54 protein-coding genes (2 of these 54 running past the window's edge) are annotated in these 55613 nt (G+C 68.1%); 24 read left to right on the forward strand and 30 right to left on the reverse strand.

What is annotated here, in order from left to right; genetic code table 11:
• Together AC3WLC_RS12035 and mutL are read left to right on the forward strand one after the other, a co-directional pair.
• Positions 1-436 carry the 3' end of a M16 family metallopeptidase gene (locus AC3WLC_RS12035; RefSeq protein WP_493684156.1) on the forward strand. 857 nt of this gene lie to the left of the window's left edge, so the window shows 436 of its 1293 coding nt (coding positions 858-1293); its start codon lies off the left edge, out of view; the stop codon is at positions 434-436.
• A gap of 22 nt (positions 437-458) precedes the next feature.
• Complete coding sequence (mutL, locus tag AC3WLC_RS12040; RefSeq protein ID WP_493684157.1) at positions 459-2279, forward strand: DNA mismatch repair endonuclease MutL; 1821 nt, start codon at positions 459-461, stop codon at positions 2277-2279.
• A 15-nt stretch (positions 2280-2294) separates the two neighbouring features.
• On the opposite strand, the gene AC3WLC_RS12045 is transcribed toward mutL, so the two are convergent.
• On the reverse strand, positions 2295-2828 hold the full coding sequence (locus AC3WLC_RS12045; RefSeq protein WP_493684158.1) for a DUF2019 domain-containing protein: 534 nt from the start codon (positions 2826-2828) through the stop codon (positions 2295-2297).
• A gap of 297 nt (positions 2829-3125) precedes the next feature.
• Between AC3WLC_RS12045 and AC3WLC_RS12050 the strand changes: the two genes are divergently transcribed.
• Entirely contained in the window at positions 3126-3416 is a 291-nt protein-coding gene (locus tag AC3WLC_RS12050; RefSeq protein WP_493684159.1) for a GIY-YIG nuclease family protein, read from the forward strand.
• Between the two features lie 108 nt (positions 3417-3524).
• On the opposite strand, the gene rsmD is transcribed toward AC3WLC_RS12050, so the two are convergent.
• Together rsmD and AC3WLC_RS12060 are read right to left on the reverse strand one after the other, a co-directional pair.
• Positions 3525-4085, reverse strand: a complete 561-nt coding sequence (rsmD, locus tag AC3WLC_RS12055; protein WP_493684160.1) for a 16S rRNA (guanine(966)-N(2))-methyltransferase RsmD — start codon at positions 4083-4085, stop codon at positions 3525-3527.
• Between the two features lie 10 nt (positions 4086-4095).
• A complete protein-coding gene (locus tag AC3WLC_RS12060; protein ID WP_493684161.1) occupies positions 4096-6327 on the reverse strand; it encodes a pseudouridine synthase in 2232 nt (743 codons plus the stop codon).
• A 173-nt stretch (positions 6328-6500) separates the two neighbouring features.
• Here AC3WLC_RS12060 and AC3WLC_RS12065 point away from each other — a divergent pair, with 173 nt between their 5' ends.
• The 3 genes from AC3WLC_RS12065 to AC3WLC_RS12075 all read left to right on the forward strand — a co-directional run bounded on the left by AC3WLC_RS12065 (position 6501) and on the right by AC3WLC_RS12075 (position 8206).
• Complete coding sequence (locus AC3WLC_RS12065; protein WP_493684548.1) at positions 6501-6929, forward strand: nucleoside deaminase; 429 nt, start codon at positions 6501-6503, stop codon at positions 6927-6929.
• Complete coding sequence (locus AC3WLC_RS12070; protein ID WP_493684162.1) at positions 6929-7432, forward strand: GNAT family N-acetyltransferase; 504 nt, start codon at positions 6929-6931, stop codon at positions 7430-7432. Before AC3WLC_RS12065 ends, AC3WLC_RS12070 begins: the two co-directional genes overlap by 1 nt.
• Before the next feature lie 393 nt (positions 7433-7825).
• Positions 7826-8206 carry a hypothetical protein gene (locus AC3WLC_RS12075; protein WP_493684163.1) on the forward strand — a complete coding sequence of 127 codons (381 nt, stop codon included), beginning with the start codon at positions 7826-7828 and terminating at the stop codon, positions 8204-8206.
• A gap of 1 nt (position 8207) precedes the next feature.
• Here AC3WLC_RS12075 and AC3WLC_RS12080 read toward each other — a convergent pair whose 3' ends face one another.
• Positions 8208-8948 carry a sulfite exporter TauE/SafE family protein gene (locus AC3WLC_RS12080; RefSeq protein ID WP_493684164.1) on the reverse strand — a complete coding sequence of 247 codons (741 nt, stop codon included), beginning with the start codon at positions 8946-8948 and terminating at the stop codon, positions 8208-8210.
• 154 nt (positions 8949-9102) lie between these two features.
• Here AC3WLC_RS12080 and AC3WLC_RS12085 point away from each other — a divergent pair, with 154 nt between their 5' ends.
• Positions 9103-9849 carry an ArsR/SmtB family transcription factor gene (locus AC3WLC_RS12085; RefSeq protein WP_493684165.1) on the forward strand — a complete coding sequence of 249 codons (747 nt, stop codon included), beginning with the start codon at positions 9103-9105 and terminating at the stop codon, positions 9847-9849.
• Here the strand turns inward: AC3WLC_RS12085 and AC3WLC_RS12090 are convergent.
• From AC3WLC_RS12090 to purD, 3 genes are all read right to left on the reverse strand, one after another.
• Positions 9809-10684: a patatin-like phospholipase family protein gene (locus AC3WLC_RS12090; RefSeq protein ID WP_493684166.1), complete on the reverse strand. Its 876-nt coding sequence runs from the start codon at positions 10682-10684 to the stop codon at positions 9809-9811. The genes AC3WLC_RS12085 and AC3WLC_RS12090 overlap by 41 nt on opposite strands.
• 27 nt (positions 10685-10711) lie before the next feature.
• A complete protein-coding gene (locus AC3WLC_RS12095) occupies positions 10712-11626 on the reverse strand; it encodes an alpha/beta fold hydrolase (RefSeq protein WP_493684167.1) in 915 nt (304 codons plus the stop codon).
• A gap of 61 nt (positions 11627-11687) precedes the next feature.
• On the reverse strand, positions 11688-12968 hold the full coding sequence (gene purD / locus AC3WLC_RS12100) for a phosphoribosylamine--glycine ligase (protein ID WP_493684168.1): 1281 nt from the start codon (positions 12966-12968) through the stop codon (positions 11688-11690).
• A 92-nt stretch (positions 12969-13060) separates the two neighbouring features.
• Between purD and xseA the strand changes: the two genes are divergently transcribed.
• Positions 13061-14584, forward strand: a complete 1524-nt coding sequence (xseA, locus tag AC3WLC_RS12105) for an exodeoxyribonuclease VII large subunit (protein ID WP_493684169.1) — start codon at positions 13061-13063, stop codon at positions 14582-14584.
• Between the two features lie 156 nt (positions 14585-14740).
• Positions 14741-15469 (forward strand): SGNH/GDSL hydrolase family protein, encoded by a 729-nt coding sequence (locus AC3WLC_RS12110; protein ID WP_493684170.1) that lies wholly within the window; start codon positions 14741-14743, stop codon positions 15467-15469.
• 31 nt (positions 15470-15500) lie between these two features.
• Here the strand turns inward: AC3WLC_RS12110 and AC3WLC_RS12115 are convergent, their stop codons facing one another.
• Positions 15501-16346, reverse strand: a complete 846-nt coding sequence (locus AC3WLC_RS12115; RefSeq protein WP_493684171.1) for a dienelactone hydrolase family protein — start codon at positions 16344-16346, stop codon at positions 15501-15503.
• A 119-nt stretch (positions 16347-16465) separates the two neighbouring features.
• Between AC3WLC_RS12115 and AC3WLC_RS12120 the strand changes: the two genes are divergently transcribed.
• Positions 16466-16687, forward strand: coding sequence for a DUF2093 domain-containing protein (locus AC3WLC_RS12120; RefSeq protein WP_326873187.1), 222 nt, complete (start codon positions 16466-16468; stop codon positions 16685-16687).
• Here AC3WLC_RS12120 and lpxK read toward each other — a convergent pair.
• The 5 genes from lpxK to AC3WLC_RS12145 form a co-directional block, all read right to left on the reverse strand.
• Positions 16655-17689 carry a tetraacyldisaccharide 4'-kinase gene (lpxK, locus tag AC3WLC_RS12125; RefSeq protein WP_493684172.1) on the reverse strand — a complete coding sequence of 345 codons (1035 nt, stop codon included), beginning with the start codon at positions 17687-17689 and terminating at the stop codon, positions 16655-16657. The genes AC3WLC_RS12120 and lpxK overlap by 33 nt on opposite strands.
• Complete coding sequence (locus AC3WLC_RS12130) at positions 17689-18987, reverse strand: 3-deoxy-D-manno-octulosonic acid transferase (protein ID WP_493684173.1); 1299 nt, start codon at positions 18985-18987, stop codon at positions 17689-17691. Before AC3WLC_RS12130 ends, lpxK begins: the two co-directional genes overlap by 1 nt.
• On the reverse strand, positions 18984-19733 hold the full coding sequence (locus AC3WLC_RS12135; protein ID WP_493684174.1) for a lysophospholipid acyltransferase family protein: 750 nt from the start codon (positions 19731-19733) through the stop codon (positions 18984-18986). Before AC3WLC_RS12135 ends, AC3WLC_RS12130 begins: the two co-directional genes overlap by 4 nt.
• 26 nt (positions 19734-19759) lie before the next feature.
• The gene (locus tag AC3WLC_RS12140; RefSeq protein ID WP_493684175.1) at positions 19760-20002 is read right to left on the reverse strand and encodes a DUF4170 domain-containing protein; all 243 of its coding nucleotides are present in this window, start codon (positions 20000-20002) and stop codon (positions 19760-19762) included.
• A 207-nt stretch (positions 20003-20209) separates the two neighbouring features.
• Positions 20210-21037, reverse strand: a complete 828-nt coding sequence (locus AC3WLC_RS12145; protein WP_493684176.1) for a 3'(2'),5'-bisphosphate nucleotidase CysQ — start codon at positions 21035-21037, stop codon at positions 20210-20212.
• 249 nt (positions 21038-21286) lie between these two features.
• Between AC3WLC_RS12145 and AC3WLC_RS12150 the strand changes: the two genes are divergently transcribed.
• Positions 21287-21814 (forward strand): DUF6101 family protein, encoded by a 528-nt coding sequence (locus AC3WLC_RS12150; RefSeq protein WP_493684177.1) that lies wholly within the window; start codon positions 21287-21289, stop codon positions 21812-21814.
• Positions 21815-21862: 48 nt separating this feature from the next.
• Here AC3WLC_RS12150 and ubiA read toward each other — a convergent pair whose 3' ends face one another.
• Complete coding sequence (ubiA, locus tag AC3WLC_RS12155; protein WP_493684178.1) at positions 21863-22813, reverse strand: 4-hydroxybenzoate octaprenyltransferase; 951 nt, start codon at positions 22811-22813, stop codon at positions 21863-21865.
• Positions 22814-22829: 16 nt separating this feature from the next.
• Positions 22830-23300 carry a hypothetical protein gene (locus AC3WLC_RS12160; protein ID WP_493684179.1) on the reverse strand — a complete coding sequence of 157 codons (471 nt, stop codon included), beginning with the start codon at positions 23298-23300 and terminating at the stop codon, positions 22830-22832.
• 175 nt (positions 23301-23475) lie between these two features.
• Here AC3WLC_RS12160 and AC3WLC_RS12165 point away from each other — a divergent pair, with 175 nt between their 5' ends.
• The 7 genes from AC3WLC_RS12165 to AC3WLC_RS12195 all read left to right on the forward strand — a co-directional run bounded on the left by AC3WLC_RS12165 (position 23476) and on the right by AC3WLC_RS12195 (position 29780).
• A complete protein-coding gene (locus AC3WLC_RS12165) occupies positions 23476-24216 on the forward strand; it encodes a 16S rRNA (uracil(1498)-N(3))-methyltransferase (protein ID WP_493684180.1) in 741 nt (246 codons plus the stop codon).
• A gap of 166 nt (positions 24217-24382) precedes the next feature.
• Complete coding sequence (locus AC3WLC_RS12170; protein ID WP_493684181.1) at positions 24383-25567, forward strand: carboxylate-amine ligase; 1185 nt, start codon at positions 24383-24385, stop codon at positions 25565-25567.
• A gap of 218 nt (positions 25568-25785) precedes the next feature.
• The gene (locus AC3WLC_RS12175) at positions 25786-27171 is read left to right on the forward strand and encodes a glutamate--cysteine ligase (RefSeq protein WP_493684182.1); all 1386 of its coding nucleotides are present in this window, start codon (positions 25786-25788) and stop codon (positions 27169-27171) included.
• Between the two features lie 92 nt (positions 27172-27263).
• Positions 27264-27437 carry a Flp family type IVb pilin gene (locus AC3WLC_RS12180; RefSeq protein ID WP_346359028.1) on the forward strand — a complete coding sequence of 58 codons (174 nt, stop codon included), beginning with the start codon at positions 27264-27266 and terminating at the stop codon, positions 27435-27437.
• Positions 27438-27733: 296 nt separating this feature from the next.
• Positions 27734-28747: a hypothetical protein gene (locus AC3WLC_RS12185; RefSeq protein WP_493684183.1), complete on the forward strand. Its 1014-nt coding sequence runs from the start codon at positions 27734-27736 to the stop codon at positions 28745-28747.
• 50 nt (positions 28748-28797) lie between these two features.
• Complete coding sequence (locus AC3WLC_RS12190) at positions 28798-29244, forward strand: TadE/TadG family type IV pilus assembly protein (RefSeq protein ID WP_493684184.1); 447 nt, start codon at positions 28798-28800, stop codon at positions 29242-29244.
• A complete protein-coding gene (locus AC3WLC_RS12195) occupies positions 29244-29780 on the forward strand; it encodes a TadE/TadG family type IV pilus assembly protein (protein ID WP_493684185.1) in 537 nt (178 codons plus the stop codon). The genes AC3WLC_RS12190 and AC3WLC_RS12195 overlap by 1 nt, the downstream gene beginning before the upstream one ends.
• 15 nt (positions 29781-29795) lie before the next feature.
• Here the strand turns inward: AC3WLC_RS12195 and AC3WLC_RS12200 are convergent, their stop codons facing one another.
• On the reverse strand, positions 29796-30677 hold the full coding sequence (locus tag AC3WLC_RS12200) for a LysR substrate-binding domain-containing protein (RefSeq protein ID WP_091832439.1): 882 nt from the start codon (positions 30675-30677) through the stop codon (positions 29796-29798).
• Positions 30678-30848: 171 nt separating this feature from the next.
• Here AC3WLC_RS12200 and AC3WLC_RS12205 point away from each other — a divergent pair, with 171 nt between their 5' ends.
• Complete coding sequence (locus tag AC3WLC_RS12205) at positions 30849-31214, forward strand: DUF1127 domain-containing protein (RefSeq protein WP_493684186.1); 366 nt, start codon at positions 30849-30851, stop codon at positions 31212-31214.
• Positions 31215-31403: 189 nt separating this feature from the next.
• Positions 31404-33296, forward strand: coding sequence for a HAMP domain-containing methyl-accepting chemotaxis protein (locus tag AC3WLC_RS12210; RefSeq protein WP_493684187.1), 1893 nt, complete (start codon positions 31404-31406; stop codon positions 33294-33296).
• A 61-nt stretch (positions 33297-33357) separates the two neighbouring features.
• Here AC3WLC_RS12210 and AC3WLC_RS12215 read toward each other — a convergent pair whose 3' ends face one another.
• From AC3WLC_RS12215 to AC3WLC_RS12225, 3 genes are all read right to left on the reverse strand, one after another.
• Positions 33358-34263 (reverse strand): DUF937 domain-containing protein, encoded by a 906-nt coding sequence (locus tag AC3WLC_RS12215; protein WP_493684188.1) that lies wholly within the window; start codon positions 34261-34263, stop codon positions 33358-33360.
• Between the two features lie 123 nt (positions 34264-34386).
• Positions 34387-35760 carry an MATE family efflux transporter gene (locus AC3WLC_RS12220; protein WP_493684189.1) on the reverse strand — a complete coding sequence of 458 codons (1374 nt, stop codon included), beginning with the start codon at positions 35758-35760 and terminating at the stop codon, positions 34387-34389.
• A complete protein-coding gene (locus tag AC3WLC_RS12225; RefSeq protein ID WP_493684190.1) occupies positions 35757-37622 on the reverse strand; it encodes a monovalent cation:proton antiporter-2 (CPA2) family protein in 1866 nt (621 codons plus the stop codon). Before AC3WLC_RS12225 ends, AC3WLC_RS12220 begins: the two co-directional genes overlap by 4 nt.
• Before the next feature lie 191 nt (positions 37623-37813).
• On the opposite strand from AC3WLC_RS12225, the gene ispH reads away from it, so the two are divergent.
• From ispH to rnhA, 3 genes are read left to right on the forward strand one after another with little or no spacing between them, the layout of a single operon-like run.
• Positions 37814-38785 (forward strand): 4-hydroxy-3-methylbut-2-enyl diphosphate reductase, encoded by a 972-nt coding sequence (gene ispH, locus AC3WLC_RS12230; protein ID WP_493684549.1) that lies wholly within the window; start codon positions 37814-37816, stop codon positions 38783-38785.
• Between the two features lie 14 nt (positions 38786-38799).
• Positions 38800-39765, forward strand: a complete 966-nt coding sequence (locus AC3WLC_RS12235; protein WP_493684191.1) for a homoserine kinase — start codon at positions 38800-38802, stop codon at positions 39763-39765.
• Positions 39762-40208 (forward strand): ribonuclease HI, encoded by a 447-nt coding sequence (rnhA, locus tag AC3WLC_RS12240; RefSeq protein ID WP_454026411.1) that lies wholly within the window; start codon positions 39762-39764, stop codon positions 40206-40208. The genes AC3WLC_RS12235 and rnhA overlap by 4 nt, the downstream gene beginning before the upstream one ends.
• A 25-nt stretch (positions 40209-40233) precedes the next feature.
• Here rnhA and AC3WLC_RS12245 read toward each other — a convergent pair whose 3' ends face one another.
• From AC3WLC_RS12245 to AC3WLC_RS12270, 6 genes are all read right to left on the reverse strand, one after another.
• Complete coding sequence (locus tag AC3WLC_RS12245; RefSeq protein ID WP_493684192.1) at positions 40234-40809, reverse strand: GNAT family N-acetyltransferase; 576 nt, start codon at positions 40807-40809, stop codon at positions 40234-40236.
• Between the two features lie 109 nt (positions 40810-40918).
• On the reverse strand, positions 40919-41941 hold the full coding sequence (locus AC3WLC_RS12250) for an LLM class flavin-dependent oxidoreductase (RefSeq protein WP_493684193.1): 1023 nt from the start codon (positions 41939-41941) through the stop codon (positions 40919-40921).
• Positions 41942-42156: 215 nt separating this feature from the next.
• On the reverse strand, positions 42157-45678 hold the full coding sequence (locus AC3WLC_RS12255) for an autotransporter outer membrane beta-barrel domain-containing protein (protein ID WP_493684194.1): 3522 nt from the start codon (positions 45676-45678) through the stop codon (positions 42157-42159).
• A gap of 158 nt (positions 45679-45836) precedes the next feature.
• On the reverse strand, positions 45837-46286 hold the full coding sequence (locus AC3WLC_RS12260) for a GNAT family N-acetyltransferase (protein ID WP_493684195.1): 450 nt from the start codon (positions 46284-46286) through the stop codon (positions 45837-45839).
• A 222-nt stretch (positions 46287-46508) separates the two neighbouring features.
• Complete coding sequence (locus tag AC3WLC_RS12265; RefSeq protein ID WP_493684196.1) at positions 46509-46994, reverse strand: peroxiredoxin; 486 nt, start codon at positions 46992-46994, stop codon at positions 46509-46511.
• 44 nt (positions 46995-47038) lie between these two features.
• Positions 47039-47878 carry a protein-disulfide reductase DsbD domain-containing protein gene (locus tag AC3WLC_RS12270; RefSeq protein ID WP_493684197.1) on the reverse strand — a complete coding sequence of 280 codons (840 nt, stop codon included), beginning with the start codon at positions 47876-47878 and terminating at the stop codon, positions 47039-47041.
• 205 nt (positions 47879-48083) lie between these two features.
• On the opposite strand from AC3WLC_RS12270, the gene AC3WLC_RS12275 reads away from it, so the two are divergent.
• Positions 48084-48695: a YqgE/AlgH family protein gene (locus tag AC3WLC_RS12275; protein WP_493684198.1), complete on the forward strand. Its 612-nt coding sequence runs from the start codon at positions 48084-48086 to the stop codon at positions 48693-48695.
• Between the two features lie 110 nt (positions 48696-48805).
• On the opposite strand, the gene AC3WLC_RS12280 is transcribed toward AC3WLC_RS12275, so the two are convergent.
• From AC3WLC_RS12280 to AC3WLC_RS12300, 5 genes are all read right to left on the reverse strand, one after another.
• Positions 48806-51658: an EAL domain-containing protein gene (locus AC3WLC_RS12280; RefSeq protein WP_346362417.1), complete on the reverse strand. Its 2853-nt coding sequence runs from the start codon at positions 51656-51658 to the stop codon at positions 48806-48808.
• A 137-nt stretch (positions 51659-51795) separates the two neighbouring features.
• Entirely contained in the window at positions 51796-52404 is a 609-nt protein-coding gene (locus AC3WLC_RS12285) for a GNAT family N-acetyltransferase (RefSeq protein WP_291678110.1), read from the reverse strand.
• A gap of 2 nt (positions 52405-52406) precedes the next feature.
• Positions 52407-53750 carry a M16 family metallopeptidase gene (locus tag AC3WLC_RS12290; protein ID WP_493684199.1) on the reverse strand — a complete coding sequence of 448 codons (1344 nt, stop codon included), beginning with the start codon at positions 53748-53750 and terminating at the stop codon, positions 52407-52409.
• Positions 53747-55162, reverse strand: coding sequence for a threonine synthase (thrC, locus tag AC3WLC_RS12295; protein ID WP_493684200.1), 1416 nt, complete (start codon positions 55160-55162; stop codon positions 53747-53749). The genes AC3WLC_RS12290 and thrC overlap by 4 nt, the downstream gene beginning before the upstream one ends.
• A 250-nt stretch (positions 55163-55412) precedes the next feature.
• A protein-coding gene (locus AC3WLC_RS12300) for an SURF1 family protein (protein ID WP_493684201.1) crosses the window boundary here: on the reverse strand, positions 55413-55613 show its 3' end. The gene runs 552 nt beyond the window's last position; the window shows 201 of its 753 coding nt (coding positions 553-753); its start codon lies off the right edge, out of view; the stop codon is at positions 55413-55415.

Raw genomic sequence — 55613 nt, forward strand, 5'->3', positions numbered from 1 at the left:
CACCTCGCGCCTGTTCATGGAAGTCCGCGAGAAGCGCGGCCTCGCCTATGGGGTCTCCTCCAGCCTTGTCCCGTTGCGCCAGAGCGGCTTCCTCGTCGGTGGCACCTCGACCCGCAACGATCGCGTCGCCGAATCCATGAGCGTGATTCGCGAGGAGATCGCCAAGCTCGTCACTGAAGGCCCGAGCGAGCACGAGGTCGAGGAAGCCAAGCGCTATCTGATCGGCTCCTATTCACTGCGCTTCGACACCTCCCCGAAGATCGCCGGCGAACTGCTCGGCCTTGCCATCCGCGGCGAGCAGCCCGACTTCGTCGAGACGCGCAACCAGCGCTTCGCCGCGGTGACGCTCGCCGATGTCCGGCGCGTCGCCCAGCGCCTGTTCGGCGAGGGCAAGTTGCTGGTCCAGGCCGTCGGCCGGCCGGTCGGGCTGGTCTGACGCTCCCGGCTGAGGAGCTCCTGTGACCATTCGCCGCCTCGATCCCGTCCTGGTCGATCGCATCGCCGCCGGCGAGGTGATCGAGCGGCCGGCCGCGGCGGTGAAGGAGTTGGTCGAGAACGCGATCGACGCCGGCGCCACCAGCATCGCCGTAACCATCCGGGCCGGCGGGCGCGAATTGATCCGCGTCGTCGATGACGGCATCGGCATGAGCCCGGAGGACCTTGCCCTCTGTGTCGAGCGCCACGCCACGTCCAAGCTGCCCGACGGCGACCTCTTTGCCATCCGCTCGCTCGGCTTCCGCGGCGAAGCTCTGCCCTCGATCGGCTCGGTGGCGCGCCTCTCTATCACCAGCCGCCAGCGCGATGCGGCGCAGGGCTGCGCGCTCGTGGTCGAGGCCGGTGCCAAGGGCGCGGTCAGGCCGGCGGCGGCCGCGCCCGGCACCCGCATCGAAGTCAGCGACCTCTTCATCTTCACGCCCGCGCGCCTGAAGTTCCTGAAGAGCGACCGGGCCGAGGCGCAGGCCGTCTCCGACATGCTGCGGCGGCTCGCCATCGCCCATCCCGAGGTCCGCTTCTCGCTCGAGGGCGAGCATGCCGGTGCCTTCGACTGGCCAGCCGAGCCGATCGGCAATGACGGCCATCTGCGTCGCCTCGGCCGCGCGCTCGGGCGCGACTTCCCGGAGAATGCCTTGCCGGTCGAGACCGAGCGCGAGGGCGTCCGGCTCTCGGGCTTCGCCGGCCTGCCGACCTTCCATCGCGGCACCTCGGCCGGCGTCCATATGGCGGTCAATGGCCGCCCGGTGCGCGACAAGCTGCTGCTCTCGGCGGTGCGCGGCGCCTATGCCGACGTTGTGCCCTCCGACCGGCACCCGGTGCTCTATCTCGACGTGCTCTGCGATCCCGCCGTCGTCGACGTCAACGTCCACCCGGCCAAGAGCGAGGTCCGCTTCCGCGATCCGGCGCTGGTGCGCGGCCTCGTGGTTTCCAGTTTGAAGGCGGCGCTCGCCGGCGCCGGCCATCGCGCCACGACCACCGGCGGCGCCCGCACGCTCGATGCCTTCCGCGCGGTCTTCTCGGGCGGCGGTTTCGGCGGCGGCGGGCCAGCCACGATCCAGCGCCCGAATTTCGGCAGCGTCGCCGACTGGCGCAGTCCTGAGCCGGCCATGCCCGCCCAGCCGATGCAGGCCGGCTTCGCCGATCTCGCCATGCCCTCGGCCGATGCGAGAGCCCATCTCGCCGAGCCACCGCAGGATGCGCTCGACCGGCCGCTCGGCGCCGCCCGCGCCCAGGTCCACGGCACCTATATCGTCGCCCAGACCCGCGACGGCATGGTCATCGTCGACCAGCACGCCGCCCATGAGCGGCTGGTCTATGAGCGGCTCAAGGCCGAGCGCGCCAGAGCCGGCATCGCTCGCCAGCCGATGCTGCTGCCCGAAGTGGTCGAGCTCGATCCCGTTGATGCCGACCGGCTCAACGCGGCGGCCAGCGATCTCGCCTCGCTCGGTCTCGTCATCGAGAGTTTCGGTCCTGGCGCGGTGCTGGTGCGCGAGGCGCCGGCCGCGGTCGCCGGCGGTGATCTCCAGGGCATCGTCCGTGACGTCGCCGACGCGCTCGCCGAGCATGGCGATGCCGGCTCGCTGGAGCGGCGGCTCGACCATGTGCTGGCGACGATGGCCTGCCACAACTCGGTCCGCGCCGGCCGTCGCCTGCGCCCGGAGGAGATGGACGCGCTCTTGCGCGAGATGGAGGCGACGCCGAACTCCGGCCAGTGCAATCACGGCCGGCCGACCTATGTCGAACTGAAGCTCAGCGATATCGAGAAGCTGTTCGGGCGGCGTTGAGAAGCTACCGCCGTTTCACGTTGGTTTGTATTCGCCTGTGTCAAGAAAATAGAGAGTCATACCCGCATCCCCTGCTTGCGGGTGCCATTTCTCGTCAACAATGGCCTGTAGTTCGCGTCGCGCTGCGAGGTAATCGACAGCGAGATTGGCGCGCGCTGCCGTCAGGCGCACTTGCATGTTCGAGTGATCGAACAGCCGCATCAAGACGCGCCTTTGGTCGCCAGGACGAGATTTCAGCTCATCTTGGATCGCCTGGATTTTGTCATATCGTCTGTTGAAGGCTGCGATCTCATTCCGTTCCAAGGCGTCATATTGCTCGATGCAGAGCGCTTCGAAGAGCCGCGTGAGAGCGCTTGTCGAAAGTGATGCGAGATTTACGGCGCTCATTTCAACCCCGAATTTTCTCATTGCAAAGTGGCCGACCCGCACCTGCTCGTCCCAGCTTTTGCCACGCAGGTATTCGCGCGGTGTAAGCCCGCCAAAGTTTGGGCTCTTCGTATTGTACCAGCCCGTAATCTCATGATGCTTGTATTTCGGCACGCTGACCACGTTGTCGGCGTCGTCGATCTGCGAGCGTGAGAATCCTTCACGGCCGCCGGCTCCTTGCTCGACGATGTGATGGTCCTCATAGCCTGGGCGCCGTTGGCCGGCATTCTGCTTGAGTTCCGAAAGCGTCTTCGGCGAATCCTGATAGGATGTGATGGAGGAGCGATATAGAGTCAGTGGCCGGCTGTGGTGATCGCAAGCCTATAGAATCAATCCAGGGGCGGCAGGGCGCGGCGATCTGAATGGTTTCGCTCGCCGTGACTGCTATGATGGTTTGGTCGCTGGAGCTGAGAGACATGCATGCGCGAACCCGCTGTCTACATCATGGCGAGCCAGCGCAACGGTACGCTCTATGTCGGTGTAACTGCGAACCTGACCGAACGCGCCTGGCAGCATAGAGAGGGATTGTTGCCTGGCTTCACCAAGCGATACGGCTGCAAGATCCTCGTCTTGTATGAACGGTACGAGCGAATGGACGAGGCCATCGGCCGCGAGAAGCAGATCAAGGGCGGTTCGCGCGCCAGAAAGCTTGCGCTGATCGAGACGATGAATCCGAGTTGGCGCGATCTGTATGAGGATTTGGCTGGCTGACGCCACCCGTCATTGCGAGCGAAGTGAAGCAATCCAGAGGGACTTGCCGCAGTGCCTGGCCGCCCCTGGATTGCTTCGTCGCTGCGCTCCTCGCAATGACGGTACGGCTCAGCTTACCCGCAAAAATCGCACCTGCGTCTCGCCATAATCGCGCCGGTCGAGCTCCTCGAACCCCTCCGGCAGCGTGATCTCGGCCTCGGCGGCTTCTTCCAGCAGCACCAGCGCATCGCTCGCCAGCCAGCCGCCCTCGCGCGCCGAAGCGAGTGCCTTCTCGCCCAGGCCCTTGCGATAGGGCGGGTCGCAGAAGACGAGGTCGAACGGCGCCATGCCGGTGATCGGGCCGAGCTTCGTCGCATCGCGGCGGAAGATGCGGCTGTAGCCGGCGAGCCCGAGTGCCATCTGGTTCTCGCGGATCAGCCCGCGCGCCTCGGCCCCGTCATCGACCAGCAGCGCGAAGGCAGCGCCGCGCGACAGCGCTTCGAACGCCATCGCGCCGGTGCCGGCGAAGAGATCGAGCACGCGCGCGCCATCGGCCGCACCGCCATGGCCATGCGCCAGCACGTTGAACAGCGATTCCCGCAGGCGATCCGAGGTCGGCCGGATCGCGCCGATGCCCGGCTTCGGGCTGGCGAGAGACCGGCCGCCGAAGCGCCCTCCGACGATGCGCATGGACTAAGCCTCAGCCGCGACGGTCACGCCCGCCGCCCGAACGCGGCGGACCGGAACGTGGCGGCCGGCCGCTACCACCGGGCCGCGGGCCGCGGCCGCCGGGACGATCCCCGCCCTGCCGGTCGCCAGCCGGCTTGCCGCGGAAGGGGCGGGCAGGGCGTTCGTCGGTGCCGGCGCCGCCGCTGGGCGGGCGCTTGCCGCGCGGCGGCTTGTCGGCCCAGTCGCCGCTGCCGCGCCAGGGCGCCTCGCCGCCGCGGTCGCGACCGAAGCTCTCTTCGCGCGGCGCCCGACTCGGGCGCTCGCCACGCGGCGCACGCGCCGGCCTGTCCTCGCGCGGCTCGTCCTTGGGCTTGGCGCTGATACGCTCAACCTTGACGCGACGCCCCTTGGGATCGGCGATCGCCTTGTCGCGCACGCGCGTTACGGCGCCGGTGGCCTCGCGCGCCTGGCGCTCCTCCTTGGGATCGGCGCCGCGCCGTGGCGGCGCCTTGCGCTCGCGCTGCGGCTCGGCCTCGACGTCGCGCCAGACGCCGCGCGTCCACGGCTTGTCCCCACGCAGCGGGCGCGCATCCTCGGCTTGCTCGGCCCGCTCCTCGCGGGGACGGCGGCGCGGCCGGTCGTCGCCGGCGGGTGCGGGCCGGCCACGGGCGGGCCTTTCGTCCGATCGGGTCTCGTCGCGCCGCGGCGAGTCGAAATCGACGCCGGCCTTGGCCATCAATTCGGTCCCGAGCTGGTCCTTCAGCACCTTGGAGCGCACCTCCTCGGCCTCGCCCTCCGGCAGGTCGCCGAGCTGGAACGGGCCGAAGGAGACCCGGATCAGCCGGTTCACCTGCAGGCCGAGATGCTCCAGCACCGTCTTGACCTCGCGGTTCTTGCCTTCGCGCAGATCGACGGTGAGCCAGGTGTTCGAACCCTGCTCGCGCTCGAACTGGGCGATGACCGGGCCGTACTGGACGCCTTCGATGGTGACGCCGCCCCTCAGCGTATCGAGCTGGGCCTGGTTGACCTGGCCGAAGGCGCGCACGCGATAGCGCCGCAGCCAGCCGGTCTCGGGCAGCTCCAGCATCCGCGCCAGCCCGCCATCGTTGGTCAGCAGCAGCAGGCCTTCGGTGTTGATGTCGAGCCGGCCGACCGAGAGCACCCGCGGTAGGTCTTCCGGCAGCGCGTCGAACACGGTCGGGCGCCCCTCCGGATCATGGTTGGTCGTCACCAGTCCGCGCGGCTTGTGGTAGAACCAGAGCCTTGTGCGCTCGCGGGCCGGCAAGGGCTCGCCATCGACCAGCACGACGTCGTTCGGGCCGATGTCGAGCGCCGGGCTCTCGATCACCTTGCCGTTCACGCTGACGCGGCCTTCCGCAATCAGCGCCTCGCTGTCGCGGCGCGAGGCGACGCCGGCGCGGGCCATCACCTTGGCGATGCGCTCCGGCTCCTGCGGCGCGGCCGGAGCCGAGACGGCCTCGGCGATCTCGGCGGCGTTGCGATGCGCCCGGTCCGGCCGGCTGCGGGTCGGATTGCTGCCGCGCGGCGCGTCGAAGCGCTTGCCGCCGCCGAAGCTGCGGCCTTCGCCACGATCGCGATCTTCGCGGCGCGGCGGGCGAGCGGTACGCGGGCCTTCGCTGCTGCGCTCGCGGAATGTGCGTTCGCTGCGGCCACGTTCATCGCCGCGATCCCGCGGCGGCCGGCGCTCCTCACCGTCGCGCGGACGGAACGACCGCTCGCCGCCTTCACGCGGCGGCCGGGACGGCGCACCGTCGCGGGCGGGACGCGCCGAGCGGCGCTCGTCGTCACCGCGTTCGCGGAAGGGGCGGTCGCCATCGCGCGATGGGCGCGACGGTGCGCCGTCGCGGGACGGGCGCCCGAAGCCGCCAGTCCTATCACCACGTGGCCGCTCGCCATCGCGCGGCGGACGGCTGGCGCGGCGCTCGTCGCTGCCACGGTCGCGGAATGGCCGCTCGCCGCCCTCGCGTGGCGGGCGCTCGCCGCTCGGGCGCTCGCGGAATGGCTTCTTCTCGAAGCGGCGCGCCGGGCGCTCGCCATCGCTGCGGCGCTCGGCGCCCTCGGCCGGTGCGCGCCGAGGCCGCTCCTCGCCATCGCGCGAGCGGAAGGGCGGCTTGCCACCGCGTCCGGGCGGCCGGCCACCGGGGCCACCGCGGCCGGGACCGCCATCGCGCCCGCCGCCGCGGCCGCCGGCTCCGCCGCCCTTGCGCGGGCCGCGGCTTTTCTGATTGTTGTCGTCGCTCATGGTTGCTCCTGAAGCCGGATCATCGCGGACCGGGTTGCGAAGCGATCCGGGACGGCAGCGGCTCTTGAATCTGGTATTAGCCGGCGCTTGTAGCAGGCGTTTTCGTGCGCTGCGACGGCAAAGATGAAGGTTCGATGGGATCGATCGACGCAAAGCAGATCGAGGTGGCGCCGATGGCGCTGGCGCTGACCGAAGCGCGCGCCGCGGCGGAGCGCGGCGAGGTGCCGGTCGGGGCGGTGATCGTCCGTGACAGGCAGGTGCTGGCGAGCGCCGGCAACCGCACGCTTGAACTGAAGGACCCGACGGCACATGCCGAGACATTGGCGATCCGGCTGGCCTGCGAAGCCATTCAGTCCGAGCGGCTGATCGATTGCGATCTCTATGTCACGCTCGAACCCTGTCCGATGTGCGCGGCGGCGATCTCCTTCGCCCGAATCCGGCGGCTCTATTTCGCTGCCTCGGATCCCAAGGGCGGGGCGGTCGAGAACGGTGTCAGGCTCTATCGCAGCCCGAGCTGCCATCATGCGCCGGAGGTCTATGGCGGATTGAGAGAGCGCGAGGCGGCAGAATTGCTACGCGATTTCTTCCGGGGGAAGCGCTGATGGCGGAGATGATCCGAGCTGCGAGCCCGGTCGATGCACAAGCCATCGCCGCGCTCAACCGCGCCGCCTTCGGTGGCGAGGACGAGGCCGGCATCGTCGAGCGCCTGCGCAGCGACGGCCTCGTTGCCGTCGAGCTGGTCGCGGAACAGGGCGGCGCGATCAGCGGCCATATCCTGCTGAGCTGGCTGCCGGCGATGATGGATGGCCGCGCCGTGAAGGCCCTGGCGCTCGCGCCGATGGCGGTGCGGTCAGGGCTGCAGAAGCAGGGTATCGGTGGCCGGCTGATCGCGGCGGCGCTCGATGAGGCACGGGCCGCAGGGGCCGAGGCCGTCATCGTGCTCGGGCACCCCGGCTACTATCCGCGCTTCGGCTTCTCGGCGGCGCTGGCGCATAACCTCGCTTCGCCCTTTTCAGGTGAGGCCTTCATGGCACTGGAGCTCGTGCCGGGAGCGTTGGCTGGACGGCAGGGCTCGGTCAGCTACCCATCTGCCTTTGGTCTGTAGCCGCCAAAGGCGATCCTAGCCCGCTGGGTCGCGGCGGGCTCCTGACCAACCGGGCGAATGCTTGGGCGGCTCCCATCAAAACTGAATTGCAATGTATTTCTACCAATTTTGATCGTATATATCAGGGTATCATGTAGTAAACATCTTAAGTATTTAGCTGATTGGTTAGTGCGATGGGCTTAGTCCTGATGGTGTAGGCAAAATCCAGGGCTGGTCAGATCCCGAATGCATCTCGTAAGCTGCCTTGTTTTTGCCTTGTGTCGTGGGTAGGTCGCCGCTGCACTGCTCAGCCAGACCAAGGAATGGTGGCTTGAGCCTCCCATTCCCCAAAGTCGGTATTTCTCCATTATGCGTAAAGTTGCGTTGGCTGCGCTGTCCGCGGCCTGTTGGTCTGTGTCCCCCTCCTTTGCCGCCGATACCCATCTCGCGATGATCTCGTTCCAGCCGCAGGTGAAGGGGCTCGGTTGCCTCAAGCCGGAAACCCTCGGCATGATCAAGGAACTCACCGCGAAGATCGGCCCGATCCAGATCACCTCGACCTGCGGCGGCCGCCACGCCCGCAACTCCCAGCACTATCGCGGCAACGCCATCGACTTCCGCCCGCTCGCCACCTCGCCGCGGAACGCTGCGGCCGCCGCCAAGAAGATCGAAGCGGTCGGCGGCGTCGGCTCCTATTCCAACGGCCTCGTCCATGTCGATGTCGGTGACCGCGAGATCGCCTGGTATGGCCACAAGCGCAGCCGCCGGCTGGCTTATGCTGGGCGCGGGCGTTAGCTCAGAGCATCGTCCGGGCGATCAGGTAGCCCCCGAGCGCCAGCAGTCCGGCGAAGAAGCAGAGCTTGAAGGTCGCCGCAGAGATGCGCTGGCGGATCGCCTGGCCGAACCACATCCCGGCCAGCGCCGGCAGCAGCGCCAGCAATGAGGCGCCGGCGACCTTCAGGTCGAGCGCGCCGGCGCCGACCAGTCCGAAGGACAGGGCGATCGTCGAGACGATGAAGGAGAGGCCGAGCGCCTGCACGAGCTCGTCCTTGTCGAAGCCGAGCGTCTGCAGATAGGGCACCGCCGGCAGCACGAAGACGCCGGTCGCCGCGGTGGCCGCGCCGGTGATGACGCCGACCAGCGGGCCGAGCCAGATCTCGGTCTTCTCGGGCACGCGCAGCTTGGCGGCCTTCAGCCCGACCAGCGCATAGAGCACCAGCGCGATGCCAAGCCAGAGCGTCGCAGAGCCGTCCTTGGCTTTTTCCAGCAGCCCGGCGCCGGCCCAGGTGCCGACGCAGGTCCCGGCCAGCATCGGCCAAAGCCGGATCGCGATCGCCTTGAGCTTTGGGCCGGTCAGCTGCCAGCTATTGGTGACGAGATTGGGAATGACCAGCAGCGCCGCGGCCTGCGCCGGCGCCATCACCACGCCGAGCACGCCGACGGCGATCGTCGGCAGGCCGAGACCGATCACGCCCTTGACGAAGCCGGCGAGCACGAAGGTCGCGGCGATGAAGGTGAGGAGCGTCGTCTGGTCCATGATCCTGCCGATCCGATCGATTGCGATGCCGCGACTTGTGGCAGGTCCTGACCCCGGCTGTCGCTCTTCGACACTACGGTCCTCGCCGTAGCGTCCTCGCTTGCCTCAGCGGACACGGACGTCATCATGGCAGCCACACTGGAGGCGTCGAGCCATGGCCACGCACGGACCCTATCTCGCCGAGATCGCCCATCTGATGGGCGATCCCGCCCGCGCCAACATGCTGCATGCGCTGATGGATGGGCGCGCGCTGACGGCGAAGGAACTCGCCTTCCTTGCCGGCGTCGCGCCGCAGACCGCGAGCGGCCATCTCGCCAAGCTGATGCAGGGCGGCCTGCTCGGCGTCGCCGTGCAGGGCCGCCATCGCTATTACCGGCTCGCCGGGCCGGAGGTCGCCGCGGCGCTGGAGGGGTTGATGGTGCTCTCCGGCGGGCAGGCGAACGGGCGGCGTTTGCCCTCACGCGTCGGCGCCGATCTCGCCCGCGCCCGCACCTGCTATGACCATTTTGCCGGCCGCCTCGGTATCGCCATCCATGACGCGCTTGTCGCTGGCGGGCATCTCACCGTGGCCGATGGCGGCTATGGGCTGACGCGTTCCGGTGTTGCGCTCTTCGCCGGGCTTGGGATCGACCCCGCCACCGCGAGCAAGGGAAAGCGCGCGGCGCTGCGGCCCTGCCTCGACTGGAGCGAGCGCCGTCCGCATCTCGCCGGCTCGCTTGCGGCAGCCCTGGCTTGCCGCTGCTTCGAGACTGGCTGGGTGAAGCGGGTGAAAGACAGCCGCGCAGTGATCCTGACCGATGAGGGGCGAGCGGCGCTGGAGGCCGGTCTGCCCGGTTTCCGCTGCGACGAGCCGGAGACGGTCACGCCGCCCGTTCGAGCGCCTCTGACAGCCTCCGCTTGACCTCCTCCTTCGCCGGCTCTGCGGCATCGAGGATCGCCTGCCAGCGGAAGAAGTCGAGCCCGCCGAAGCCTTCGCCGCCGGCCCGGATCAAGATATCTGGGGGCTGCCGCTCGATCATGCGCTGCACCAGCGCCCGCGTCAGGATCTGCGAGACACCAACCATTGCTTCCAATGGCTCCGGCACGCGGCTGTCGCTCACGGTCGCCGGCGCGCTGGTGTCGACCGCGAGCACGAGGCGTCCCGGGCCGAGCAGACGGTCATAGGGAAGGGGGTTGATGGCGCCGCCATCGATCAGCACGCGCCCGCCGATCGTCACTGGCTTGATGAGGCCGGGGATCGCCAACGAAGCGGCGACGGCCGGTGTCAGTGGGCCGCTGCCGAGGACGACCTCGTCATGCAGATGGTAATCGGTCGCGACCGAGAGGAACGGGATGCCGAGCTCCTCGAAGCGATCAGGCACGGCCTGTGGCCAGAACAGGTCGAGCAGGCGCTCGCCATCGATCAGCACGGGATTGCCGAGCCCGCCGCGCCAGAGATCGGCGATCTTGCCGATACGCGCTTCCAGCAGCCTGGCGATCACCCGGGCGCGGTCGCGAAAGCTCGCCTCGACATGGGCGCGCAGGTCCCGGCCGGAGAGCCCGGCGGCATAGGCGGCGCCGACGATCGCTCCCATCGACGAGCCGGCGATCAGCGCCGGCTTCAGGCCGAGCTCGTCGAGCGCCTCCAGCACCGGGATATGGCTGAGGCCGCGCGCCCCGCCCGAGCCGAGCACGAGGACAAGCTCGGGTCCGGACGGATCGGGCAGGCGGGCGAGGGGGCTGGAGACGCTGGTCATGGCCTGATGTTGCGGTGCGGGAGCCGCTCAGGCAACCTCCCTTGCGAGGAAAGGTTTCACCGCCGCGAGCGTATCCTGCGGATTCTCCTCCGGCAGGAAATGCCCGCTGGCGATCGCCTGACCCTCCGCCTGCGGCGCGAAGGTCTCGCGCCAGATTGCGAGCGGGCTTGCGCCCTTGGCCGGGATGCCGGCTTCGCCCCAGAGAACCAGCACCGGGCAGAGGATCTTTTTGCCCGCCCCGAGGTCGGCCTTGTCGTGGTCGAGATCGGTGGTCGCGCCGGCGCGGTAATCCTCGCAGGCGGCATGGATGCGCGCGGGGTCGTTGAATGACTCGGCATAGACGGCCATTGCCAGCGGGTGGAAGGCCTCTATCTTCTTGGCCCGTGTCCAGCTCGCGATCGTGTGGTCGAGCCAGCCGGCCGGGTCGGCCTGGATCAGCTTCTCCGGCACCGGCTCGGGCTGGGCCAGGAAGGTCCAGTGATAGACCTGCATGGCGCGCGCCGCGTTCATGCCCTCCCACATCGACACGGTCGGCAGGATATCGAGCAGGACGAGCCGCTCGACCCGGTCGGGATTGTCGAGCGCGAGGCGATAGGCGACGCGGGCGCCGCGGTCATGGCCGATCACCGCGAAACGGTTGAAGCCGAGCGCGCTCATCGTGGCGACGATGTCCTCGCCCATGCCGCGCTTCGTATAGAGCACCTTGCCGCCATCGCCATGCGGGGCGGCCGACCAGCCATAGCCGCGCAGGTCGGGGCAGACGACGGTGTGGGTCTTGGCGAGCTCGCCCGCCATCTCGTGCCATTCGGCATGGGTCTGCGGGAAGCCGTGGATCAGCACCACCGGTGGTCCCTTGCCGCCGACGCGGGCGAAGATCTTGCCGACCGGCCCGTCGATCCAGCGCGCCTCGAAACCGGGAAAGAGGGCGTCGATATTGGTCATGGCGTGGCTCTCCGCTGTGCTCGCGTCGCGCCACACTATCTAGGCAGCCTGCCAGATCCTGTCAGCCTTCGCGCTCGCGCTTCACCGCCTGCCAGCCGATGTCGCGGCGGCAGAAGCCGCCCGGCCAGTCGATCAGGTCGACGGCTGCATAGGCCTTGGCTTGCGCCTCGCTGACGGTCTTGCCGAGCGCCACGACGTTGAGCACGCGCCCGCCATTGGCGACGATCTCGCCATCCTTCGCCTGCGTACCGGCATGGAAGACCAGCACGTCCTTTTCGGCCGCGGCCTTGTCGATGCCCTTGATGACGCTGCCCTTCTCCGGCGTGCCGGGATAGCCCTTCGCCGCCATCACCACCGTCAGCGCGACGTCGTCGGACCAGCGCAGGTCGACCGCATTCAGCACGCCGTCCCGCGCAGCGAGTAGGGCCGGTACGAGGTCGCTCTTCAGCCGCGGCATCAGCACCTCGCATTCGGGATCGCCGAAGCGAGTGTTGTATTCGATCAGCTTGGGGCCATTGGCGGTGATCATCAGCCCGGCGAAGAGCACGCCCTTGAACGGCGTGCCGCGCCTGGCCATGCCGTCGAGCGTCGGCTGGATGATCTCGGCCATGACCTGCGCTTCCAGCGCCTTCGTCATCACGGGCGCCGGCGAATAGGCGCCCATGCCACCTGTGTTGGGGCCGGTATCGCCGTCGAAGGCGCGCTTATGGTCTTGGGCCGAGGCGAGCGGCAGGGCATGCGTGCCGTCGCAGAGCGCGAAGAAGCTGGCCTCCTCGCCGATCATCCACTCCTCGATCACGACCTCGGCGCCGGCAGCGCCGAGCCCGCCGGAGAACATCATCGCCAGCGCTTCATTGGCTTGCTCAACGGTCTCCGCCATGATGACGCCCTTGCCGGCGGCGAGCCCGTCGGCCTTGATCACCAGCGGCGCGCCGGTCTTGGCGACATAGGCCCTGGCCGTAGTCTCGTCGGTGAAGCGGGCGAAGGCTGCCGTCGGTATGCCGAATTCGGCGCAGAGCTCCTTGGTGAAGGCCTTCGAGCCTTCGAGCTGCGCCGCGGCCCTGGACGGGCCGAAGGTCTTGATCCCGGCTGCTTCGAGGTCGTCGGCGATGCCGTCGACCAGCGGGCCTTCCGGCCCGACCACGACGAGGCCGACGCCCTGCAGCTTGCAGAAATCAGCCACGGCGCGGTGGTCGGCGATATCGAGCACGACATTGTCGCCGCATTGGGCGGTGCCGGGATTGCCGGGGGCGATGAAGAGCTTGTCGCAGAGCGGAGAGGCCGAGATCGCCCAGGCCAGGGCATGCTCGCGCCCGCCGGACCCGATCAGAAGAATGTTCATCGCATCTCTCCGCTTGCTCAGGGCGCAATAGCTGCCATCCCTTGTCCGGGCAACGCTTCTGCTCGGGCCGTCCCATCGTTAAATACGGGTTCATGGACAGCGAATCGCCTCAGCCGGTCGGCAATGCCCCTGAATGGTCGGTCTCCGACCTCTCCGGCGCGCTCAAGCGCACGCTGGAGGATGCCTTCGGCTTCGTGCGCGTGCGCGGCGAAATCTCCGGCTATCGCGGCCCGGTCGGCTCCGGCCATGTCTATTTCTCGCTGAAGGACGCCAACGCCAAGATCGATGCGGTGATCTGGAAAGGCGTCTTCGGCCGGCTGAAGACGAAGCCCCAGGAAGGGCTGGAGGTGATCGCCACCGGCAAGATCACCACCTTCGCCGGCAAGTCGAGCTACCAGATCATTATCGATTCGCTCGAGCCTGCCGGCATCGGTGCACTGATGGCGCTGCTCGAGGAGCGCCGGAAGAAGCTCGCCGCCGAGGGCCTGTTCGATCCCGGCCGTAAGCAGCTCATCCCGTTCCTGCCGCGCGTCGTCGGCGTCGTCACCTCGCCGACAGGCGCCGTCATCCGCGACATCCTGCACCGGCTGGAGGAACGCTTTCCTCGCCATGTCCTGGTCTGGCCGGTGCGCGTCCAGGGCGAGAGCAGCGCGGCCGAGGTCGCCAATGCGATCGCAGGCTTCAACGCGCTTCTCGAGGGCGGCCGGATTCCGCGCCCGGACGTGATCATCGTCGCGCGCGGCGGCGGTTCGCTGGAAGACCTGATGGGCTTCAACGAGGAGGTGGTGGTGCGCGCCGCCGCCGCCTCGCTGATCCCGCTGGTCTCGGCGGTCGGCCACGAGACCGACGTCACGCTGATCGACCATGCCGCCGATCTGCGCAGCCCCACGCCGACCGGCGCAGCCGAGAAGGTCGTGCCGGTGCGGGCCGAATTGCTGGCGCAGGTGACCGACCTCTCGCGCCGCCTGTCGGGTGCGACGCTGCGCCTGTCGGAGCGCCGCCGCAACGATCTGCGCGCGCTCGCCCGTGCCTTGCCGACGCCCGAGACCCTGCTGGCGGCGCCGCGCCAGCGGCTCGACCTCGCCGCTGCCAAGCTCGGTCCGGCGCTGGCGCGCAATGCTCGTGCGTACGAGCAGCGTCTCGCCCAGCTCGACCGCCGCCTCCACACGCAGTCGCCAGCGGCAAAGCTCAAGACGCATGCTGCGAAGCTGGATGGTCTTGCTAAGCTCCTCGCGGCTGCTCGCGACAAGATCTTTCTGGTCGAGCGCAACAGGATCGCCAGAGCCCGAGATAATCTTCATTCCGTCCATACACGGGCGCTGCCAGCCTTCACGCGCCAGCTCCAGCGCCGCCGCGACCGGCTCGACAGCGTCTGGGCGCTCGCCGCCTCGCTCGGGCCGCAAGCCGTTCTGGCGCGCGGCTATGCGCTGGTGCGCGACGATGAGGGCAATCTGCTGCGCAGTGCCACGGCGGCGCGACCGGGATTGGCCCTCCAGGTCACGCTCGCCGATGGCAGTTTCGGCGCGATCGTGCCGGGTGGGGCTTCCCCGCCGCAGGCGCCGCGGCAGCCGACCCGCAAGGCCGTCGGCGGGAGCGGGCAGGGCGATCTGTTCTGAGATTCCGAAAACCGGTCATTCACCACCAATTTGGATGAGTTGGCTCCCGTTCAGATAGCGTTCAGCTAGCGCTGGCTAAACGCTGCCTGATAGCGGTTGGGGGAATGTTCCTTGATGCTCGCCGGTTTCCGGATACGCCTTGCTTGTGCCGTTGCCATGCTTGCGCCTCTGGGCCTGCAAGTGCAGCAGGCGAATGCGACCGAATTCGTCTGCAGGCCGTCGACGCTCTCCCGCGATGCCGCCGATCTCACTTCGGGCTGGAGCAAGAGCGGTGCTCCGTTGCGTATCCTCGCCATCGGCTCGTCCTCGACCGAAGGCATCGGCGCCAGCGGCAAGGACAAGACCTATCCGGCGCAACTCAGTACGCTGCTGCGCACCGGCCTCTCGGGCCGCCCCGTCGAGATGGTCAATGCCGGTATCGGCGGCGAGACCGCGCCGCAGACCTTGTTGCGTCTCAAGGCCGCGCTGACCGGCGGCCATTACGATCTGGTGATCTGGCAGGTCGGGACCAACGATGCCGTGACCGGCGGTGACCTCGGCACCTTCCGCAATCTCGTCACCGATGGCATCGCCGCCGCCAGGCAGGCCCGTACCCGGCTCGTCATCCTCGATCCGCAGTTCTATCCCGGCATCAAGGAGACGGCGCGTTATCGCGCCTATGTCGACGCCATCGCCGAAGTCGCCAAGGCCCAGGCTGTGCCGGTGCTGTCGCGCTATCAGGCGATGCTGGGCTGGTATCAGCGCGATGCCGACGGCTTCATGGCCGCGCTCGCAGGCGACCGCTTCCATATGAGCGATGCCGGCTATGGCTGCCTGGCGCAGGACATCGCCCGCTCGCTGCTTGGCGACCGGCCGGCGGTGACGCTCACCGCTTCGGCGCGCTGACGGTCGGCAAGATCTCGGCCGCCTGCTGCTTTTACTTGCCTATCAGGAAGGCCTTGACCCGCTTGATCGCGTCCTCGCGCGCGGCCGGGTCTGTGCCGATGGTGACCTTGCCGGTCCCGGAGGCCGAAAAGGCGACGCCTTCCTTCTCGCGCCGATCCAGGCGCGGATGGTCGAAGTCATGCACCGCGCCGGGGTAGAGCACGAGCTCGACCGGCTCGCCGCGGGCGCGCGCGGCCTTGGCGAGGAAGTCGCAAGGGGCGGGCGGGGTCCAGTCGTCGGCATCGCCCATGAGGATCAGGGTCGGCAGCCGAGCTTCGAAGCTGCCCGATTCCGATTGGGCGCGACAACCGGGATAGAACGCCACGGCGCGGGCGAAGTCCGGCTGGCGATCGGCCGGCCTGCGATCCTTGCGGATCGCGGCGAGCACGCTCGAGCCGCCGCCCGACCAGCCGAGCAGCGCGATCGCATCGCGTCGGACATCGGGACGGTCCTGCAGCCAGCGCCGCGCCGCCATGGCGTCGCCGACGCGTTCGCGGCTGGCGCGGATGGTGACGTCCTTGACGCCGCATTGCGAGCCGAGCCCACGCGAGCCGTAGCTGTCCGGCATCAGCACGATGAGTCCGGTCTGCGCCAAGCGCTCGCCCCAGTCGCTATGCCGCATCGAGAGCTTCTCGGGCTCGCGCCAGAGGCCGCCGCAGCCATGCAGCGCGACCACGGCCGGGAACGGTCCCGGGCCCGTCGGGCGGAACAGCACCCCGTCGAGCTGATAGTCATCATGCGGGATGCGGACGCGTTCATAGCCGCCCGCGATCGCGGGCGCCGCGAGCAGGGAAACAAGACCAATCGCCAGCAAGGCGGCGCGGGTCAGGCTGGACATCATCGCAACTGACGCTATCACAGAAAGACCATGCTGGAACAATGCGTTGATTCAGAGATGGTTGCGCCCTACTGCAACCCTTGCGCTAACCCTTCGCCGCTCCACCGTCCGGCCCCATGATGAACATCAACGAACGTCTGCCCCCTTCCGGATCCGAAGCGCTGGTCGATTACGGCCATGGCGAGTTCCGGGTTGTGCGTCCCGGCGCCTTCGTCCGCTGCGCCGTCACCGGCGCCGCGATCCGGCTCGAGGATTTGCGCTACTGGTCGGTGGACTGGCAGGAGGCCTATGCCTCCCCCGAGGCCGTGCTACTGCGCGTGCGCCGCGCGGGCCGCGCCTGAGCGGGTCTTTGCGAGGGCACTGCGCAGCAGCGCGTCGAGCGCGGCCTCGTTCTCGAAGACCAGCGTGACCGGCACGCAGAGCAGGAGCGAGCGCTCGGCCGCCGGCCAGAGTGGCGCCAGTTTGACCAGGTCCTTCTCGGTGACGGCGACACGGCAGGCTTTCGCCTTCGCCTCGGCGATCAGCGCCGCGACTTCGCCCGCCGTATAGGCGTGGTGGTCGCCATAGGCGTGCTCGCCGATCAGCCGCGCTCCGGCGGCGCGCAAGGTCGCCGCGAATTTCTCGGGCCGGCCGATCCCCGAGACCGCCAGCACCGACAGGCCGGCGAGCTCGGCCTGGATATCGGCCGGCGGCATCAGGCTTGCTCGCAGCACGCGCTTTCCGACGGTCAGCGCTGGAACGGCGACATCGTCGCCCGCCGCTCCCTCTCCGATGACGACGAGGGCGTCGACATGCTCGAACTGGCCGGCGAGCGGCGCCCGCAGCGGCCCCGCCGGCAGGCACAGCCCGTTGCCGACGCCGACGGCGCCATCGACGACCGCGAGCCTGAGATCCTTGTGTAGCGAGGGGTTCTGCAGTCCGTCGTCCATCAGGACGAGGCTTGCGCCTGCCTCGCGCGTCAGCGCCGCGCCGGCGGGCCGCTCGCGCGCCACTACCGTCGGCAGGCGCGCGGCAAGCAGCAGCGGCTCGTCGCCGACATCCGCCGCGCTGTGCCGACTCGGGTCGACGCGCAGCGGGCCGGAGAGCTTGCCGCCGTAGCCGCGCGTCAGGGCGAAGGGCGCCTCGCCCATCGCAGCTAGCTTTGACGCGATCGCCAGCGTGGTCGGCGTCTTGCCGGCGCCGCCCGCGACGAAATTGCCGACGCAGATCACTGGAATGCCGGCCTGCGCGCCAGGGCGGCGCATACGCTTCAGGGTGATTGCGCCGTAGAGCGTCCCGAGCGGTTGCAGCAGCCAAGCGAGGGCGGATGGCGGGGCGCGCCACCAGAAGCCCGGGGCGCGCATCAGTCCAGGCTCTCGCGCTGGCCGATGGTGGCGCGCAGCAGCAGCGGCTCGATCGCCTGGACGGTCCGGTCGAGCGCGCCGCTGAGCTCGGTGCTGGTGCGGGCCGCGGCCCGGGCGGCCTGGCGCGCGGCAGCGGGGTCGCTGAGCCAGCGATGCACGCCCTGGGCGAGCTCCTGCCGGTCGGCGACCTCTATGGCGCCACCGCCGGCATCGAAGGCGGCGAAGAGGTCGGCGGATTTGTGGACGAGCGGGCCGTGCAGCAGGGCGCAGCCGAGCTTGGCCGGCTCGATCGGGTTGTGGCCGCCGATGGGGGCGAGCGAGCCGCCGATGAAGGCGACCGGCGCCAGCCGGTAGAACAGGCCGAGATCGCCGAGCGTGTCGGCGATGTAGAAGTCGATGTCGCGCTCGGGCAGGTGGCCGAGCGAGCGGCGGGCGCTCGAAACGCCGTTGGCCTGGGCGAGCGCCTCGACCTCGCCGCCACGATCGGGATGGCGTGGCACGACGATGGTGAGGAGCTTGGGCAGATGCGCCCTGACGCCGAGATGGGCGGCGAGCACGTCTTCCTCCTCGCCCGGATGGGTCGAGGCGGCGACCCAGACCGGCCGGCCGGCGGCGAGGCCGTCGAGCAGGGCCAGCGTGTTGGGATCGGCCGGTGGGGCGGGGACGTCGAATTTCAGGTTGCCGGCGATGCTGACGCGCGGCGCGCCGAGCTGGGCGAGGCGCTGTCCGTCCTCCTGCGACTGCGCCAGGCAACGATCGAAGCCGGAGAGCAGATGGCGCGAGGTCTGCGGGAACTTGTACCAGCGCCGGAAGGAGCGCTCCGACATCCGCGCATTGATCAGCACGAGCGGCACGCCGCGCTTGCCGGACTCGATCATCAGGTTCGGCCAGATCTCGGATTCGCAGATCAGGGCGAGGTCCGGCCGCCAATGGTCGAGGAAGCGGCGCATATAGCGCGGCACGTCGAGCGGCAGGAACTGATGGATCGCCCCGGCCGGCAGGCGTTGTGCCAGCAGCCGCGCCGAGGTCACCGTGCCCGAGGTCACCAGCACGGCGAGCCCGCGCCGCTGCAGCCGCTCGATCAGGGGCAGCAGCGTCACCGTCTCGCCGACGCTGGCGCCATGCAGCCAGACCAGCGTCTTGTCCGGGCGCTCGGCGCTGGGATAGCCGCGCCGCTCGGAGAGGCGCGCCGGGTCTTCCTTGCCGCGCCGGCGCCGCCAGAGCAGCAGGCCTGCGGCGGCTGGCTCGAGCAGGGCCGAGAGCGTGCGATAAGCCTGGACGATAAAGCTGCGGCTCATGCGGCCTCGGCCTTCGCCGCCGCCTTGGCGGCCTGGATCTCGCGCAGGCCGGCGCCGGGATCGCGCGCGCCGATCAGCGCATAGGCGCGCTCGTGCACGGCGTCGAGCCCGGCCTGGACGGCGAGGCGCGCCGCCTCGCAGGTCGCCTCGTCGGCATCGCGCGCAATCCAGACGGGATCGCCGACGACGATAGCGCCGCGCCCGAAGGGCAGGCCGATCGAGGCGCGGTCCCAGCTGTTGAAGTCGATCCGCCGGCTGGTCACCACCGCGATCGGATGGATCGGCCGGCCCGAGGCGCGCGCCAGCTGGACGATGCCGGGGCCGCAGATGCGGGCGCGCTTGGGGATGTCGGCAGTCAGCACCATGGTGTCGCCGGCGGCGAGCCGGCGGACCATGGCGAGGAAGGCTGGCGCGCCGCCTTTCTCGCGAACCTTCTTGCCCGAGGCGCCCGAGCCGCGGATCGCGCCGATGCCGAGCTCGCGCAGCGCCACGGCGTTGAAGCCGCCATCGCCATGGCGCGAGACCAGCGAGCAGGACGGCATCCACTCCGGCCGGGCGAACGGGATCATGACGTGCTGGCCGTGCCACATCGCGATGATCAGCGGCAGCTCGCCGCGCACGCGCTCATAGACGTCGGCCGGCTCGACGACGAAGCGGTTCGTGCGCCTGACCAGGCGCAGATAATAGGCGAGGCTGCGCCCGAGCGCCTCCTGCGCGAACTTCGTCTTGAGCAGCGAAAATCCCATCGAACCGGACTACGGCGCCTTTCGGATCAGCGTTGAGCCGTCGACGGATCGAGCAGGCGGTGCAGGTGGACGACGAAATAGCGGGTCTGGGCCTGGTCGACGGTCTGCTGAGCCTTGGCCTTCCAGGCAGCGTGGGCGGCTGCGTAATTGGGGTAGACGCCGACGATGTCGAGCTTGGAGAGATCCTTGAACTCGACTCCGTCGAGCGAGCTCAGCTCGCCGCCGATCACGAGGTGCAGCAGCTGCTTGTTGTCATGGCTCGTGCTCATCATCCGTCTCCGGCCGGGGTTCTGACATCTGTGTCGAAAGCAAGCCGGGGCACCGCCGGATGTCCTCCGACCTGCCCCATCTTTCGTTTTTGCCGTGCGATCAGATAAGCCATCAGCCGCTCGCGCGCGAGGGCCGATTGCCAACAAATTGCGGTTATTTCCGGCAGTTTCTGCCCTGACGCCGCGGCAGCGGCGTTGCGCCGCGCTTCAGCTCCGCTGCGGCTGGCTCTCGCGCAGCCGGCGCAAGGCCTGCGCCAGGGGCGCGGCGAGGCTGTTTCCCGACGCCATCAGCATGCCATGGACCGGGATTTCGCGATTATAGCCGAGGGGCTCGCCGTCGGAGGTCGTGACCTGCCCGCCCGCTTCGGCGAGCACGAGGTCGGCGGCGGCGAGGTCCCAGTCGCGCGCGTCAGGCGAGACCAGCCCGGCGTCGATCGTGCCGTCGGCGATGCGCGTCAGGCGCAGCGCCAGCGACGGGATCTTGTCGGCGGCGATGAAGCTCTCCTGGCGGGCGAGCGCTTCGAGCATCGGCTTGGGCCCGGCGATGCGGGCGCCGGCGAGCGTGGTGAGCCCGCTCGTCCGGATCGGCTTGCCGTTGCTCCGGGCCCCGCCGCCCTCGGTCGCTGTGTAGGTCGTCTCTGCCGCGGGCGCGTGCACCACGCCGAGAACGGGGCGGCCCTCGTCGAGCAGGGCGACGCAGACCGCCCAGTCGGGCGAGCCGGCCATATAGGCGCGGGTGCCGTCGATCGGGTCGACCACCCAGACGAAGCGGCGTGACAGGCGGATCGTGTCGTCGGCCGTCTCTTCCGAGAGCCAGGCGGCCTCCGGCAGCAGCGCCGCGAGGCGCACATGCAGGAAGGTGTCGACGCCGATATCGGCCTCGGTCACCGGCGAGCCACCGGCCTTCGACCAGGTCTTGGCGGCGGTCTTCGCGCCGGGGCGGAACAGGTCGAGCGCGAGCCCGCCGGCCTCTCGGCAAGCGGCCTCGACGGCGGGCAACAAATCCCCGGCGATGGGTAGAGGTGTCGATGTCATCGGGCTTCGTTACGGCCTTGCGGGGCGGCTGAACAAGGAAAAAGCCACCATTGCGAGAAAGATTCCGTCAAGCATCAACCGGGAAACCGGCCGGAAGAGGGCGGAAAACCGCCCCGTCACCTTTGTTTAACCCTCCAGCTTAAGCGCTCGGACAATCCTTCCGGCCACTCTCCTCCCTGCAAAGCACGAGAACCCCGCATCGACAGAGGGTTCCGGGCAGCAGGGATTAGAAGAGAGGCGTTAAAACCGATGGCCAGCGTCACGCCGGCTGCGGGGGAGGCTGGCTGCGTGCCCGCCTTCCCCGGCAGCGCACATAACCAGAGCGGACAGCCCTCGCAGCCGGCGCAGGCGCCGCAGCAATCCGAAGGGCCTCGCATCGAGCGTGTCGGGCCGGTGCGCATCCTGCGCGGCGGCAAGGGCTGGCGCGGCATCGCCTTGCGCCTCGTCGGCGGCGTGATCGCCGATGATGACCGTTTCCAGCTTGCCCTGACGGCGGGGGACGGCCGTTCCGTCGTCGTCGCCGTGATCGATCAGGACGATGCCATCGCCGTTTGGCGCGATGCCGGCCGTGCCAGCGGCCTGCCGCTGCTGCTCGAAACCAGCGACGGCGCGATCACCGAACCCTATCCGCAGGTCGGCCGGGTCGCGCTCGGCGCGATCCGCATCCGCCGCCGGCATGCCCTGCTCGCCGGTCGCCGCCCGCGTTTCCTGACCCGGCGCAAGACCGGCCGCCTGCCGGAGCGTCCCGTGGTGATCAGGGGCGAGATCCTGTCCTAGAGCGCGTTCCGATCAGCTTGCACTGCAGGCTGATCGATGAATCCGGCTCTAGAAGGCGAACTTCACCAGTGCATCGAGCGCAAAGCCGGCCGCCAGCAGCAGGCCGGCATGCCAGTTGGACCGGAACAGCTTCAACGCCGTCGGTCCGTCGGCGCCGGCGATGCTGTGAACCTGCCAGCCCAGGTGCAGCGCGAATGCCGCCAGCCCGATGAAGGCGACCGGTCCCGCTCCCGCGAACCAGGCGGCGACGCCGGCGAGCGCGATCGTCATGCCGTAGCAGAACCCGACCGCCTGCTGGGTGAAGGCGCCGAAATAGCGCGCGCTCGACTTGATCCCGGCGATCACGTCGTCTTCGATGTCCTGCATCGCATAGATCGTGTCGTAGCCGATCGTCCAGAACACCGCGGCGGCATAGATCAGATAGGCTGGCGCATCGAGGCGTCCGAACACCGCGCTCCAGCCGACGAGCCCGCCCCAGGAGAAGGCGAGGCCGAGCACGAACTGCGGCATGTTGGTGATCCGCTTCATGAACGGATAGATCGCGACGATCGCCAGCGAGGCGATGCCGGCGATCACCGTGAAGCGATTGAACTGCAGCAGCACCACCAGGCCGACCAGCGACAGCCCGACCATGAAGACGGCCGCCTGCTTTGCGCTGACCTGGCCGGAGGGCAGGGGGCGGCCGCGGGTGCGTGCCACCTGCGCGTCGAGCTTGCGGTCGACGATGTCGTTGAAGGTCGAGCCGGCGCCGCGCATCACGATCGCGCCGACCAGGAAGAGCAGGCAGTGCCAGAGGTTCGGGAACGGCAGCCCGGCCGCGATCGCGGCGAGCCCGGCCGCCCACCAGCACGGCAGCAGGAGCAACTGCCAGCCGACTGGGCGCTCGATCCTGGCGAGCTTCAGATAGGGCCGCAGGCGCTTGGGCGCGCGCGTGTCGACCCAATGGCCCTTGAGGGCGTCGGGAAGTGGGGCGTCGGTGGCGTTGGGGGACGACGCCATCGTGGCGCGCAATGCTCTAGAGCGCGCCCTGCGGCACGCGCATCGGGCCGCCGGTAATGGAATCGGTACCGCCGAACGGGTTGGCGCCCTGTTGCTGCTGCGCCTGCTGCTGGGCGCGGCGCTGCATCTGCGCCTGCTGCTTCACGGCGTTGCAGGCCTGGCCGCGAATGGTGCCGGCCTTCTCGTTGTCGGCCTTCATGCCGTCGACGAAGCTCGCCGGAATCTGGCACCAGTCCTGGTTGGCGGTGGCGAACTTGATCAGGGCATTGCCGTTGCCGACCAGGCGGCCAAGGATGCCGCAGGCCTGCTGCGGCGTCATCTTGCGCTTCGCCTTGGCGTTGGCATTGAGCTGCCCGACGATCGACTGGCGCTCCTGCATGAGCTTCTGGACGTTCTCGCAGCCCGAGGGCACCTGCGCCAATGCCGGCTCGGCCAGGCCCAGCCCAGCCAGCGCCATCGCCAGCTTCAGGGTCGCGTATCGCCGCATCATCCGCTCCGCTCTTGTCCCGTCACCCACGCCCGTCCCGGCGTCGCGGGCCTTTCCATAACAGTGAGAGCCGTGCACCAACAAGCGCCGGCTCGCATTTCACCGAGATTGCTTGCCGATAGCGTGGGATTGTGGCGACTTTCGCGCCATTCTGACGGGATCGGATTCGAAGAGCATGCGGGATTTCACCAAGCACCGGCTATATAGCGAGGCGCCGCTGGCAGCGGGCGCCGTGCTGGAGCTCGCGCGCGACCAGGCCAATTACCTGCTGAACGTGCTGAGATTGCGCAGCGGCGACAGCATCCTCGTCTTCAATGGCCACGACGGCGAATGGCTCTGCGCGATCCGGGCGGAAGGGCGCAAGCAGGCGAGCCTGGAGGCGTTGGAGCAGACCCGCCCGCAGCCGCCGGCGCCCGATCTCCTCTACCTTTTCGCGCCGCTGAAGCATGCGCGGCTCGACTATATGGCCCAGAAGGCGGTGGAGATGGGGGCGGGGGTGCTCCAGCCGGTGCTGACCCGCTACACCCAGGTCTCGCGGCTCAATCTCGAAAGGCTCGCCGCCAATGCGGTCGAAGCGGCCGAGCAATGCGGCATCCTCGCCTTGCCGCAAATCCGGGCGGAGCAGCCGCTCGCCGCTGCACTGGCCGCGCTCGAGCGGGAGCGGCTGCTAATCTTCTGCGATGAGGCGCAGGAGCCGCAGAGCCCGGTCGCGGCCTTGCAGGGGGCGCCGCGCGGGCCGCTCGCCGTGCTGATCGGCCCGGAGGGCGGCTTCGACGAATCGGAGCGCGCCTTGATCCTGCAGCGCGAGCGAGCGCTGCGCCTGTCGCTCGGCCCGCGCATCCTCCGGGCCGACACGGCGGCGGTCGCAGCCCTTGCCGTCGTCCAGGCGACCTTGGGCGATTGGTCCGCCAAATAACCCCGTGATTTGTGTGCTGCCGGCTTCTCCTCCGCCGGTTGGAACGCGATGGCGGCTTCCGCGTTTAGGCGTGGAAACTGCGCCACCGGTCGCAGTTCCGACTCATTGACTGGCAGTCTGGCGCCGCTGCTTCGCTCCGGAGCGGCCGCCACGGGGGAGAGACATCATGGTGAGCAGCGCCTACCGCTTCGGCATCGAGGAAGAGTATTTCCTGTCCGATGCCGAAAGCCGCGGCGCCGTGCGCAAGATCGCACCGCGTTTCATCGAGGCGGCGCAGGCTGCCTTTCCCGACGAGTTGCAGCGCGAGATGCTGCAATCGCAGATCGAGGTGGCGACGCCGGTCTGCGAGAGCATGACCCAGGCCCGCCATTCGCTGCGCCGGCTGCGCTCGGGGTTGTCTGGGATCGCGCGCGAGCACGACATGCTGCTGCTTGCCTGCGGCACCCATCCGAGCGCCGTCTGGGCCCGCCAGCGGGCCACCGAGGCCAAGCGCTATGACGGCATCATGCGCGACCTACAGATGCTCGGCAGCCGTAACCAGCTCTGCGGCCTGCATGTCCATGTCGAGGTGCCCGACGAAGACCAGCGCATCTCGATCATGGTCCGGATGCTGCCTTTCCTGCCGCTGCTGCTGGCACTCTCGACCTCCTCGCCCTTCTGGCAGGGACGGCGCACCGGGCTGATGGGCTACCGGCTCTGCGCCTATGCTGAATTGCCCCGCACCGGCCTGCCCGAGCTCTTCACGGACGCCGCCGACTACCGCGCTTATGTCGACACCATGGTCGCCGCCGGCGCGATGCGCGATTCCAGCTTTGTCTGGTGGGCGATCCGGCCTTCGCATCAGCATCCGACCTTGGAATTGCGCGTCGCGGACAGCTGCACGCGGCTCGACGACACACTCGCCATCACCGCGCTCTATCGCTGCCTTGTGCGCCATCTCGCCCGCAAGCCGGGGCTCAACGCCGACCTGACCGCCGCCTCGCGCGCGCTTGCCGGCGAGAACATCTGGCGCGCCCAGCGCTATGGCGTTCATGGCGGCTTCGTCTGTGAGAAGCGTCGCGCCATGCTGCCGGTCGGGCAGGTGCTGGATGAGGTGCTCGATCTCCTCGACGAGGATGCCGCTGCGCTCTGCTGCGGTCTCGATCTCGCTCATTGCCGCACCATCGTCGCCGGTGGGACCAGCGCCGACATGCAACTCGCGATCTTCGAGGAGGCGCGTGCCGGGGCAGGCGGCCAGAGCGCCGGGCTCGTCGCGGTCACCGACTGGATCGCGGCGCAGACGCGTGCCGACGATGCCGACGACGACCGGTTCGCACCGAAGGGTGCAAATCTGCTGCGCGGAGCCGCCTGACTGCTTCGTGATCATGCGTTGATGCAAGGTCGGCAAGCGCCTGCACGCGTTTGCGGTCGTTGTCGGATGGTCGCCGCTCGCCTATTGCTGGCGCTCCTCAGCGCATGGCGCGGCGGAGCATTCGCTCCGCTCGGCCTGTCGCACCGTTCGATCCGGCGTGTTGCTTAGGCTGCCTGACAGGGCCGTCGACGCGCCGGTGCATGCATGCCGGAGCGCCCATGGCCCGCGACGTATCCGATTCGACTCCGATCAGCTCGAAGGCCGAACTCGTCGGCTGGATCGCGCAGGGTGAAAAGCCGGCTTCCGACTTCAGGCTCGGCACCGAGCATGAGAAATTCCCGTTCTATCGCGACGATCTCAGCCCGGTCCCGTACGAGGGTGCAGTCGCCGGCCGCAGCGGCGGCATCCGGCAATTGCTCGAGGGCATGCAGCAGCGCCTCGGCTGGGAGCCGATCCTCGATGCCGGCCATGTCATCGGCCTTGCCGGTCCCGATGGCGGCGGCGCGATCTCGCTGGAACCCGGCGGCCAGTTCGAGCTCTCCGGCGCGCCGCTTGCAAATGTGCATGAGACCGCCCGCGAGCTCGACCAGCACCTCGCCGATCTGAAGGCGGTTGCCGAGCCGCACGGCATCGGCTTCCTGCCGCTCGGGCACTCGCCGCTGTGGACGCGCGAGCAGACGCCGATGATGCCGAAGCGGCGCTACCAGATCATGAAGAACTACATGCCGAAGGTCGGCACGCGCGGCCTCGACATGATGTTTCGCACCTGCACGGTGCAGGTGAACCTCGACTTCGCCGACGAGGCCGACATGGTGCGCAAGCTGCGGGTCTCGCTCGCCTTGCAGCCGCTGGCGGCGGCGCTCTTCGCCGCCTCGCCCTTCAGCGAGGGCAAGCTCAACGGCTTCCAGTCGATGCGCTCCGAGATCTGGCGCGACACCGACAATGCCCGCTCCGGCATGCTGCCCTTCGCCTTCGACGAGGGCATGTCGTACGAGGCCTATGTCGACTGGGCGCTCGACGTTCCCATGTACTTCGTCAAGCGCGGCGACACCTATCACGACGTCGCCGGCGCCTCCTTCCGCGACCTGCTCGCCGGCAAGCTCCCGCAATTGCCGGGCGAGCGCGCCACCATGTCGGACTGGGTCAACCATCTCGGGACGCTGTTCCCGGAGGTGCGGCTGAAGCGCTACATCGAGATGCGCGGCGCCGATGCCGGCCCGGTCGAGATGCTGAACGCGCTGCCGGCCTTCTGGGTCGGCCTGCTCTATGACGATGCTGCGCTCGCGGCCGCCTGGGAGCTGGTCAAGGGCTGGAGCACGGAGGAACGCCAGCTCCTGCGCGACACCGTGCCGAAGGCCGGTCTCAACACCAGGATCGCGAACCGTCCGCTACGGGAACTTGCCCGCGAGGTGGTGGAACTGTCGCGCGCCGGTCTCGCCCGCCGGGCTAAGCTCGACGAAAAGGGTCGCGACGAGACGATCTATCTCGAACCGATCGTCGCCATCGCCCAGAGCGGGCGCACGCTCGCCGAGCGTCTGGCGGTGCGCGAGCAGGGAGCCTGGGGCGGCAAGGTCGAGCCGGTCTTCCCGGAACTCGCCCTGTAGCCGCTGAAGTCGAGCGAGACATGTGTCGGTGATCGCGTGTTTTGCGCTTCGGATTAACCAATTGTCCGGAGTTTTGCGCTAATCTGGCGGGTATGGAACGCTTTTCCGCCCTGGTCCTTGAATTCCTGCGCGACAGTCGCGGCGCGACCGCGCTCGAATACGGCTTCATCGCGTTCTTCGTCTCGATCGCGGCGATCGCGACGATCCGCCAGATCGGCCCGCTACTGGATGCCAAATACGCCAGCATCCTGCCGGGACTGCAGTAAAAGCTGGCTTGCCTGCGCGCGTTCCGGCGCGCCGGCCTCTCGCATCCGTGCCGCGACTCTCCGTTCAACTTTAACTGCATTTTACCATACCGCCCGAAGGCTTTGTGGTTTGACGGCTTTTCCCCGCGATACCAGTGACATTCACGGGTTCTGGAAAGGTTTTCTCAATCGCCCCGCGCCTAGCGTCGAGGCAATCGTCCTGTTGCTTGCGTGTAGCGTTGCGAGGCCCTTCGATGCCAGGCCTGTTCCGATCTTTCCTCAAGGATGCCCGCGGCGTCAGCGCGCTGATGTTCGGCTTGGCCGCGCCGGCGATCGCGCTTGCGGTCGGCGGCGGCATCGATTTCAGCCAAGCGGCGGCACGGCGGCAGCGCGTGGCAAGCGCCATCGAGCTCGGCTGCCAGCAGGCGGCCAAGGATATTTCCAAGCTGGCCCAATCCAATCCGAACCAGAATTTCACATCGACCGCCAACCAGGTCATCTCGTCCTGGACGAGCGGCCTCAATGGGAACGGTGTCAGCAACGTCAGCGCGACGAGTTCGATCGCCAACAGCATCATCACGGTCAATGCCAGTGCGGCGAGCGCCAATGCGTTCGGTGGCATCCTCGGCTACAGCAGCATTTCCCTGAGTGTGCAGAGGAGCTGCAACATCGTACTGGCCTCGACGCAGACGGGCACGGTGCTCTTCGCCGAATCGTTCGAGAACAATCACAACGTCGCCTCGAACAGCTGGACCGTGTTGAAGAACTGGAACGGCTGGACGACGCAGAGCAGCCAGGGCGGAATCGAGATCAACGGCATCCCTGAGCTCGCAGCCAACACGATCCGGTTCGGCAATTTCTTCGCCGAACTCGATTCTGATTGCTTCGGCGTAAAGAATTGCAGCTCGAATTCGAGCATGTGGCGCGAATTCACCAATCTCGCGGTCGGCGATTACGAGCTGAGCTACTGGTACATCTCGCGTGTCCGCAATCCCGCCTATGCCGGCCAGGTCCTGTGCGCCTACAAGACAGACGCCCAGGCGGTGTGGGACAAGCTCAAGGCGGCGACCTGGGAAAGCCAGACCAACCGTATCGAGGTCTTCTTCCAGCAGAAGAAGTCCGGCGCCTACACCACGCCCTCCAAGGACGTGGACAAGGCCACCGACCAAGTCGATGTCTGCGTGCACACCGACCAATGGACCGAGCGCAAGATTCCGTTGAAGATCACGACGGCAGGTACCTACCGCATCTTCTTCCAGGCAGCTGGCCGCGAGGACACTTATGGTGGCCTGCTCGACTACATCCGGTTCTGCAGCACCAAGTGCCCGTGACGAGCGCCCGCATGGCCAGAAGCCGAGCACCATCGACCGGAACGAGACGCTTGGCGGCGCGGCTGAGCCGATTCCGGCGCGACGCTGCCGGCTCGACTGCGGTCGAATTCGCCTTCATCGGCTTGGCCTTCATCGTCCTGTTGCTCGGCATCTTCCAGTTCGCGCTCGCATTCATGGCGCAGATGTACCTTCACGACGCCGTATCCGAGGCGGCGACCGGCAAGACAACAGCAACCTATGCCGGAAACCGTGCCCAGGTGGTGACGCAGATCTGCGGACGAATGATTGCGCTCGACAACTGCGCCGCCAATCTTCTCGTCGAAACGCAACCGCTGGCGAACTACGCGACCGGAACACCGCCGATCACCGGCGCGGCCTTTGTCGCGGGAGCCGCCGGGACGCTGATGCTGATCAGGGCGCGGGGGCCTGTCGTGACGTTCGTCCCCGGATTGCCGACGCTGTATGTCAGCGGGGCGGCACTGTATAGGAAGCCGTGATGCGAAGGCTCGCCGATTTCTTCCGCCGCGGTGCGCGGCGCGGCATCGTCAGGGATCAGAGCGGTGTCGCGGCCGTCGAATTCGCTTTCATCAGTACCGGCATGTTCGCACTGCTGTCAGGGGCGGTCGATCTGACCTATGCCATCACCATCCAGCGTGATCTCAATCGGGTCGCGGCGGAAATTGCGCAGGTCCTCGCGGCCTGTCCGGATGAGGCCTGCCTTGTCCAGACGGTCCAGTCGGTTGGTCCGCACAGCGGGGCCATTGTTCCCCAGATGTCGACGATACAGATCGGAATGGCCTATTTTCAAAAGAAGAACAACGTGATCGACGGCAACAGTTTCGGCGGCACGATGACTTATCTGCCGGCCGACATGAACACCCGTGCTCTGTCGCTGCTTGGCGATCTCGACCAGGGTGTAGGGGTTCTAGTCAGCTATACCCATCAGCCGATCATCCTCGGTCTCGCCGATGATTGGGGCTTCACCGTTAAGAATTTCAGCGCCTCGGTGGTGACACTGCGGCGGCGCGCTTGACGGCCTGAGCGCCGCCTACTCCGCCGCCACCTTGAAGCTCTGCAGATTGTCCAGGCTCTGGATGATGTGCTCGGCGAGCGCGTTCGACAGGATCGAGGGGTCGTGCCGCGTGCGCAGCAGGCCGATCTTGCAGGAGGGCAGGGTGGAGAAGCCTTCCGCCGGCCCCAGGATGCGCATGCCGGGCCGCACAGCGCTTTCCGGCAGCACCGAGACGGCGAGCCCCGCCACCACCGCCGCGCCGACCGCGGTCGAATTCCAGCTGGCATAGAGCACGCGGAAGCGCCTGCCCTTGCTCTCCAGCGCCTCGACCGCCGCCTGGCGCCAGTTGCAGGTCGGTCGTCCCAGCGCCAGCGGCAGCGGGTCTTCCTCGTGCACGCAATGGCGGGCCGAGGTCACCCAGAGCAGCGGTTCGATCCGGATGATCTCGCCCTGGCCGCGCCCCTCGACATGGGTGATGATGGCAAGGTCGATGTCGCCGCCGCCGATCCGTTCGGCCAGCATCGGCGTCGGCTCGCAGACCACGGTGACCTCGGTGCGCGGATTGGAGCGGGCGAAACGCGCCAGGATCTCCGGCAGATAGCGGTCGGCGTAATCGTCGGGCACGCCGAGCCGGATGCGGCCCTTGAGGTCGGCCTCGGTGAAGCTGGCGACGCATTCGAGGTTGAGCCGGACGATGCGGCGGGCGTAGTCGAGCAGGCGCTCGCCATCCTCGGTCAGCTTGGCATGGCGTCCGTCGCGGCCGAAGAGCGGCCGGCCGACGCGCTCCTCCAGCCGCTTCATCTGCATTGAAACGGCCGATTGCGTCTTGAAGACGATCTCGGCGGCGCGGGTGAAGGAACCGGTGTCGGCGATGGCGACGAAGGTCTTGAGCTGATCGGCGTCGAGCACATGGGCCATGGCCGGCCTCCTCCCAGAGGTTCATCAAGATCGGTTGTGTTTAGTATCATAACCATTCGTTTGGCTGATGGCCAGCCTGGAGTTATCGTTTGGGCACTCTCCCGCTGATGCCTGATCGACCTCGGTTGGGCCGGGAGGTGAGTTTCTACGTCCAACCCCGAGGAGGCCGTCATGCTGGTCATGACCTTCGTCACGAAGACCTTGTCTGCCGTTTCCGGCGGCGCGGCGCGTGCTGCCGCCCATTCGGTCACGGGCACGAAAAACCTGGTGCGCGCTTTCCTGCACCGCCGAGAGGTGATGCGCCTCAGCGACCTCGACGAGCGCGGGCTGAAGGATATCGGCCTCGTTCGCTCCGATATCGACGGTGCGCTTGCGGTCTCCTGGCTGAGCGATCCGTCGAGCGTGCTGCAGGCCCGCTCGGATCAGCAGCAGTCCGCCGCCGCGAGCCGGCGAGAGGCCGGGCTTCGACGTCCCGTGGTGATCCAGGCCGCGGTGCGGCCAGGCGCGAAGGAGATCAAGATCGCGTGCAACGCCTGACCCCTTGGCGTGACGCGTCCCTGCGGGCGGTGGCTTCGGCTGCCGCCCTTTTTCGTGCCGAGGCATGCAACCTGGCCGCGATCGTTAACCGGCTTGCGCGTGGTGTAACGCTTCCTTCAGCAAGTTCGGACACATTTACGCCGCATTGCGCCGAGTACGGCGCCCCGATCCCTCGCCCCGGGGTTTTCCATGCGACGCTTTCGCTTCCGCCTGCATGATTTGAGGATCCGAACCAAGATCGCCATTCCCATGCTCGTCATGGGCGCGATCGGCATCGGCTCGGCCGTTTATGGCGCGTTCGAGTTCGGCAAGATCGAGAAGAACTATGGCGATCTGATCTCGCAGCGTGCTACCGCCCTCCTGGATTCGGCCCGCGCCACCGCCTCGATGGGCGAGATCGTCGGCAATCTCTACCAGGCGATCGCCTATCCCGAATTCATGAAGCAGAATGCGACCAGCATCGATGAGGTGAAGGCCGCCTACGCGGCTTCGCTCCAGGCGCTGGTCGAGGCCAAGATCAGCTTCCCGCAACGCGCCGAGAGCTTCGACGAGCTGAGCCGGCGCCTGCAGGCCGCCAAGTCCGACATCGATCAGGTCATCGGGCAGGCCGGCCGCGACGAGGACCTAGCGGCGCTTTCGATCATGTCGCAGCTCGACAAGACGATCACCGGGATCGTCGAGGACGCGGCCAAGCTCAATGACGAGATCAGGAAGGACACAGAAGCGGCTTCGGAGAGGCTGAATGCCGACTCCGATCGCGTCAACCTGATCGTGATCGGCCTCAGCGTCGCCGGGACCTTGCTCGGCCTGATCGCCGGCGCGCTGCTGACCACCGGCGCGATCACGCGCCCGCTGGAGCGACTCAAGCTCCGCATGGGCCAGATCGCCAATGGCGACCATGCCGCTGAGATCGAGGGGCAGGATCGCAAGGACGAGGTCGGCGAGATGGCCCGCGCCGTCCAGGTGTTCAAGGAGAATGGCCTTGCCGTCCAGCGCCTCGAAAGCGAGACGGAAGCCGGCCGTGCCGCGGCGGAACGCCAGCGCCTCGCCGCCGAAGCCGAGCGCAGCACTGCCGCAGCGCTGCAGCAGCGTCTCGCGGTGGAGCAGGCGGTCGTGGTGAGGGCCCTGGCCGAAGGGCTGACCCGGCTGTCCCAGGGCGATCTCGGCGCCCGCGTCGAGGAGGAGGTGGCGGCCGACTATGTCGCGCTGAAGCAGGATTTCAACAGCGCTGTCGGCCATCTCGCGCAGACGATCGCGACGATCCAGGCGACCTCGGTCGAGGTCGGCGTCGCCGCCCGCGGGATCAATTCCGGCGCCGACGACCTGTCGAAGCGCACGGAAGAACAGGCCTCCTCGCTCGAGGAGACCGCCGCCACCACCGAGCAGCTCGCCGCCTCGGTCAAGGCTTCGGCGCAGGCGTCGCGCCAGGCCGTCCAGCTCGCCAACGAGGCGACGGACGTCGCGGTGAATGGCGGGGCCGTCGCCGGCCAGGCGGTCGATGCCATGGCGCGGATCGAGCAGACCTCGCGCAAGATCTCCGACATCACCTCGGTGATCGACGAGATCGCCTTCCAGACCAATCTGCTGGCTCTCAACGCTTCGGTCGAGGCGGCGCGCGCCGGCGAAGCCGGCAAGGGCTTCGCAGTCGTGGCCTCCGAGGTGCGCACGCTGGCACAGCGTTCGGCCGATGCCGCCAAGGACATCAAGGGACTGATCAGCGAGTCGGGGGCCGAGGTCGAGCAGGGCGTCGGGCTGGTGCGGGCCGCCGGTGACGCGTTGCACCGGATCGTCGAGGCCTCCAGGAAGGTTTCGGCCACGGTTTCCGACATCTCGGCCGCAGCAGCCGAGCAGGCCAATGGCATCGACGAGATGAGCCAGACTGTCGCCCATATGGACGAGATGACGCAAGCGAATGCGGCGCTGGCCGAGGAGAGCGCGGCCTCCGCGACCTCGCTGAGCGGTCAGATCGGGCGGCTCAACGAACTGGTCGCCAGCTTCCGGACTGGCAGCGACGGCCGCTCGCTGGCGAGCGGGCCTGCTGCTGAGGACGCTTATGAATGGGACGAGCGTTTGCGTGCCTGACAATAGGCCGCATCACGGAAATTGATGAGCGGCGGCCCTTAGGCCGCCGTTCGTTTATCGCTCAGCCCTTGCGCTGGCCACCGCCGAGCATCGTCTCGAAGATCGAGCGCAGGGCGTCCTGCTGGCTTGCCTGGACCTGGCGGCCGTGCTCGAACATCTGGTTCAGTGCATCGAGCCCGATCGAGCCCGGGCTGGCCTCGTTCGACGCTGGCTGCTCCTCCGGCTCGGGCTGAGGAGCGGGACGGCGCGATCGCGGCGCCGGCTGCGGGCTGGCCTGTGGGGCCTGCCCTTGTCCCTGGCCACCGAACATGCCGCCGAGGATCTGGCCGAAGATGCTGCCCATGTCGGCAGGCATGCCGGGCATGGCGCCGCCGAAGGGCCCGCCGCTCTGTGCCTGGCCGGCTTGGGGATTCTGCCCACCGAAGAGACCGCCGAGGATCTGTCCCCACGGATTGGCTGCGTTCGGCTGCTGCGCCGGGGGCTGCATGCCCGGCATCTGGCCGCGCATCATCTCGGCGAATTGCCCGAGAATGCCGCCAAGCCCCTGATTGTTCACCGATTTGAACAGCCCGCCCATCACGATCGAGGCGATCACCGGCAGCATCTGCTTCAGGATCGCCTGGCCGACGCCGCTTGTCGCCGCCGCCTGCGCCGCAACGGCATTGGCGACTTCCTTCGAGCCGAAGAGCTGGCTCATCACGTCCTGGCCGAGCGGCATCGCCCTGTCGGGAATGCCGTCACCGTCGCTGTCATACATCTGGCCGAACGGCGTCGCCGTCATCATCTGGGCGAGGTTGCCGAAGGCGTAGGGATTCTGGGTCTGGCGCTGCAGCCCCATGGTGAAGGCCGGCAGCAGCGCGTCGAGCGCCGCCTGCGTCTGCTGCATCGAGAGCCCGTATTGCCGCGCCAAGTTCTGCATGGCCTGGCCGTTCTGGGCCGACTGCATCATCTCGAACAGATTCATCATGGCGCGCTCTCCCCTTAGAAGCATGGAGACGGATTCACCGACCAGGCTGTTCCAGCCCGGTCAGATCCGGCTCCTGCGGGACCAGCCCGCTCTCCGCCCGGAAACGATAGCAGCAGGCGGCCGTCAGGCAAGCGACGGCCTTGCGGCCGCTTGCGCCGCGCCTTCGAGCCGGGTGATGCCGCGATAGGCGGTGACGAGCGCGGCGATGCCGAAGAGCACCGCGCCCAGTGCCGCGCCGGCGACCGCGCCCTTGGGGCCGGCATGCTGCGCGCCCAGCCAGGCGAGCGGCACCGTACCGAGCGTGGCCCGGCCCCAGCTGAACAGGGTCGAGTAGAACGGCATGCCGAGATTGTTGAAGGCGGCATTGGCGACGAAGAGCGCGCCGACGAAGAGCCACATCGGCCCGGCGATCAGGCAGAAGAAGGCGACGAGCTCGGCCGTCTCGCCGCCGGTGCCGAACAGCGCGGCGATCTGGTGGCGCAGCAGCGCCAGCAGCACCGCAACCACGGCGACATAGGCTGCGGCGAAGCCGACCGCATCGGTCAGCGCCCGGCGCATCCGGTCATAGCGCTGCGCGCCCCAGTTCTGCGCCAGGATCGGCCCGACCGCGCCCGACAGCGCGAACAGCACGCCGAAGGCGACCGGCACCAGCCGGTCGATGATCGCGCTCGCCGCGATCGCCTGGTCGCCGAAGCGGGCGATGATGCCGAAGAAGCAGGCATTGGCGATTGGGTTGGCGAGATTGGTCAGGATCGCCGGCGCCGCGATCGCGAAGGTTGGCCCGACATCGCGGCGCAGCGCCGCCAAGCTCGGGCGCGCGATCATCTTGTGGACGCCGATCACGCTCTGGAAGCCGATGACGAGGAAGACGATGCGCGAGAACACGGTCGCCCAGGCGGCGCCGTCGGGGCCGAGCTTGAAACCGAAGATCAGCAGCGGGTCGAGCCCGGCGGTGACGATGCCGCCGGCCAGGGTGACATACATCGCCCGCTTGGCGTCCCCGACGGCGCGCAGGATGCCGGAGAGCCCCATGCCGAGCGCCATCAGCGCATTCGAGGGCAGGGTGATCCACAGGAACGAGGTCGCGACGGCCAGCGATTCGCCGTGGGCGCCCAGCTTCGGCAGCAGCCAGGGCAGCAGCGGCAGCATCAGCAGGCTGACGATGAGGCCGCAGACGGTCATCGCCGTCAGCGTCGAGCCGGCCATGCGGCGGGCCCCCTCGCGGTCGCCGGCGCCGAGCGCCCGCGCCGTCAGCGCGGCGACAGCGATCATTAGCCCGACATTGATGGAGACCATCAGGTAGAGCACGATCGTCGCGTAGCCGACGCCCGCCGTCGCCTCGGGCCGGCCGAGGCGCGAGACATAGAGCAGCGACAGGAAGTCGACGACGAAGATCGCGACCAGGCCGACCGAGGCGGTCGTGGTCATCACCGCGACATGGCGCAGGGTCGAGCCGGAGACGAAGACGGCCTGCTGTGGCTTTGCCGGTGCGTTCACTCGGCCGGCTCCCCGACCCCGCCGACGGCGACCTCGGCGCCGCCATCCTCGATGACCTCTTGCGTCTCCTTGGTGAGTGCCTTCGACTTGCTCTTCGGAGCGACGATAGGCTCGGGCGTGACGCGCGGCACCTTGTCGATCCCGGCGGCGATGCCCTCGCTGAACTGGATCTCCATGCGCTGCGCATCGCGGTCGCGCACATGCTCGATCACGAAGCCCGCCTCCTCATAGCTGAGGCCGAGCGCCTCCAGCGTCACGCGGCCGAAGCCGAGCGCCGATTCGAAAGTCTCGCGCATCTGGTAGTCGACATCGGCGCGCATCAGGTCCATCGCATGGACGCGGTCATAGGCGCGGGCATGGATGCGCGCGGCCGGGAATTCGACCTTGGCCATTTCGACGATGCGCAGCGCCGCCTGCCGGTCGTCGATGCAGATGCAGACCACTTTCGCCTTGCCGGCGCCGGCGGCGCGCAGCACATCGAGGCGCGTGCCGTCGCCATAATAGATCTTGAAGCCGAACTTGGCGGCGGAACGGATCCGCTCGATGTCGGAATCGATGATGGTGACGTCGAGATGCTGCAGCAGCAGTGCCTGCGTCACCACCTGGCCGAAGCGGCCGAAGCCGATCACCAGCACCGAGGGTGTCACCCCGTCGAAGGTCTCCTCGATCTCCTCGGGCGGCGGCGCGTGGGCCGCGAGCCAGATGTCGATCAGCTTGGCCGCGATCGGGCCGATCAGCATGCTGAGCGCGGCGATCGCTGTCGCCAGCGCGCCCTGCTTCTCGTCGAGCAGGCCGAGCGAGGCGGCGAGCGGCAACAGCACGAAGGCGAATTCGCCGGCCGGGGAGAGCAGGGCGCCGGCTCGGATCGCCTCGGTGGTCGAGGAGCAGGATGCCCGCAGGATCGCCGCCGCCGCCGCGATCTTGAACAGCACCAGCAGCGGGGCCGCCAGCGCCAGCAGCAGCGCGTTCTCGGCGACCAGTTTCAGGTCGATCGACATGCCGACCGCCATGAAGAACAGGCCGAGCAGCACGCCGCGGAACGGCTCGATATCGGCTTCGAGCTCGTGCCGGAAATGCGAATCCGCCAGCAGCACGCCGGCGAGGAAGGCGCCCATCGCCATGGAGAGCCCGACCTGCTCCATCAGCAGCGCCGCGCCGAGCACGACCAGCAGGGCGGCGGCCGTCATCACCTCCTTGGCGCCGGCCTTGGCCAGCAGGCGGAAGAAGGGGTTGAGCGCATAGCGGCCGGCGAGCACGACGACAGCGATGGCAAGCAGAGCGAGCCCGAGGCCGGTCAGCGCCTTGGCCGAGCCGCCGCTATGGGCGGCCTCCGTCGTCGCCAGCAGCGGCAGCAAAGCCAGCATCGGCGCGATCGAGATGTCCTGAAACAGCAGGATGGAGAAGCAGCGCCGGCCATAGGGCTCGGCGCCGTCGCCTCGTTCTTCCAGCAATTGCAGCGCGATCGAGGTCGCGGAGAGGGCGAGAGCCAGCCCGACCGCCAGCGCACCGGCGGGACTGAGCCCGAGCTTCCAGGCGACGGCGCCGATCACCGCCGCGCTCAGCAGCATCTGCGCGAAGCCGGCGCCGAGGATGTCCTTGCGCATCGAATAGAGCCGCTCCGGCTGCAATTCGAGTCCGACCAGGAAGAGCAGCAGCACGACGCCGATCTCGGCGGTGCTGCGGATCGTGTCGGGGTCCTTGATCACCGCCAAGGCCGAGGGGCCGATCACCACGCCGGCGGCGAGATAGCCCAGCACCGCTGACAGGCCGAAGCGGCGGAACAGCGGCACCGCTACCACCGCACCCGCACAGAAGGTCAGGATCGAGGGCAGATAGCTGGCATGCGAGGCGGCATCGGCCATGCAGGAACTCGTGCTAAAGCGAAAGGGGGACGTGCGGAGGCAGGTGGCCTGACGTGTGCAATGTAGGGCCTATCCTTGCATCCTGCGAGGGGCTGCTGCGCATGGGCCAACGCATTGCGGCGCCGGGCTTCCTTGACATCGCCGATGCCAGACGGACAAGAAGGCGCGATCCCTTCGGAACCAGCACCCCAGTGACCGCCAAGCCGCCGCTCGACATCCTGCTCTGCGCCCCGCGCGGCTTCTGCGCCGGCGTGGTCCGGGCGATCGATGCCGTCGAGAAGGCGCTCGCCATGCATGGCGCGCCGGTCTTCGTGCGCCACGAGATCGTGCACAACAAATACGTGGTCGAGTCGCTGAAGCGGAAGGGCGCGGTCTTCGTGGCGGAGCTCTCGGAGGTGCCCGACGCCACCCGGCCGGTGATCTTTTCGGCCCATGGCGTGCCGAAATCGGTGCCGGCGGAGGCGCAGGCGCGCCAGTTCTTCGCCATCGACGCCACCTGCCCGCTGGTCACCAAGGTGCATCGCGAGGCCGAGGTCCATCACAAGCGCGGCCGGCACATCCTCCTGGTCGGCCATGCCGGCCATCCTGAGGTGATCGGCACGATGGGACAATTGCCGGAAGGCGCGATCACGCTGATCGAGACGCTCGAGGACGTCGCCCGCCTGGTTGCTCCCGAAGGCCGGGAGCTTGCCTATGTCACCCAGACCACGCTCTCGGTCGATGACACCCGCGAGATCGTGCAGGCGCTGCAGGCGCGCTTCCCGGCGCTGATTGCTCCGCACAAGGAAGACATCTGCTACGCCACCACCAACCGTCAGGAGGCGGTGAAGCGCGTCGCGCCGCTGGTCGACGGGCTGATCGTGGTCGGCTCGCCCAATTCCTCGAACTCGCAGCGCCTGCGCGAGGTGGCCGAGCGGGCCGGCTGCCCGGTCTCGCGCCTCGTTCTGCGCACCAACGAGATCGACTGGTCGCTCTTCGGCGACATCCGCCGCCTCGGCATCACCGCCGGTGCCAGCGCGCCGGAGGTGCTGGTCGAGGAGATCATCGACGCCTTCGCGGAGCGCTACGAGGTCACGGTCGAGACCGTCTCGACCGCCGATGAGAGCGTCTTCTTCCCGCTGCCGCGCGAATTGCGCGAGCCTGCCCCGTCCGCAGCCAAGTGAGCTGAGTATCTAGCGTGGCCGTCTATACCGAAGTGCCCGATGACGAGATGGCCGCCTTTGTCGCGAGCTATGGCATTGGCGACCTGCTCTCGGTGAAGGGCATCGCCGAGGGCGTCTCGAACTCCAACTTTCTGCTCCACACCAGCAAGGCCTTCTATATCCTGACGCTCTACGAAGAGCGGGTCGATATCGCCGACCTGCCCTTCTTCATCAGCCTGATGGAGCATCTGGCGGTGCGCGGGCTGATCTGCCCGCAGCCGGTCAAGGCGCTCAACGGCTCGGCGGTTGGTCGCCTTGCCGGCCGTCCAGCCGCGATCGTGACCTTTCTGGACGGGCTGTCGGTTCGGCGCCCGAACGCGACGCATTGCGCCGAGCTCGGTCGTGGCCTGGCGCTGCTGCATCAGGCTGGCGCCGATTTTCCGATGGAGCGGGCCAACTCCCTGTCTGTGCCCGACTGGCGTCCCCTGGCCGAGCGTGCCGGCGCCGCCGCCGACACCGTCTCGCCCGGCCTTGCCAGGCGCATCCTGGCCGAGATCGGCATTCATGAGCAATCCTGGCCGCAGGACCTGCCGCGTGGCGTGATCCATGCCGATCTCTTCCCGAACAATGTCTTCTTCATCAAGGACAGGCTGTCGGGGCTGATTGACTTCTATTTCGCCTGCACCGACGCCTTTGCCTACGATCTCGCAATCTGCCTGAACTCCTGGTGCTTCGAGGCGGACTCCTCGTTCAACCTGACCAAGGGCCAGGCGATGCTGGCGGGCTATGAGAGCGTGCGCCGGCTCGATGATGTCGAGGTCGCAGCCCTGCCGGCGCTCTGCCGCGGTTCGGCGCTGCGCTTCCTGCTGACCCGGCTGGTCGACTGGCTGAACGTTCCGCCGGGCGCGCTGGTCAAGCCGCTCGACCCACTCGAATACGACCGCAAGCTCGTCTTCCATCAGCGGGTTTCGGATGCACGCGAATACGGATTGAGACGATGAGCGAGCCCGTCGAGGTCTGGACAGACGGCGCCTGCTCGGGCAATCCCGGCCCCGGCGGCTGGGGGGCGATCCTCAGCTACAAGGGCAAGGAGCGCGAGCTCTCCGGCGGCGAGGCGCTGACCACCAACAACCGCATGGAGCTGATGGGCGCGATCTCGGCGCTGGAGACGCTGACCCGGCCTTGCACCGTCGCGCTCCACACCGACAGCCAGTATCTACGCCAGGGCATCACCAGCTGGATCCATGGCTGGAAGAAGAACGGCTGGAAGACCGCCGACAGGAAGCCGGTCAAGAACGAGGAGCTCTGGAAGCGCCTCGACGCCGCGCTGAAGCAGCACAAGATCGAGTGGAAATGGGTCAAGGGCCACGCCGGCGACGAGATGAACGAGCGCGCCGACGCGCTGGCGCGCGCTGGCATGGCGCCGTTCAAGCCGGGGCGGTGAGGGGCGGCGGATGTTCCGATTGAAGCTATCGAGAAACGCCGGACGCCGCTGACCCTTCGGCCGCCGCCTTGCGAACACGCTCACTGTAGTCCGTCATTGTGTAGAGGTAGGATTTCAGCAGCGCACCATCATGCTGAACGTCCCCGACGAATCTCATGCCGATTTTTTCGGCGACCCGGATGGATGCGGAATTGGCTGGATCGATGTCTGCAACGATTTCAGACAGTCTCAATTCGGAGAATGAATGGCGAGCGACAGGCAATGCAGCCTCGGTCGCGTAGCCTCTCCCCCAGGTTAGCTTGTTAAGGCGCCAGCCGATTTCGATTTTTGGGCCTACGCCATCGTAGGGGATCAGCAGTATCCATCCCAGGAACCGATCCGGCTGGGCCTTGTCGAAGATGGACCAATAGCCGAGGCCATCTCCGAAGTTCCTCTGTATGCGATCTCTGAGGAAGCGCTCGTGACGTGCCGAATCGCTCCAGGGGCCGGCTATATGCCTGGTGACGTCCGGATCGCGATCCATCGCCAGACAGGCGTCGAACTCCGCCATGGTGCGTGGTCGGATCGACAAGCGCTCGGTCTCGAAGGTCGGTAGCATCATCGGCTCCAGTTCCGATCGCTAGTATCGGGACAGGATCACTCTCGCTGCAATAGGCGAGAGCGGTTCGATGACTTCGCCCTTTTGTTGCCGCTTCCGTGAGCCGGTGCCCTCAGCGCCAGCCTAACCCTGGCGCGACATGCTTCAGGATCGCCTCGATGACATGGGCGTTGTAGTCGACGCCGAGCTGGTTCGGCACCGTCAGCAGCAGCGTGTCGGCCTCGGCGATCGCCTCGTCCCGCTTCAGCTCCTCGATCAGCTTGTCGGGCTCGGCCGCATAGCTGCGCCCGAAGATCGCGCGCGTGCTGTCGTCGATATAGCCGATCGAATCGTCGCTCTCATTGCCGCGGCCGAAATAGGCGCGGTCGCGGTCGTCGACCAAGGCGAAGATGCTGCGGCTGACCGAGACGCGCGGCTCGCGCGCGTGACCGGCCGCTTTCCAGGCCTGCCTGAAGAGGCGGATCTGCTTGGCCTGCTGGATGTGGAAGGGCTCGCCGCTCTCGTCGGTCTTCAGCGTCGAGCTCTGCAGGCTCATGCCGCGCTCTGCCGCCCAGATGGCCGTGGCGTCGGAGGAGGCGCCCCACCAGATGCGCTCGCGCAACCCTTCCGAATACGGCTCGACCCGCAGCAGCCCGGGCGGATTGGGGAACATCGGGCGCGGATTGGGTTGCGCGAAGCCTTCGCCGCGCAACACGTCGAGGAAGACCTCGGCATGATGGCGCGCCATGTCGGCGTCGCTCTGGCCCTCGGCCGGCTGATAGCCGAAATGGCGCCAGCCATCGATGACCTGCTCGGGCGAGCCGCGGCTGATGCCGAGCTGCAGCCGCCCGCCGGAGATGAGATCGGCGGCGCCGGCGTCTTCGGCCATGTAGAGCGGGTTCTCGTAGCGCATGTCGATCACGGCGGTGCCGATCTCGATGCGCTTGGTCCGGGCGCCGACGGCGGCCAGCAGCGGGAAGGGCGAGCCGAGCTGGCGCGCGAAGTGATGCACCCGGAAATAGGCACCGTCCGCGCCCAGTTCCTCGGCCGCGACGGCAAGGTCGATCGACTGCAGCAGCGTGTCGCCCGCCGAGCGGGTCTGGGATTGCGGCGAGGGAGTCCAGTGCCCGAAGGACAGGAAGCCGATCTTTTTCATCGCGTGACGCCTGTGAACCAGCGAAAGCGCGGAGCTAGTCCGCGACAGGAAAACGCCCGAGCGGCCGGCGCCGTCGGGTGTGCTTCGTCACCATATAGGCAGGATTCGCCTGATTGCCGCGGCGTCCGCGCACAGGCGCCAATGCTGCGATGCAATCCTGGCCGCAGCTGCCGGGCAGTTCGTGGGCCTGCCCAGCGATGACGAAGCCTCTTTCGTCAGAACCGCATCTCGACCCTGCCCTTGAGGGCATGGTCGCGCGAGCGTTCGCCGATCGCGGCGGAGTAGGTCAGGCCGAGCGCGGTGGCCTGCGAGATGCGCCAGTCGAGGCCAGCCTCGGCGACGAGGGCCTCGCGATCGATCCTGGCGGCGAAGACCGTGGCCGGGGTGGTGCCGGCGACGAAGGCGGTGCGGGCCTGCGGGGTGAGCTCGCCAAAACCGTGGCGCCAGCCGAGCATGGCGCGGGCGAACAGCGGCATCGCCCCGATCTGCGCCTCGGCCCGCAGGCCGAGCGTGGTGAAGCCAAGCGTCTGGTCGGAAGAGAGCACGCGCAAAGCCGCCGCGCCGCCACGCTCGGTGCCGGCATCGGTGCTGACCCGGATCAGGGCGAGCTGCGCGAACGGCTCCAGCGCGACGCCGCTGAAGGCGAAGGCATAGCCGAGCTCGGCGAAGCCCTGCATCACCGAGCCCGGGCGCTGCAGCCGCAGGAGGTCGCCGAAGCCGCGGATCGCAACCTGGCGGCGGATATCGCTCTCCGACCAGCTATAGGCGGCGCCGGCATCAAAGCGCAGACTGCCGAAGCGGGCTCCAGCATAGAGCGCGGCATGGCCGCTTTCGAGCCTGCCGCTCGACAGCCTGGCATCGAGATCGAAGCGCGACTGGCTGTAGCCGCCGGCGACGCCGATTTTGAGCGATGAGCCGGGCGCCTCATAGAGCATCAGGTCCGCCCCGAGCAGGGCGCCGCCGCTGCGGCGGTTGAGCGAGGCGGCATTGCCGTCGGCATCGGTGTTGCCAGTGCTGCCGAAGGCCGTGCCCCAGACCGCATAGCGCGGCTGTGGCACTGGCGCCGGCATGGTCACCGCGCCCTTGCGGCCGGGCAGGTCGGCGCTGAACGAGGCTGCGACCTGCCCCGGAGCCTGCTGCGTCAGCAGCGGGCCGCGCAGATGGCCCAGAATGGTGTCGCGCACCAGCCGGCTCTCGTCGATCATCACCGAGACGGCCTGCGCATGGGCCTCGCCCGAGAGCAGGTCGAAGCCGGCCCGGGCCTCGGCCGCCGTCCCCGAGATCAGCGTGTCATAGATCGGATTGCCGACGCCGAGCCGTTCCGCCGCAATCGCGATGAAGCCCTGGTTGCGGGTCTGCGCGATGGAGGTGCTGCCCGTGCTGGGGCTGGAGCCGCCACCGCTCGTGCCACCACCGTTATCAGGGCCGAAGGAGTTGCTGTTGCGCGTCATCGTCAGCCGGACGTTCTGGCTGTCATAAGCCAGCGATGGCGTCAGGAAGGCGAGGTTCGAGGTGACGTTCGTGAAGGTTCCGCTGACGCCGCCCGAGGCGGTCAGGATGGTGTAGCTGGTCGCCGCCGCGTAATTGCCGTTCTCGGCCAGCACCTGCACCGTGCCGCCGGCGATGCTGGCGTTTCCGGACGCCACGATCCTGTCGCTCTGCCCGGCCGCGTTGACCTCGACCTGATAGGTCGAGCCCGAGGCGAAGGCGACATTGCCGGAGACATTCAGCGTCCCGATCGAGTTGCCCGGTGCGACCGTGGCGCCGCTCGCGACCGAGAGCGTTCCGACCGTGCCGGAGCCGCCGAGCGCGCCGCCACTCAGCGTCACCGCGCCGGTGATCGAGCCGTTCACCACGAGCTTGCCGCCCGAGACCGTCGTGCCGCCGGTGTAGGTGTTGGAGCCCGTCAGCGTCAGAGTGCCCGTGCCGGTCTTGTCGAGCGCGCCATTGCCGCTGATCGTACCGGAGAATGTCGTCGAGGCATTGCTGCTGCCGGCCTTCAGCGTCGCGCCGTTGCCGATCTGGATCGCGCCGGCTCCGGCGATCGAGCCAGCTGTTGCGACGACGCCAGGCACATCGCTGACTTCAAGCGTCGCGCCGGCTGAAACGGTGAAGTTCGAGTTCGCGGAAAAGGCCGTCGACGAGCTGCCGACCAGCGTTCCAGCCTGGACCAGCGTGTCGCCGGAATAGCTGCTGTTGTTCTGTAGGGCGAGCGTGCCGCCGCCGCTCTTGGTCAGCCCACCCGTGCCGGTGATGGCGCCGGTCCAAAGCACGGCGCGTCCGGCCTCGACCTCGATGCCGCCGCCGGTGCCCGCCAACGTCACTGCGCGCGCCAGGGTAATATTGTTCGTCACCAGCAGCGTGCCGCCATTCAGCGTCAGCCCACCCGAGGCGTCGCCGAGATTGGCGTTGGAGGACACCGACAACTTGCCGCCGCTGATCGTCGTCCCGCCGGAATAGGTGTTCGCTCCGGTCAGGACCAGCGTGCCGGAGCCGGTCTTGGTCAGGCTCCCGCTGCCGCCGATGTCGCCGCTGAGAGTCAGGATCGTCGAGGAGGCGACCTCCACCCCGCCGCTTGCGGAGGTCAGCGCCACCGTCCGCGCCGAAGTGAAGCTGCTTGTGACGAGCAGCGTGCCGCCATCCAGAGTGAGACCGCCCGAGGCGTTGCCGAGATTGGTGTCGGACGACACGGAGAGCTTGCCGCCCGAGATCGTCGTGCCGCCGGTATAGGTGTTTGCCCCGCTCAGCGTCAGCGTGCCGACCCCGGTCTTGATCACGCTGCCATTGCCGTTGATGACATTGTCGAGGGTGGCGTCGGTCGGCTGGGCGAAGGTCAGCGTGCCCGCGTCCATCAGGATGCCGCCGATCAGCCCGGAGGAGGCGTTGCCGAAGGTCAGCGTGTTGTTGCCGCTGGTGAAGCGGATCGCCCAGCTGCGCGTGACGCCGTCGCCGGACATCCCGCCCGCGATCGTGCCATTATTGGTGATCGAGAGATTCGCGCCAACGACACCGATGCCGCCGGCGCCATAGGCGCCTGGGCCGCCGCTGGTGGCTGGATTGTTGACGCCCCTCCCGCCGCCATTGCCGCCCTGGATCGTGCCATTGATCGTCAGGGTCGTCGTCTGGCTGCCATCGGTGAAGCTCAACCCGACGCCACCGGAGCCGCCGCTGCCGCCAAAATCCCAATAGGTGTTCCCGCCGTTCCCGCCATTGCCGCCTGTGATCGTGCCGGATACGACCCCTGTGGTTCCGGCCCCCGTGACCACGGCGCCCCAGCCGCCGGCACCGCCGCCACCGCCGGCGCTGGACATGTCTCCGTCAGCGCCGTTGCCGCCATTGCTGCCGGTGCTGTTGCCGACGGGCAGACCGACCCCGACCGAGCCGTGCACGCCGCCTGTGCCGCCAAGACCAAGCGTCGGATGGTGATTCCAGGTCATGCCTCCGGCGCCGCCGGCCGTCGCGCCGGCTCCGCCGCCGCCGCCGCCGGCATATTGTTGGAAGCCATTGCTACCTGCCCCGCCCACACCGGTCGCGCTGTCGGTCCCAGCAAGGCCGCCGGTATTGGAGTTGCCCTCAGGATTGCCGCCGCGCCCGCCATTGGCCGCTGCCGGGCCGGCAAGAAGCAATAGCGTCAGGGTGAGCAGGGACACCGACGACGCCGCGACGGCAGGCATGCGGCCGAGCGACGACGCGCGGGCCGGCACGGCCTCCGGGCGATCCGGATCGATCAGCTGCATTCAAAACCCACCCCAACCGATGAGATTGCCCGTCTGCATGCGCATGGCAATGAACAGCCGTTCACATCCGGCCAAATCGATGGGGTGTGGCGGATTTGCCGCGTGGGGCGCGGCAGGAGCGAGGACTGACTACGATCGAGGGCAGGGCGGCCTGCGCGTTAGCCCAGCGGCTGGCGGTAGACGATGAAGCCGGATTTCTGCGCGACCTTGTCGTAGAGCTCCTGCGCCTGCAGATTGCTCTCATGCGTCTGCCAGTAGACGCGGAAGAGGCCTTGCTTTTCTGCCATCTGCCGGACGGCCTCGATCAGCTTGCGGCCGACGCCGTGCCCGCGCGCCTCCTCGCTGGTGAAGAGGTCCTGCAGATAGCAGATCTCCTTCGGGCTCCAGGTCGTGCGGTGCAGCACATAGTTGACGATGCCGATCGCCCGGCCGTCGCGCTCGGCGATGAAGCCGCCCATCGGCTCCTCGCCGCCTGTCAGGCGCGCGAAGGTGGTGTCCGTCGTCTCCGGCGTCAGCGACGATTTGTAGAAGGTGAGATAGCCCTGCCAGAGCGGCTCCCAGGCGGCGCGGTCATCGGCCGTGAGCGGGCGGATTCTGATCTCTGACATGGCGTAGCGTCTCCTCGATTTTTCGGGAGGCTAGCGGCGGTCGTCAGCGCTGTCTCATGACAAGCACAGATCGGATCGATCGGATTTCGTGCTGGGGTTCGTTCGGCGTCATGCTCGGGCTCGACCCGAGCATCTCAGATCGGAGAAGGCGCCAGCAAGCGCCTTCTCGTCAGGAGATTCTCGGGTCTGCGCTATGCTTCGCCCGAGAATGACGAGCTCGGCTCAGAGCTGGTTCAGCATCGCCTCGGCGCCGGAGACGTCGGCCTTGCCCGGCGCGTCCTCGACGTTGAGCGCGGCGACCACGCCGTCCTCGACGACCATCGAATAGCGCTGCGAGCGGGTGCCGAGGCCGAAGCCCGAGCCGTCCATCGACAGGCCAATCTCCTTGGCGAAGTCGGCATTGCCGTCGGAGAGGAAGGTGATGACGCCGGCCCCACCGGTCGCCTTGGACCAGGCGTCCATGACGAAGACGTCGTTGACGCCGGTGACGAAGATCTCCTCGACGCCCTTGGCCTTGATCTCCGCGGCCTTGTTCACATAGCCCGGCAGATGGTTCTTGTGGCAGGTCGGCGTGAAGGCGCCCGGCACGGCGAAGAGCACGATCTTGCGGCCCTTGAACAGGTCGTCCGTGGTTTTGGCAGCCGGCCCGTCGGCCGTCATCACGCGAAACGTCGCCTGCGGAAGCTTGTCACCGACCTTGATCGCCATGGGTGTTCTCCTGCGCGCGGCGGCGTGCCGCTTCGAGCGCAGGGTTACGGCTTCGCGTTGCCGATGTCGAGTTCGAGCCGCGTCTCGACCGATTGCGGTTTTCCGCGCACGGTAATGATCAGCGGGGTCGGGCCGGTCGCGCCCTTGGGGCGTTCGACGATTTTGAGCTTTGCGGCGACGGTGCCGTCCGGCTGTGGCATCAGCACCGGCCGGCCGAAGGACCACATGCCCGCGCCTTCGACGAAGACGTCGTCGACCGAGCCGCCCTCGGGCGCCTTCAGCAGCAGCTTCACCGCGGCGTCGCTATGGGTGACCTCGAGGATCGACAGGCGGTCATCGGCCGCGCCCAGCTTGACCGCATGCGGAATCCGCGCCTCGAACTGCTCGAGCCGGGGAGAGGTCACCGAGGTGACGCCCGGCTCCAGCCAGAGGCGCGCCTCGCCTTTGGCGGGAACGCAGATCTTGTCGCAGACCGCATAGTCGAGCTTCAGCACCACAGTGACCGGCCGCGCCGGATCGATCGGCTGGACCGAGACCGGCACCACCACCTCACCGACATAGCCGATGCCGGAGCCGGCGCCGTCCTCGAAGCGCTCGGGGGTCGGCCAGCGCACGTCGAGCCCGCCGACATTCTCCGAGCCGCTCCAGTCGAAGACGGGCGGCACGCCGGCATCGCCGGGGCTGCGCCAATAGGTCTTGAAGCCCTGCGCCATCGTGATCTCGACGCCGACCCGCTGCTTGCCCGACGGGGCGGTCGCGCCGGCGATCAGGCGCATCGACGAGTAGGCGGCCTTCGACCATGGCGAAACCGCGGCGTCCTGGGCGGAGGCCGGGGTGCCGAGCGCCAGCGCGGCGAGGAAGGAAAGAGCCGTGATCGTTTTCACGTGGTCTGATTTAGGCGATCCAGTCGCATTTTGCGAGGACGATGGCGGTGCTGTGATGCATCCGAGCATGGCCAGCTTTGCGCCAGCATTGCGGCGAGGGCTGACCGGCACCGGGGAGAGCCGTCCGGCTAAGCCGGAATATCCTTGGCCGCCCGGCACCCAAAAATGCTCCCACTCCGACCGAACATGTCTTAGCATGGGAGCCATGAATCTCGGATCGAACCAGCGCATCAGCGGCCGCAGCTATCTCGACGGGCAGTGCCTGATCGCTATGCCGGGCATGAGCGACCAGCGCTTCGCCCGCAGCGTCGTCTATCTCTGCGCCCATTCCGAGGACGGCGCGATGGGCATCATCGTCAACAAGCCGGCGGCCGACACGCATTTTCCCGAATTGCTCGTCCAGCTCGACGTGATCCCGCCCGACCAGGCGATCCGCCTGCCAAGCCAGGCCGAGAGGGTGAAGGTGCTGCGCGGCGGGCCGGTCGAGACCAAGCGCGGCTTTGTCCTGCATAGCGCCGACTTCTTCTTGGAATCGGCGACGCTGCCGATCGACGACGGCATCTGCCTGACGGCGACGCTCGACATATTGCGTGCCATTGCCGTCGGCACCGGGCCGGAGAATGCAGTGCTGGCGCTCGGCTATGCCGGCTGGGGCGCGGGGCAGCTCGAATCGGAGATCCAGTCCAATGGCTGGCTGCATTGCGCTGCCGACCAGGCGTTGCTCTTCGACGACGCGCTCGACACGAAGTACGCCCGCGCGCTGAGCAAGCTCGGCATCGATCAGGCCTTCCTGTCGAAGGACGCCGGGCACGCGTGAAAACGCGTCATGCTCGGGCTTGACCCGAGCATCTCAGGCCGAAAGAGGCTCCGACCAGCGTCTTCTCGTCAGGAGATTCTCGGGTCAAGCCCGAGAATGACGGCCCGCTCTTAAGCCGCTTCGAAGGACGAACTCGACGCTCCCACCAGTCGCCGTGCCTCCGCCGCCGTCATCGGCTGGCCGAACGTGTAGCCCTGCGCGTATTGGCAGCCGAGCTGGTAGAGCTCGATCGCATCCGATTCGGTCTCGGCGCCCTCGGCGACCACGTCCATCTGCAGATCGGCGGCGAGCTGGACGATCGAGCGCAGGATCACCGGCGGCTTGCCGTTGCCCATCTGGCGCACGAAGCTCTGGTCGATCTTGATGGTGTCGAAGGGGAAGCGCTGCAGATAGGACAGCGAGGAATACCCCGTTCCGAAATCGTCGAGCGACAGGCCGGCGCCGAGGTCGCGGATGCGGCTGAGCATCTGCGCCGCATATTCCGGATTCTCCATCACCAGGCTCTCGGTGATCTCCAGCTTGAGCGTGCCCGGCAGCACGCGCCGGCGCGCCAGCACGGCCTTCACGTCTTTCAGCAAATCATGGCGCAGCAATTGTCGGCTGGAGACGTTGACGCTGGCGAAGATCGGCGGCTCGACCTCGAGCGCGGCCTGCCAGGCGGCGAGCTCGCGCGCGGTCCGGTCCATCACATAGACGCCGAGGTCGACGATCAGCCCGCTCTCCTCCGCGATCGAGAGGAAGTCCTGCGGCAGCAGCCGGCCCTCGCGCGGATGGTCCCAGCGCATCAGCGCCTCGAAGCCGGCGATGGTCCGGTCCTCCAGCCTGACGATCGGCTGGTACATCACCTGGATCTCGCCGCGCTCGATCGCCCGGCGCAGGTCGCTTTCCAGCGCGAGCCGGTCGTTGCGGTCGCTGCGCATCGCCGGAACGAAGACCTCGACCAGGTTGCCGCCCTGGTTCTTGGCATGCGCCATGGCGAGCTCGGCGTTCTTCAGCGCGTCGTCCTTGCGTGCCATCGGCGTGCCGTCGAAGAGCGTCAGCCCGATCGAGGGCGTCAGCACGATCTCGCGCTCGGCGAAGGTGATCGGCGTCGAGACGGCGCGGCGGATCAGCTCGGCCAGCGCCAGGATGCGCTCGGGATCGCTCTCCGAGACGATGATCATCGCGAAGATGTCGCCGCCGATTCGCGCCAGCGTATCCTGTGTCCGCAGCAGACGGCCGAGGCGGCGCGCCAGCGTCAAGAGGATCGAATCGCCGGCCGAGAATCCGACCGATTCGTTGACCTGCTTGAAGCGGTCGATGTCGATGACGATCACGGTCGGGCGGATGGCGTCGTCGGCCCGGCTGAAGCCGAACACGGCGGTGAGCCGGTCCTGGAACAATTCGCGGTTGGGCAGGCCGGTCAGGTTGTCGTGCACGGCGTCGTGCAGCATGCGCTCCTGGGCGGTGCGCTGCTCGGTGACATCTGCGAGCGTGCCGATGACGCGGATGACCTCGCCGTCGGAGCCGATCACCGGCCGGGCCTTCAGGCTGAACCAGTGATAGGCGCCATTGGCGGCGCGCAGGCGGAAATCGAGCTGCAGCTTGCCGCGGCGCTGCTCGATCACCGCGTCGAGCGAGACCCGGTAGCGGTCGCGGTCGGCGACATGCATGTGTTCGAGCCAGCGCGCGGCCGAGCCTTCGAGCGCGCCCTTGGACAGGCCGAGCAGGATCTCGGCCTGCGGCGAGACGAAGATCTTGTCGGCCGAGACGTCCCAGTCGAAGACGAGGTCGCCCGAGCCGGAGAGAGCGAGCGCCCGCCGCTCGGTATCGGAGACCAGGCCCTGCGCCAGCGCGCCGCCGGCGAAGGCGTGCTGCACCACGGTGAAGCCGATCAGCAGCACGATCAGCACCAAGCCGCCGATCAAGGAGGGCGGCACGAGGTCGCGGGTGACCTGTCCGACCACGGTGAAGCCGGCCGCGGTCACCCAGACCAGCAGCAGGAACCAGGTCGGGATCAGCATCACCGCCCGCTCATAGCCATGAGTGGCGAGGTGCAGGATCAGCACGAAGCCGATCGTGGCGACGGCCGCGATCGAGATGCGGGCGATGCCGGCCGCCATCGGCGCATCGAACACCGCGAGCCCGACCAGCCCTGCGAGGCCGAGGATCCAGATGAAGGTGATGTGGCTGTAGCGCACATGCCAGCGCGACAGGTTGAGATAGGCGAAGAGGAAGACGAGCAGCGTCGCCGCCAGCACCACCTCGGCGCCGGCGCGGTATATGCGTTCGATTGCCGGCGTCAGCGGGAAGATGCGCTGGAAGAAGCCGAAATCGAGGCCCGCATACGCCAGAACCGCCCAGGCGAGCGCGGCAGCGGCCGGGAAGATCACCGCGCCCTTGACCACGAAGATGATGGTCAGGAACAGCGCCAGCAGGCCGGCGATGCCGATGATGATGCCCTTGTAGAGCGTCAGCCCGTTGGTCTTCTGGCGATAGGCCTCCGGCTCGAACAGGTAGAGCTGCGGCAGGTTCGGCGATTTCAGCTCGGCGACGAAGGTGACGGTGGTGCCAGGGTCGAGCGTGATCTGGAAGATGTCGGCGTCGGGCGCTTCCTCGCGCTCAGGCCGCAGGCCCTGGCTCGCGGTGATCGCCTCGATGCGGCGGTCGCCGAGATCGGGCCAGATCACGCCCGAGCCGATCAGGCGATGGAACGGGGCGACCAGCAGCCGGTCGATCTGCTCGTCGGAATCATTGGTCAGCGCGAACACGATCCAGTCCGGCCGCGCCCCGGATTCGCGGGCCCGGACGGCGATGCGCCGGACGATGCCGTCGGCACCCGGCGCGGTCGAGATCTGGATGACGTCGCCATCGGCCTTGTTGCGCTCGACCACGTCGGTGAGGTCGAGCACGGGCACGTCGAGCGGCACGCGCTGCGCCTCGACCGCCAGCGCCGGTCGCAGCAGCGTGAGCAGCACCAGCATCAGGAGGCCGAAAACGGCGATGCCGGACCGGAGGAAGCGTGATGTCGCTGACAAGATGGGCTCTGCGGGGAACTCTTCAGGCGTGATGGTCAGTGGTATCGGCGGGACGTGGCGAGGGCAAGGCAATGCCGGGCTGTTCACAGCTTGCGATCGATATCGGGGCGGCGCAGCTCGGAGGCGAGGATGCCGTAGAGCAGATGGTCGGCCCAGACACCATTGATGCGCAGATAGCCGCGCGCCTCGCCCTCGCGGGTGAAGCCGACACGCTCCAGCAGACGGCGCGAGGGTTCGTTGGTCGGCAGGCAGGCCGCTTCGACACGGTGCAACGCTAGCTCCGAAAAAGCGAAGTCGAGCGCGCCGCGCACCGCCTCGGTCATGTGGCCCTTGCCGGCATGGCGCTGGCCCATCCAGTAGCCGAGCGTGCAGGCCTGGGCGACGCCGCGCCTGACCAGGCCGAGGGTCAGCCCTCCGAGCAGCGCCTCGGAGCGGGCGTCGAGGACGAATAGGGAATAGGCCTCGTCGGTCGCGATCTCGCGGGCGGCGCGCTTGACCCGCAGGCGGAACGAGGCGCGGGTCAGATCGTCCTCGGTCCAGACAGGCTCCCAGGGGGTGAGGAAATCGCGGCTCTCCATCCGCAAGCTCGCCCAGGCCGAGTAGTCGCCGGCGAGCGGGGCGCGCAGGATCAGGTTCTGCGTCCTGATCAGCGGCCGCGCCGGCGGGTCGGTGGCGAAGCGGAAGAGGGCCATGGTCAGGCGGCTCGCGCCAGCATAGCGCGCAAGGCGGCCACTGGAGCGAGGTCGTCGAGCGGGCCGACGGCCGCGACCGTGACCACGCCGTCGAGCAGCGCCTGGCCGGCCGCGCGCACATCGGCGAGGCTGACGGCGTCGAGCCGGCGCGCCAGCTCTTCGCGCGGGATCGCCCGGCCGAAGACCAGCACCTGCCGCGCCATCTGCTCGAGCTTGCCGCCGGGGCTTTCGAGCGAGGCCAGCAGCCCGACCTTCATCTGGGCCCGGGCCCGGGCGACCTCGGCTTCGCTGACGTCGCGGGCCGCTTGGGCGAGGCAATCGAGCGCGACCTCGACCAGTTCGCCGACATCCTCCGGCGCAGTGCCGGCGCTGATGCCGAAGACGCCGCAATCGGAGAAGGGCCAATGGAAGGCGTCGACCGCATAGGCGAGGCCGCGGCGCTCCCGCACCTCCTGGAACAGGCGCGACGACAGGCCGCCGCCGAGCACGGCCGAGAAGATCTGCAGCGGGTAGTGCACGCCGTTGGTGAACGGCTTGCCGGGGAAGCCGAGGACGACATGGACCTGTTCCTCGTCACCGTCGATGCGGGCTTCGCCACCGTGATAGACGGCCGGCGTGCGCGCCTCGGGCGCGGTCGCGGGCCGTACCGGCAGCGCGGCGAGCGCCTGTTCCGCCAAGGCGACCAGCTCATCATGGTCGACGGCGCCGGCCGCGGCCAGAACCATGTTGCCGGCATGGTAGTGCCGGTCGAGATAGGCGCGGATCGCTGCGGGCGTGAAGCTCTTCACCGTTTCCGCCGTGCCGAGGATCGGCCGGCCGAGCGGTTGCTCCGGGAAGGCAGCCTGCAGGAAGCGGTCATAGACGAGATCGTCCGGCGTATCCTGCACGGCGCCGATCTCCTGCAGGATCACGCCCTTCTCGCGCGCCAGCTCCTCCTCGCTGAGGGCGGGCGCGGTCAGGATGTCGGCGAGGATGTCGACTGCCAGCGGCAGGTCCTGGCCGAGCACGCGAGCGGTGTAGCAGGTGTATTCGACCGAGGTCGCAGCGTTGAGATCGCCGCCGACGCTCTCGATGTCCTCGGCGATCTGCAAGGCGCTGCGCCGGGCCGTGCCCTTGAACGCCATGTGCTCGAGCAGATGGGCGAGACCGTGCTCATGCGGCAGCTCGTCGCGCGCGCCGGCGCCGATCCAGATGCCGAGCGAGACGGTCGAGGCATGGGCCATGCGCTCGGAAACGATGCGCAGGCCCGACGGCAGCGTCGTCAGGCTGACGGCCGGGTCGTGGCCGGCTTCGCCCGGCTTCACGGACTTTTCTGTCTTGGCCTTGAGCGTCTTGGCTGCGGTCATGCCGCGGCACTCCTGACAGCCCGGGCCCGCTCGGCGATGAAGCGTTCGAGCTTGCCCTGGTCGTTCGGCAGCAGGCTGAAGCGCTCCTTGCGCTCCATCAGATCGGCAAGATGCGCCGGCAGGGCGGGCGTGACGCCGCTAGCCGCCGCAACGGCCGCCGGGAACTTGGCGGGATGGGCGGTCCCGAGCGCGACCACTGGTGTCGCCGGGTCGTTCGCCAGCAGCTTGCGCGCCGCGGCGACGCCGATCGCGCTGTGCGGGTCGAGCAGGTAGCCGGCCTCGCGCCAGGTCGTGCCGATCTCGGCTGCGATCGAAGCCTCGTCTTGCGAGACCGCATCGAAATCGGCGCGGATGCGGGCGAGTGGCTCGGCGGCGATCTCGAAGCGGCCGGACTGCACCAGCGACTGCATCAGCCGGCGCACTGCCGCACCGTCGCGGCCATGCGCCTCGAACAGCAGCCGCTCGAAATTCGAGGAGATCTGAATGTCCATCGAGGGCGAGGTCGTCGCGGCGACGCCGCGCATCTCGTAGACGCCAGTATCCAGCGTGCGCGCCAGGATGTCGTTGCTGTTGGTGCCGACCATCAAACGGCCGATCGGTAGCCCCATCTGCTTGGCGATCCAGCCGGCGAGTATGTCGCCGAAATTGCCGGTGGGCACTGCGAAGGAGACCGGCCGGTGCGGCGAGCCGAGCGCGACGGCAGCGGTGAAGTAGTAGACGACCTGCGCCGCGATCCGCGCCCAGTTGATCGAGTTGACGCCGGAGAGGCGCAATTCGTCGCGGAAGGCGTGATGGTTGAACAGCGCCTTCACCAGGTTCTGGCAGTCGTCGAAGGTGCCTTCGACGGCGATGGCATGGACGTTGGCGGCTTCGACCGTGGTCATCTGCCGACGCTGCACGTCGGAGACACGGCCATCCGGGTAGAGGATGAAGACGTCGACGCGTTCCAGCCCCTTGAAGGCGTCGATGGCGGCGCCGCCGGTGTCGCCCGAAGTCGCGCCGACGATGGTGGCGCGCTCGCCGCGCTGGGCCAGGACATGGTCCATCAGCCGCCCGAGCAGCTGCATCGCCACGTCCTTGAAGGCGAGCGTCGGGCCGTGGAAGAGCTCGAGCGAGAACAGGTTGTCGCCGAGCTGGACCAGCGGGCAGACGGCCGGATGGCGGAACGTGCCATAGGCCTCGCCGATCATCGCCTTCAGCGCATCAGCGGCGATGTCGCCGTCGGCCAGCGCGCCGATGACGCGCTCGGCGACCTCAGCATAGGATTTGCCGGCGAAACCGGCGATCTCCTGCGCGCTGAAGCGCGGCAGGGCTTGCGGCAGATAGAGGCCGCCGTCACGGGCGAGTCCGGCGAGCAGCGCGTCGGCAAAGGAGAGCGACGGCGCTTCGCCGCGGGTCGAAATATGCAGCACGGTTCTTGATCTCGGATGGCGTGCTGATCCTATAGGCCTGTTGGCTGGGGAGGGCAAAGTCCGGCTGCGCAAACCTGCCAACCGCCCCGAGACCTACCCCGAAAGTTCGGTCCAAAATGCGCGAGTCGTCCCGGGCGACCGGAGGGAGACCCGGGACCCATTCCGGAACCTTTTTCGGAAAGGCTCCGGAATGGATCCCGGATCTCCGCTGCGCTCCGTCCGGGATGACAGCGTGGTTGGTTTTAGGCTCTTACTCAGCCACCACAGGCTTCCTGCGCGCCTGCAAGGCATAGGCCGTAAACACCCCGATCAGCGTCAGCGCCAGCCCCCACCAGGTCAGCGCGTATTGCAGGTGGTTGTCCGGGATGCGGCCGATCAGCTCGTTGACGTCGACACCGGCCGGCGGGGTCAGTCCGTCGCCTTGGCGCTCTGCCTCCAGATAGAAGGGCGC

The organism is Allobosea sp. GW821-FHT03A12 (assembly GCF_058986765.1).

Bases quoted from the DNA above. Each gene is read 5' to 3' on its own strand.
- AC3WLC_RS12050 (WP_493684159.1), top strand. From the start codon at position 3,126: ATGCGCGAACCCGCTGTCTACATCATGGCGAGCCAGCGCAACGGTACG.
- rsmD (WP_493684160.1), bottom strand. From the start codon at position 4,085: ATGCGCATCGTCGGAGGGCGCTTCGGCGGCCGGTCTCTCGCCAGCCCG.
- AC3WLC_RS12060 (WP_493684161.1), bottom strand. From the start codon at position 6,327: ATGAGCGACGACAACAATCAGAAAAGCCGCGGCCCGCGCAAGGGCGGC.
- AC3WLC_RS12065 (WP_493684548.1), top strand. From the start codon at position 6,501: ATGGCGCTGGCGCTGACCGAAGCGCGCGCCGCGGCGGAGCGCGGCGAG.
- AC3WLC_RS12070 (WP_493684162.1), top strand. From the start codon at position 6,929: ATGGCGGAGATGATCCGAGCTGCGAGCCCGGTCGATGCACAAGCCATC.
- AC3WLC_RS12080 (WP_493684164.1), bottom strand. From the start codon at position 8,948: ATGGACCAGACGACGCTCCTCACCTTCATCGCCGCGACCTTCGTGCTC.
- AC3WLC_RS12085 (WP_493684165.1), top strand. From the start codon at position 9,103: ATGGCCACGCACGGACCCTATCTCGCCGAGATCGCCCATCTGATGGGC.
- AC3WLC_RS12090 (WP_493684166.1), bottom strand. From the start codon at position 10,684: ATGACCAGCGTCTCCAGCCCCCTCGCCCGCCTGCCCGATCCGTCCGGA.
- AC3WLC_RS12095 (WP_493684167.1), bottom strand. From the start codon at position 11,626: ATGACCAATATCGACGCCCTCTTTCCCGGTTTCGAGGCGCGCTGGATC.
- purD (WP_493684168.1), bottom strand. From the start codon at position 12,968: ATGAACATTCTTCTGATCGGGTCCGGCGGGCGCGAGCATGCCCTGGCC.
- xseA (WP_493684169.1), top strand. From the start codon at position 13,061: ATGGACAGCGAATCGCCTCAGCCGGTCGGCAATGCCCCTGAATGGTCG.
- AC3WLC_RS12110 (WP_493684170.1), top strand. From the start codon at position 14,741: ATGCTTGCGCCTCTGGGCCTGCAAGTGCAGCAGGCGAATGCGACCGAA.
- AC3WLC_RS12115 (WP_493684171.1), bottom strand. From the start codon at position 16,346: ATGTCCAGCCTGACCCGCGCCGCCTTGCTGGCGATTGGTCTTGTTTCC.
- AC3WLC_RS12120 (WP_326873187.1), top strand. From the start codon at position 16,466: ATGAACATCAACGAACGTCTGCCCCCTTCCGGATCCGAAGCGCTGGTC.
- lpxK (WP_493684172.1), bottom strand. From the start codon at position 17,689: ATGCGCGCCCCGGGCTTCTGGTGGCGCGCCCCGCCATCCGCCCTCGCT.
- AC3WLC_RS12130 (WP_493684173.1), bottom strand. From the start codon at position 18,987: ATGAGCCGCAGCTTTATCGTCCAGGCTTATCGCACGCTCTCGGCCCTG.
- AC3WLC_RS12135 (WP_493684174.1), bottom strand. From the start codon at position 19,733: ATGGGATTTTCGCTGCTCAAGACGAAGTTCGCGCAGGAGGCGCTCGGG.
- AC3WLC_RS12140 (WP_493684175.1), bottom strand. From the start codon at position 20,002: ATGAGCACGAGCCATGACAACAAGCAGCTGCTGCACCTCGTGATCGGC.
- AC3WLC_RS12145 (WP_493684176.1), bottom strand. From the start codon at position 21,037: ATGACATCGACACCTCTACCCATCGCCGGGGATTTGTTGCCCGCCGTC.
- AC3WLC_RS12150 (WP_493684177.1), top strand. From the start codon at position 21,287: ATGGCCAGCGTCACGCCGGCTGCGGGGGAGGCTGGCTGCGTGCCCGCC.
- ubiA (WP_493684178.1), bottom strand. From the start codon at position 22,813: ATGGCGTCGTCCCCCAACGCCACCGACGCCCCACTTCCCGACGCCCTC.
- AC3WLC_RS12160 (WP_493684179.1), bottom strand. From the start codon at position 23,300: ATGCGGCGATACGCGACCCTGAAGCTGGCGATGGCGCTGGCTGGGCTG.
- AC3WLC_RS12165 (WP_493684180.1), top strand. From the start codon at position 23,476: ATGCGGGATTTCACCAAGCACCGGCTATATAGCGAGGCGCCGCTGGCA.
- AC3WLC_RS12170 (WP_493684181.1), top strand. From the start codon at position 24,383: ATGGTGAGCAGCGCCTACCGCTTCGGCATCGAGGAAGAGTATTTCCTG.
- AC3WLC_RS12175 (WP_493684182.1), top strand. From the start codon at position 25,786: ATGGCCCGCGACGTATCCGATTCGACTCCGATCAGCTCGAAGGCCGAA.
- AC3WLC_RS12180 (WP_346359028.1), top strand. From the start codon at position 27,264: ATGGAACGCTTTTCCGCCCTGGTCCTTGAATTCCTGCGCGACAGTCGC.
- AC3WLC_RS12195 (WP_493684185.1), top strand. From the start codon at position 29,244: ATGCGAAGGCTCGCCGATTTCTTCCGCCGCGGTGCGCGGCGCGGCATC.
- AC3WLC_RS12200 (WP_091832439.1), bottom strand. From the start codon at position 30,677: ATGGCCCATGTGCTCGACGCCGATCAGCTCAAGACCTTCGTCGCCATC.
- AC3WLC_RS12205 (WP_493684186.1), top strand. From the start codon at position 30,849: ATGCTGGTCATGACCTTCGTCACGAAGACCTTGTCTGCCGTTTCCGGC.
- AC3WLC_RS12210 (WP_493684187.1), top strand. From the start codon at position 31,404: ATGCGACGCTTTCGCTTCCGCCTGCATGATTTGAGGATCCGAACCAAG.
- AC3WLC_RS12215 (WP_493684188.1), bottom strand. From the start codon at position 34,263: ATGATGAATCTGTTCGAGATGATGCAGTCGGCCCAGAACGGCCAGGCC.
- AC3WLC_RS12225 (WP_493684190.1), bottom strand. From the start codon at position 37,622: ATGGCCGATGCCGCCTCGCATGCCAGCTATCTGCCCTCGATCCTGACC.
- rnhA (WP_454026411.1), top strand. From the start codon at position 39,762: ATGAGCGAGCCCGTCGAGGTCTGGACAGACGGCGCCTGCTCGGGCAAT.
- AC3WLC_RS12245 (WP_493684192.1), bottom strand. From the start codon at position 40,809: ATGATGCTACCGACCTTCGAGACCGAGCGCTTGTCGATCCGACCACGC.
- AC3WLC_RS12250 (WP_493684193.1), bottom strand. From the start codon at position 41,941: ATGAAAAAGATCGGCTTCCTGTCCTTCGGGCACTGGACTCCCTCGCCG.
- AC3WLC_RS12255 (WP_493684194.1), bottom strand. From the start codon at position 45,678: ATGCAGCTGATCGATCCGGATCGCCCGGAGGCCGTGCCGGCCCGCGCG.
- AC3WLC_RS12260 (WP_493684195.1), bottom strand. From the start codon at position 46,286: ATGTCAGAGATCAGAATCCGCCCGCTCACGGCCGATGACCGCGCCGCC.
- AC3WLC_RS12265 (WP_493684196.1), bottom strand. From the start codon at position 46,994: ATGGCGATCAAGGTCGGTGACAAGCTTCCGCAGGCGACGTTTCGCGTG.
- AC3WLC_RS12275 (WP_493684198.1), top strand. From the start codon at position 48,084: ATGAATCTCGGATCGAACCAGCGCATCAGCGGCCGCAGCTATCTCGAC.
- AC3WLC_RS12280 (WP_346362417.1), bottom strand. From the start codon at position 51,658: ATGCTGGTGCTGCTCACGCTGCTGCGACCGGCGCTGGCGGTCGAGGCG.
- AC3WLC_RS12285 (WP_291678110.1), bottom strand. From the start codon at position 52,404: ATGGCCCTCTTCCGCTTCGCCACCGACCCGCCGGCGCGGCCGCTGATC.
- AC3WLC_RS12290 (WP_493684199.1), bottom strand. From the start codon at position 53,750: ATGACCGCAGCCAAGACGCTCAAGGCCAAGACAGAAAAGTCCGTGAAG.